The 55,868-nt window shown below is 72.2% G+C and carries 53 protein-coding genes and 1 pseudogene (1 of these 54 running past the window's edge); 36 read left to right on the top strand and 18 right to left on the bottom strand.

Annotated features, from left to right (window positions below; genetic code table 11):
- The 4 genes from ACZ6RT_RS04370 to acs all read right to left on the bottom strand — a co-directional run.
- Positions 1-103, bottom strand: the start of a protein-coding gene (locus tag ACZ6RT_RS04370) for a DUF309 domain-containing protein (RefSeq protein ID WP_399185284.1). 338 nt of this gene lie to the left of the window's left edge; the window shows 103 of its 441 coding nt (coding positions 1-103); the start codon lies at positions 101-103; its stop codon lies beyond the left edge, outside the window.
- Positions 100-1,023 carry an alpha/beta fold hydrolase gene (locus ACZ6RT_RS04365; protein WP_399185285.1) on the bottom strand — a complete coding sequence of 308 codons (924 nt, stop codon included), beginning with the start codon at positions 1,021-1,023 and terminating at the stop codon, positions 100-102. Before ACZ6RT_RS04365 ends, ACZ6RT_RS04370 begins: the two co-directional genes overlap by 4 nt.
- The gene (locus tag ACZ6RT_RS04360; RefSeq protein ID WP_399185286.1) at positions 1,020-1,493 is read right to left on the bottom strand and encodes a phage holin family protein; all 474 of its coding nucleotides are present in this window, start codon (positions 1,491-1,493) and stop codon (positions 1,020-1,022) included. Before ACZ6RT_RS04360 ends, ACZ6RT_RS04365 begins: the two co-directional genes overlap by 4 nt.
- 699 nt (positions 1,494-2,192) lie before the next feature.
- Positions 2,193-4,178, bottom strand: a complete 1,986-nt coding sequence (acs, locus tag ACZ6RT_RS04355) for an acetate--CoA ligase (protein WP_399185287.1) — start codon at positions 4,176-4,178, stop codon at positions 2,193-2,195.
- Positions 4,179-4,810: 632 nt separating this feature from the next.
- On the opposite strand from acs, the gene ACZ6RT_RS04350 reads away from it, so the two are divergent.
- The 8 genes from ACZ6RT_RS04350 (at position 4,811) to ACZ6RT_RS04315 (ending at position 12,617) form a co-directional block, all read left to right on the top strand.
- Complete coding sequence (locus ACZ6RT_RS04350; RefSeq protein ID WP_470152208.1) at positions 4,811-5,584, top strand: Fic family protein; 774 nt, start codon at positions 4,811-4,813, stop codon at positions 5,582-5,584.
- 1,011 nt (positions 5,585-6,595) lie between these two features.
- Positions 6,596-7,642: a septum site-determining protein Ssd gene (gene ssd, locus ACZ6RT_RS04345; protein WP_399185289.1), complete on the top strand. Its 1,047-nt coding sequence runs from the start codon at positions 6,596-6,598 to the stop codon at positions 7,640-7,642.
- Positions 7,642-9,018 carry a TadA family conjugal transfer-associated ATPase gene (locus tag ACZ6RT_RS04340; RefSeq protein ID WP_470152207.1) on the top strand — a complete coding sequence of 459 codons (1,377 nt, stop codon included), beginning with the start codon at positions 7,642-7,644 and terminating at the stop codon, positions 9,016-9,018. Before ssd ends, ACZ6RT_RS04340 begins: the two co-directional genes overlap by 1 nt.
- On the top strand, positions 9,015-9,719 hold the full coding sequence (locus ACZ6RT_RS04335) for a type II secretion system F family protein (protein WP_470152206.1): 705 nt from the start codon (positions 9,015-9,017) through the stop codon (positions 9,717-9,719). Before ACZ6RT_RS04340 ends, ACZ6RT_RS04335 begins: the two co-directional genes overlap by 4 nt.
- Before the next feature lie 391 nt (positions 9,720-10,110).
- Positions 10,111-10,665 carry a type II secretion system F family protein gene (locus ACZ6RT_RS04330; RefSeq protein WP_470152205.1) on the top strand — a complete coding sequence of 185 codons (555 nt, stop codon included), beginning with the start codon at positions 10,111-10,113 and terminating at the stop codon, positions 10,663-10,665.
- Between the two features lie 631 nt (positions 10,666-11,296).
- Positions 11,297-11,524, top strand: coding sequence for a DUF4244 domain-containing protein (locus ACZ6RT_RS04325; protein WP_399185295.1), 228 nt, complete (start codon positions 11,297-11,299; stop codon positions 11,522-11,524).
- 77 nt (positions 11,525-11,601) lie between these two features.
- Entirely contained in the window at positions 11,602-11,934 is a 333-nt protein-coding gene (locus ACZ6RT_RS04320) for a TadE family type IV pilus minor pilin (RefSeq protein WP_399185296.1), read from the top strand.
- 179 nt (positions 11,935-12,113) lie between these two features.
- Complete coding sequence (locus tag ACZ6RT_RS04315; protein ID WP_470152294.1) at positions 12,114-12,617, top strand: Rv3654c family TadE-like protein; 504 nt, start codon at positions 12,114-12,116, stop codon at positions 12,615-12,617.
- 598 nt (positions 12,618-13,215) lie between these two features.
- Here the strand turns inward: ACZ6RT_RS04315 and ACZ6RT_RS04310 are convergent.
- Positions 13,216-15,513, bottom strand: a complete 2,298-nt coding sequence (locus ACZ6RT_RS04310; RefSeq protein ID WP_470152293.1) for a DEAD/DEAH box helicase — start codon at positions 15,511-15,513, stop codon at positions 13,216-13,218.
- A gap of 255 nt (positions 15,514-15,768) precedes the next feature.
- Here ACZ6RT_RS04310 and ACZ6RT_RS04305 point away from each other — a divergent pair, with 255 nt between their 5' ends.
- The 4 genes from ACZ6RT_RS04305 (at position 15,769) to ACZ6RT_RS04290 (ending at position 20,043) form a co-directional block, all read left to right on the top strand.
- Entirely contained in the window at positions 15,769-16,119 is a 351-nt protein-coding gene (locus ACZ6RT_RS04305) for an STAS domain-containing protein (RefSeq protein ID WP_012887265.1), read from the top strand.
- A 2-nt stretch (positions 16,120-16,121) separates the two neighbouring features.
- Positions 16,122-16,568, top strand: coding sequence for an ATP-binding protein (locus ACZ6RT_RS04300; protein ID WP_344891301.1), 447 nt, complete (start codon positions 16,122-16,124; stop codon positions 16,566-16,568).
- A gap of 424 nt (positions 16,569-16,992) precedes the next feature.
- The gene (locus ACZ6RT_RS04295; RefSeq protein ID WP_470152204.1) at positions 16,993-19,326 is read left to right on the top strand and encodes a sodium-translocating pyrophosphatase; all 2,334 of its coding nucleotides are present in this window, start codon (positions 16,993-16,995) and stop codon (positions 19,324-19,326) included.
- Between the two features lie 243 nt (positions 19,327-19,569).
- Positions 19,570-20,043: a SixA phosphatase family protein gene (locus tag ACZ6RT_RS04290; RefSeq protein WP_399185299.1), complete on the top strand. Its 474-nt coding sequence runs from the start codon at positions 19,570-19,572 to the stop codon at positions 20,041-20,043.
- Between the two features lie 112 nt (positions 20,044-20,155).
- On the opposite strand, the gene serB is transcribed toward ACZ6RT_RS04290, so the two are convergent.
- The 3 genes from serB to ACZ6RT_RS04275 all read right to left on the bottom strand — a co-directional run bounded on the left by serB (position 20,156) and on the right by ACZ6RT_RS04275 (position 23,766).
- Positions 20,156-21,379 carry a phosphoserine phosphatase SerB gene (gene serB / locus ACZ6RT_RS04285; protein ID WP_399185300.1) on the bottom strand — a complete coding sequence of 408 codons (1,224 nt, stop codon included), beginning with the start codon at positions 21,377-21,379 and terminating at the stop codon, positions 20,156-20,158.
- 77 nt (positions 21,380-21,456) lie between these two features.
- The gene (locus ACZ6RT_RS04280) at positions 21,457-22,248 is read right to left on the bottom strand and encodes an IclR family transcriptional regulator (protein WP_399185301.1); all 792 of its coding nucleotides are present in this window, start codon (positions 22,246-22,248) and stop codon (positions 21,457-21,459) included.
- A gap of 168 nt (positions 22,249-22,416) precedes the next feature.
- Positions 22,417-23,766, bottom strand: a complete 1,350-nt coding sequence (locus tag ACZ6RT_RS04275; protein WP_470152203.1) for a hypothetical protein — start codon at positions 23,764-23,766, stop codon at positions 22,417-22,419.
- A 98-nt stretch (positions 23,767-23,864) separates the two neighbouring features.
- Between ACZ6RT_RS04275 and fdxA the strand changes: the two genes are divergently transcribed.
- The 7 genes from fdxA (at position 23,865) to ACZ6RT_RS04240 (ending at position 30,161) form a co-directional block, all read left to right on the top strand.
- Positions 23,865-24,182 carry a ferredoxin gene (fdxA, locus tag ACZ6RT_RS04270; protein ID WP_399185303.1) on the top strand — a complete coding sequence of 106 codons (318 nt, stop codon included), beginning with the start codon at positions 23,865-23,867 and terminating at the stop codon, positions 24,180-24,182.
- The gene (locus tag ACZ6RT_RS04265) at positions 24,179-25,174 is read left to right on the top strand and encodes an NAD(P)/FAD-dependent oxidoreductase (RefSeq protein ID WP_470152202.1); all 996 of its coding nucleotides are present in this window, start codon (positions 24,179-24,181) and stop codon (positions 25,172-25,174) included. Before fdxA ends, ACZ6RT_RS04265 begins: the two co-directional genes overlap by 4 nt.
- A 54-nt stretch (positions 25,175-25,228) precedes the next feature.
- Complete coding sequence (locus ACZ6RT_RS04260) at positions 25,229-26,176, top strand: IclR family transcriptional regulator (protein ID WP_470152201.1); 948 nt, start codon at positions 25,229-25,231, stop codon at positions 26,174-26,176.
- Between the two features lie 632 nt (positions 26,177-26,808).
- On the top strand, positions 26,809-27,621 hold the full coding sequence (locus tag ACZ6RT_RS04255; RefSeq protein WP_399185306.1) for a fumarylacetoacetate hydrolase family protein: 813 nt from the start codon (positions 26,809-26,811) through the stop codon (positions 27,619-27,621).
- A 148-nt stretch (positions 27,622-27,769) separates the two neighbouring features.
- A complete protein-coding gene (locus tag ACZ6RT_RS04250; RefSeq protein ID WP_470152200.1) occupies positions 27,770-28,936 on the top strand; it encodes an amidohydrolase family protein in 1,167 nt (388 codons plus the stop codon).
- Positions 28,933-29,787, top strand: coding sequence for an HpcH/HpaI aldolase family protein (locus tag ACZ6RT_RS04245; RefSeq protein ID WP_470152199.1), 855 nt, complete (start codon positions 28,933-28,935; stop codon positions 29,785-29,787). The genes ACZ6RT_RS04250 and ACZ6RT_RS04245 overlap by 4 nt, the downstream gene beginning before the upstream one ends.
- The gene (locus ACZ6RT_RS04240) at positions 29,784-30,161 is read left to right on the top strand and encodes a cupin domain-containing protein (RefSeq protein WP_399185309.1); all 378 of its coding nucleotides are present in this window, start codon (positions 29,784-29,786) and stop codon (positions 30,159-30,161) included. Before ACZ6RT_RS04245 ends, ACZ6RT_RS04240 begins: the two co-directional genes overlap by 4 nt.
- A 17-nt stretch (positions 30,162-30,178) precedes the next feature.
- Here ACZ6RT_RS04240 and ACZ6RT_RS04235 read toward each other — a convergent pair whose 3' ends face one another.
- Complete coding sequence (locus ACZ6RT_RS04235; protein ID WP_470152198.1) at positions 30,179-31,282, bottom strand: acetamidase/formamidase family protein; 1,104 nt, start codon at positions 31,280-31,282, stop codon at positions 30,179-30,181.
- A 197-nt stretch (positions 31,283-31,479) separates the two neighbouring features.
- Here ACZ6RT_RS04235 and ACZ6RT_RS04230 point away from each other — a divergent pair, with 197 nt between their 5' ends.
- From ACZ6RT_RS04230 to ACZ6RT_RS04215, 4 genes are all read left to right on the top strand, one after another.
- Positions 31,480-32,775 (top strand): aromatic ring-hydroxylating oxygenase subunit alpha, encoded by a 1,296-nt coding sequence (locus ACZ6RT_RS04230; protein WP_399185312.1) that lies wholly within the window; start codon positions 31,480-31,482, stop codon positions 32,773-32,775.
- Positions 32,776-32,779: 4 nt separating this feature from the next.
- Positions 32,780-33,295, top strand: a complete 516-nt coding sequence (locus tag ACZ6RT_RS04225) for an aromatic-ring-hydroxylating dioxygenase subunit beta (RefSeq protein WP_344891258.1) — start codon at positions 32,780-32,782, stop codon at positions 33,293-33,295.
- Positions 33,295-33,588, top strand: a complete 294-nt coding sequence (locus ACZ6RT_RS04220) for a Dabb family protein (RefSeq protein WP_344891255.1) — start codon at positions 33,295-33,297, stop codon at positions 33,586-33,588. The genes ACZ6RT_RS04225 and ACZ6RT_RS04220 overlap by 1 nt, the downstream gene beginning before the upstream one ends.
- Before the next feature lie 92 nt (positions 33,589-33,680).
- Positions 33,681-34,568 (top strand): VOC family protein, encoded by an 888-nt coding sequence (locus tag ACZ6RT_RS04215; protein ID WP_470152197.1) that lies wholly within the window; start codon positions 33,681-33,683, stop codon positions 34,566-34,568.
- 170 nt (positions 34,569-34,738) lie between these two features.
- Here ACZ6RT_RS04215 and ACZ6RT_RS04210 read toward each other — a convergent pair whose 3' ends face one another.
- Together ACZ6RT_RS04210 and ACZ6RT_RS04205 are read right to left on the bottom strand one after the other, a co-directional pair.
- Positions 34,739-35,779, bottom strand: a complete 1,041-nt coding sequence (locus ACZ6RT_RS04210) for an S-adenosylmethionine:tRNA ribosyltransferase-isomerase (RefSeq protein ID WP_470152196.1) — start codon at positions 35,777-35,779, stop codon at positions 34,739-34,741.
- Positions 35,776-36,441 (bottom strand): SDR family NAD(P)-dependent oxidoreductase, encoded by a 666-nt coding sequence (locus ACZ6RT_RS04205; protein WP_399185316.1) that lies wholly within the window; start codon positions 36,439-36,441, stop codon positions 35,776-35,778. The genes ACZ6RT_RS04210 and ACZ6RT_RS04205 overlap by 4 nt, the downstream gene beginning before the upstream one ends.
- A gap of 144 nt (positions 36,442-36,585) precedes the next feature.
- Between ACZ6RT_RS04205 and ACZ6RT_RS04200 the strand changes: the two genes are divergently transcribed.
- Positions 36,586-37,809, top strand: a complete 1,224-nt coding sequence (locus ACZ6RT_RS04200; RefSeq protein ID WP_470152195.1) for a GAF domain-containing sensor histidine kinase — start codon at positions 36,586-36,588, stop codon at positions 37,807-37,809.
- Positions 37,806-38,468, top strand: coding sequence for a response regulator (locus ACZ6RT_RS04195; RefSeq protein WP_399185318.1), 663 nt, complete (start codon positions 37,806-37,808; stop codon positions 38,466-38,468). Before ACZ6RT_RS04200 ends, ACZ6RT_RS04195 begins: the two co-directional genes overlap by 4 nt.
- 71 nt (positions 38,469-38,539) lie before the next feature.
- Here the strand turns inward: ACZ6RT_RS04195 and ACZ6RT_RS04190 are convergent, their stop codons facing one another.
- Entirely contained in the window at positions 38,540-39,259 is a 720-nt protein-coding gene (locus ACZ6RT_RS04190; protein ID WP_399185319.1) for a hypothetical protein, read from the bottom strand.
- A gap of 66 nt (positions 39,260-39,325) precedes the next feature.
- Between ACZ6RT_RS04190 and ACZ6RT_RS04185 the strand changes: the two genes are divergently transcribed.
- The 4 genes from ACZ6RT_RS04185 to ACZ6RT_RS04170 all read left to right on the top strand — a co-directional run bounded on the left by ACZ6RT_RS04185 (position 39,326) and on the right by ACZ6RT_RS04170 (position 42,350).
- Positions 39,326-40,120 (top strand): ABC transporter ATP-binding protein, encoded by a 795-nt coding sequence (locus tag ACZ6RT_RS04185; protein WP_344891233.1) that lies wholly within the window; start codon positions 39,326-39,328, stop codon positions 40,118-40,120.
- Positions 40,121-40,210: 90 nt separating this feature from the next.
- A complete protein-coding gene (locus ACZ6RT_RS04180; RefSeq protein ID WP_470152194.1) occupies positions 40,211-41,200 on the top strand; it encodes an SPFH domain-containing protein in 990 nt (329 codons plus the stop codon).
- Between the two features lie 137 nt (positions 41,201-41,337).
- Positions 41,338-42,093 carry a sulfite exporter TauE/SafE family protein gene (locus ACZ6RT_RS04175; RefSeq protein WP_399185321.1) on the top strand — a complete coding sequence of 252 codons (756 nt, stop codon included), beginning with the start codon at positions 41,338-41,340 and terminating at the stop codon, positions 42,091-42,093.
- A 29-nt stretch (positions 42,094-42,122) separates the two neighbouring features.
- A complete protein-coding gene (locus ACZ6RT_RS04170; protein ID WP_329088968.1) occupies positions 42,123-42,350 on the top strand; it encodes a hypothetical protein in 228 nt (75 codons plus the stop codon).
- A 288-nt stretch (positions 42,351-42,638) separates the two neighbouring features.
- Here the strand turns inward: ACZ6RT_RS04170 and ACZ6RT_RS04165 are convergent, their stop codons facing one another.
- The 4 genes from ACZ6RT_RS04165 to ACZ6RT_RS04150 form a co-directional block, all read right to left on the bottom strand.
- Positions 42,639-43,496, bottom strand: a complete 858-nt coding sequence (locus ACZ6RT_RS04165) for a Rieske (2Fe-2S) protein (RefSeq protein ID WP_470152193.1) — start codon at positions 43,494-43,496, stop codon at positions 42,639-42,641.
- 98 nt (positions 43,497-43,594) lie between these two features.
- Positions 43,595-44,149: an HD family hydrolase gene (locus ACZ6RT_RS04160; RefSeq protein WP_399186079.1), complete on the bottom strand. Its 555-nt coding sequence runs from the start codon at positions 44,147-44,149 to the stop codon at positions 43,595-43,597.
- Positions 44,150-44,250: 101 nt separating this feature from the next.
- The gene (locus tag ACZ6RT_RS04155) at positions 44,251-46,416 is read right to left on the bottom strand and encodes a molybdopterin-dependent oxidoreductase (RefSeq protein WP_470152192.1); all 2,166 of its coding nucleotides are present in this window, start codon (positions 46,414-46,416) and stop codon (positions 44,251-44,253) included.
- 120 nt (positions 46,417-46,536) lie between these two features.
- Positions 46,537-46,731, bottom strand: coding sequence for a hypothetical protein (locus ACZ6RT_RS04150; RefSeq protein ID WP_399185324.1), 195 nt, complete (start codon positions 46,729-46,731; stop codon positions 46,537-46,539).
- Between the two features lie 531 nt (positions 46,732-47,262).
- On the opposite strand from ACZ6RT_RS04150, the gene ACZ6RT_RS04145 reads away from it, so the two are divergent.
- The 6 genes from ACZ6RT_RS04145 to ACZ6RT_RS04120 all read left to right on the top strand — a co-directional run bounded on the left by ACZ6RT_RS04145 (position 47,263) and on the right by ACZ6RT_RS04120 (position 52,671).
- Complete coding sequence (locus tag ACZ6RT_RS04145) at positions 47,263-48,123, top strand: helix-turn-helix domain-containing protein (protein ID WP_399185325.1); 861 nt, start codon at positions 47,263-47,265, stop codon at positions 48,121-48,123.
- A gap of 57 nt (positions 48,124-48,180) precedes the next feature.
- On the top strand, positions 48,181-48,387 hold the full coding sequence (locus tag ACZ6RT_RS04140; RefSeq protein WP_399185326.1) for a DUF397 domain-containing protein: 207 nt from the start codon (positions 48,181-48,183) through the stop codon (positions 48,385-48,387).
- Between the two features lie 151 nt (positions 48,388-48,538).
- Positions 48,539-48,949, top strand: coding sequence for a DUF397 domain-containing protein (locus ACZ6RT_RS04135; RefSeq protein ID WP_470152191.1), 411 nt, complete (start codon positions 48,539-48,541; stop codon positions 48,947-48,949).
- A gap of 20 nt (positions 48,950-48,969) precedes the next feature.
- Positions 48,970-50,076: a CapA family protein gene (locus tag ACZ6RT_RS04130; protein WP_399185327.1), complete on the top strand. Its 1,107-nt coding sequence runs from the start codon at positions 48,970-48,972 to the stop codon at positions 50,074-50,076.
- A gap of 197 nt (positions 50,077-50,273) precedes the next feature.
- Entirely contained in the window at positions 50,274-51,992 is a 1,719-nt protein-coding gene (locus ACZ6RT_RS04125) for an SDR family oxidoreductase (RefSeq protein WP_470152190.1), read from the top strand.
- 31 nt (positions 51,993-52,023) lie between these two features.
- Positions 52,024-52,671, top strand: coding sequence for a TetR/AcrR family transcriptional regulator (locus ACZ6RT_RS04120; protein WP_344891198.1), 648 nt, complete (start codon positions 52,024-52,026; stop codon positions 52,669-52,671).
- On the opposite strand, the gene ACZ6RT_RS04115 is transcribed toward ACZ6RT_RS04120, so the two are convergent.
- Entirely contained in the window at positions 52,635-53,624 is a 990-nt protein-coding gene (locus tag ACZ6RT_RS04115; protein ID WP_470152189.1) for a hypothetical protein, read from the bottom strand. The genes ACZ6RT_RS04120 and ACZ6RT_RS04115 overlap by 37 nt on opposite strands.
- Positions 53,625-53,794: 170 nt before the next feature.
- Between ACZ6RT_RS04115 and ACZ6RT_RS04110 the strand changes: the two genes are divergently transcribed.
- The gene (locus ACZ6RT_RS04110; protein ID WP_399185330.1) at positions 53,795-54,334 is read left to right on the top strand and encodes a tol-pal system YbgF family protein; all 540 of its coding nucleotides are present in this window, start codon (positions 53,795-53,797) and stop codon (positions 54,332-54,334) included.
- Positions 54,335-54,643: 309 nt separating this feature from the next.
- On the opposite strand, the pseudogene ACZ6RT_RS04105 reads toward ACZ6RT_RS04110, so the two are convergent.
- Positions 54,644-55,868, bottom strand: a pseudogene (locus ACZ6RT_RS04105) (hypothetical protein); the annotation flags it as partial.

Raw genomic sequence — 55,868 nt, 5'->3', positions numbered from 1 at the left:
TGCGCTCCACCCCCTCCGCGCCGTGCGGCAGCGGCCGTCCGAACGCATCACGGGGACGCAGGTTGCGCGGCCTGCCGTCGGGATCGCGGTCCCGCGCGCTCACCGGTCCGGCTCCGGGTCGGACAACCAGGCGACGAGCTCGGCGTCGAACTCCTCGGGACGCTCCTCGTGCGGGAAGTGCCCGGCGCCCTCGATCAGCCTCCACCGGTAGGGGGCGGCCACGTACCGTCCCGAGCCCTGGGCGGTGTGGGGCAGGACGTGCGGGTCGAGCGCGCCGTGCAGCTGCAGGGTCGGCGCGTTGATCTGGGCGCGCATCGTCCTGGCGTAACGCCACCCGTCCGGGCGCAGCTGGGAGCGGCCGAACCAGCGGTGGTACTCCAGCGCGCAGTGCGACACGTTGCGGATGCGGAACGCCTCGCGGTAGGTCCTCGACACCTCCTCCTCCGGCCAGCCGGGTCCCGACCACTGCTCCAGCAGGCGTCCCACCCTGGCGCCGGAGTTCGCGGTCAGGCGCCGTTCCGGGACCAGCGGCACCTGGAAGCCCAGCGCGTAGCGGGCCGCCCTGAACTGGCCGAACGGCTCGGTGAACAGGGTGGTGCGCAGACGGCGGGGATGCGGCGCCGAGACCGGCACCAGCCGCAGGACCGCCTTCGGGTCCAGCACGGCCATGGTCCAGGCGAGCAGACCACCCCAGTCGTGGCCGACGACGATCGCACCGGTCTCGCCCAGCGCGCGGACCAGCCCGGCCGCGTCGGCGGCCAGCGTGCGAAGGTCGTACCCGCGCGGCGGCTTGTCACTGGCGCCGTAGCCCCGCAGGTCCACGGCGACGGCGCGGTAACCGGCCGCCGGGAGCGAGACCAGCTGGTTGCGCCAGGACCACCAGAACTGCGGGAAACCGTGCAGCAGCAGGACCAGGGGGCCTGTACCGGCCTCCACCACGTGGAAGCGGGTGCCACCGGCGTGGACGGATCGGTGGGTCCACGGACCGTCGATCCTGACCACGGACTCGTCGGGTCTGCTCACCGGCCCGGTCTCACCGGGTCGTGACGGCCGTCGGCTTGGGTGGCGGCGACCGGGGCCGGGCTCGAACCGAGGCCGGGCTCGCGCTCACCGCTCTTGATCGTCTTGAGCGATCGCAGGGTGCGCTTCATCCCGGTCAGGCCCTTGAGCCGCCGCAGGCCGATGAAGACCAGCCCCCCGGCCACGAGCAGGTACAGGACGGTGACGATCAGGAAGGCGAGCCAGGTCCACACGCCCGCCGCCACCAGGCCGTAGGCGAGCGCGAACGAGCCGAGGATCAGGCACAGGTGGGCCATGAACGCCGCCGCCCCGAAGAGACCGGCGGCCATGCCGACGCGCTTGGCGTCGAACCGGAACTCGGCCTTGGCCAGTTCGATCTCGGCGCGGACCAGGGTGGAGATCTGGTCGCTGGCGGCGGCGACCAGCGTGCCCAGGGTCTCCTCCTGTGGCTCCGCCGGCGGGATCTGTGTCATGGATGATCTCCTATCGAGGGCCTTTGTCGAACATCATGCTGCGCGCCGAGGGGGTCGCGCACGCACACCCGCGACGAGATCGTCGCCGGAACCGGCGACGCGGGCACGTCGGCGGTCGTCGCGTACCTGGTCATCAGGGCGAGAGCTACCCCGGTGAGGGTCGGGCGAACACCACCGATTCGGACCGGACGAGGTGAGCGCGCGGTGGGAGCACCGTATCGGAGGGGGGTGCCGGAGCGCCGTACCGGACGGGGTGATCCCGGGACGGGTGATCTCCGGGACGGCGTGATCTGGGGCCGTGTGATCCCGGGGCGGGGTGATCTGCGGGCCGGGTGATCCCGGGACGGGGACGCCGGGAAGCCAGGGCGGTGGGGTGACGGCGTGGTCCGAGGGCGGTGTCGGCCGGGGGTCGCCCGGGGGAGTCGCCCGGCGTGGCGTGACGGAGCCGGGCCGTGCGCGATGGCGGTCGCGGGGAGGGCCGTTCGTGAGGGAACGGTGGCAGGAGGCTGCCGGGGGGCGGGGCGGTCGCCGAGGCCCGGTTCCCGGGCCTCCTCTCCGCGGACGGGGCGCCGCCGACGGCTCGTTCGCCTGGCTCGCCCTCCCCGCCCGTTCGCCGGGCTCGCGTTCACCGGGCTCGCTCTCCCGGCAGGGGAGGCCGGCCCGTCACGGGCCCGCCTCCCCTGCCGGTCGCCGGTTCGCTCAGTCCTCGCTCTTGGCGCTGGGCAGCTTCTCCGAGATGAGGTTCATCACCGTGCTGTCGGCGAGCGTGGTGACGTCGCCGACGCTGCGGTTCTCCGCCACGTCCCGCAGGAGACGCCGCATGATCTTTCCGGAGCGGGTCTTCGGCAGCTCCGGCACCACGAGGATCTGACGCGGCTTGGCGATCGGTCCCAGGGCCTTGGAGACGTGGGCGCGGAGCTCGGCGGCGATGTCCGCGCCCTCCTCGGCGTTGCCGCGCAGGATCACGAACGACACGATGGCCTGGCCGGTCACCGGGTCGGTCGCGCCGACCACGGCAGCCTCGGCGACCTTGGGGTGGGAGACCAGCGCCGACTCCACCTCGGTGGTGGAGATGTTGTGCCCGGAGACGAGCATGACGTCGTCCACCCGGCCGAGCAGCCAGATGTCGCCGTCCTGGTCCCTCTTGGCACCGTCGCCCGCGAAGTACATGCCCTCGAAACGGGACCAGTAGGTGTCGATGAAGCGCTGGTCGTCACCCCAGATCGTACGGAGCATCGACGGCCACGGGTCGCGGATCGCCAGGTATCCACCGCCCCCGTTGCCGACGCTCCGGCCCTGGTCGTCGACCACGTCGGCGGTGATGCCGGGCAGCGGGCGCATGGCCGCGCCGGGCTTGCCCTCGGTGACGCCGGGCAGCGGGCTGATCATGACGGCGCCGGTCTCGGTCTGCCACCAGGTGTCCACGACCGGGGTACGGTTGCCGCCGATGTGCTCGCGGTACCAGATGTAGGCCTCGGGGTTGATCGGCTCGCCGACGCTGCCCAGGATCCGCAGGGACGACAGGTCGAACTTCGCGGGGATGTCGTCGCCCCACTTCATGAACGTGCGGATGGCCGTCGGGGCGGTGTAGAGCAGGGTGACCCCGTACTTCTGCACGATCTCCCAGAACCGGCCGCGGTGCGGGGTGTCCGGGGTGCCCTCGTAGATGACGCTGGTCGCGCCGTTGGCCAGCGGCCCGTACACGATGTAGGAGTGGCCGGTCACCCAGCCGATGTCGGCGGTGCACCAGTAGACGTCGGTCTCGGGCTTGAGGTCGAAGACCGCGTGGTGGGTGTAGGCGGTCTGGGTGAGGTAGCCGCCGGTGGTGTGCAGGATGCCCTTGGGCCTGCCGGTCGTCCCGCTGGTGTAGAGGATGTAGAGCGGGTCCTCGGCGTCGTTCGGCAGGGCCTCGTGGACGTCCGGCTGACGGTCCACGACGTCGTGCCACCACACGTCCTTGTCGGTCCGGGCGACGTCCTGACCGGTCCGCCGCACCACCAGGACGTGCTCGATGCCGGGGCACTCGGCGACGGCCTCGTCCACGGTGGGCTTGAGCGCGCTGGGCGCGCCCCTGCGGTAGCCGCCGTCGGCGGTCACCACGAGCTTGGCGTCCGCGTCCTTGATCCGGCCGCTGAGCGCGGTCGCGGAGAAGCCGCCGAACACCACCGAGTGGATCGCTCCGATACGGGCGCAGGCCAGCATCGTGATCGGGAGCTCGGGGATCATCGGCATGTAGATCGCGACCCGGTCGCCCTTGCCGACCCCCAGCTCCTGGAGCGCGTTGGCGGCCTTGGAGACCTCGCGCAGCAGATCGGCGTAGGTGATCGTACGGGTGTCGCCCTCGGGCTCGCCCTCCCAGTGGTAGGCGACCTTGTCGCCACGGCCCGCCTCGACGTGACGGTCCACGCAGTTGTAGGCGATGTTGAGCTCACCGCCGACGAACCACTTGGCGAAGGGCGGGTTCCAGTCCAGAACGGTGTCCCAGCGCTTCGACCAGGTCAGCCGGTCGGCCTGCTTCTCCCAGAAGGCGAGGCGGTCACGATCGGCCTCGGCGTAGGCGTCGTCGGTCACGTTCGCGGAGGCGGCCAGGTCGGCGGGAGGGGTGAACCGCCGGGTCTCCCGCAGCAGGTTGGACAGCGTCTCCTGGGTCTCACGCGACTCGGAACCAGGGGTCTCCGGGGCCACTACGCACTCCTCACACTGCTATCGACTGGTCATGTCCCACTTCACCAGTCCACCGGTGCCCGCCACAAGAGGTCTAGACAGGTCTGTACCAATCGGTGATGACAGAACATCTGCCTGCAAAACACTCCATCCGCGGGGGGCGATCCGGGGACCGTCGGGTTTTCGCCACGGTAGGAACGTGGGAGGTGTTATTCAACGCGCACCGTCGCGCCGGTGCGCCGGGCGGTGTCATGCGGTCGCCGAACGGTCCGGCCGGTCGGCGACCCCGCCTCGGGCTCCCGCCCCCGCCGCTGGCTCCGGTTCCGGTCCGGTCCGGTCCGCGATCCTCCGTCTCGGCGGGTGGCTCCCGCTCGGGTCGCGTTCCCCGGGGGCGTGCGCCGGCCATTTCCGGAGGTTCGTCCTCATTTCCGCAGGGTTCGTCCGACGGTCCCCTCCGTGCGGTTTCCCCGTGGGTTCTCTCCACCGTTCGTGCGGCTTTCTCGCGGGCTTTCTCCACGGTCCCGTTCGTGCGTCCTCCCCGTGGTTCTTCTCCGCGGTCTCGTCGGGACATTCTCTCCACGGTCTCGTCCGGACGGGCCGGGCCCGCGGCCTGGCCGGGGCCCGCCACGACGGCCCCGGTAGGGTCGGGCAGCGTGAGCGACCCATTGGCTGTCATCGCAGGAATGCCCGGCGTGTCCGAGGCGGTCGCCGAGGCGCGCGTGGCCGTCGACCGGCTGTACGGGCACCGCGTCCTGCGGCGCAAGAGCGCGGAGGTGTCGGCCCGGTCCGCCCTGCGCGGTGCCCGCGCGTCCGCCGCCCTGGAGGGGGTGGACGTCCCCCTGGAGGCCATCCCCGAGGCCACCGACCCCGTCGTCCAGGGAGCGCTGCGCGTCTCGGCCGAGCTGGGAAGGCTCGGCACGACCTGGCGCACCGTACCCCGGCAGGTGCTGGCCAGGCTGCACGCGCTCGCCGCCGTCGGCCTGGCCGAGGACCTGGGCCGTCCCCGGGCCGTCGCGCAGGCGCCCGACGTACTCGGCCTGGGAGCCGCGCCGGGTCCGCAGGAGACGGTGGCGCGGGTGGACGGACTGGTGCGGCTGATCACGGACTCCTCCAAGGCGCCCGCGCTGGTGCTCGCCGCCGTCGTCCACGCGGAACTCGCCGTGCTGCGCCCCTTCGGGTCGGCGGACGGGGTGGTCGCGCGGGCGGCGGAGCGGCTGACGCTGGTGGAGTTCGGCCTGGACCCGAAATCGCTGGTGGCGATCGAGGTGGGTCATCTCGAACTCGGCCCGTCCTACGCGGAGGGGCTGCGGTCGTACCTGAGCGGTACCCCGGAGGGGGTCGCCGCGTGGGTGCGTCACTGCGCGTCCGCGGTCACGCTGGGCGTCCGCGAGGCCACGGCGATCTGTGAGGCGATGCAGCGCGGCTGACCCACGACGGCCGGCCCTTCGGGGGACACCGTCGGGACGTCGGTTCCTCGGAGTGAGCGACCGATGACCTGTCGTCACGGATTACGGACGACCGTCAAGCGGGTTCTCGCACGAACCGACGGCGCCCCCGATGGGGGCGCCGTCGTCGACACGTTCGCACGGGTTACCAAGCGTGCACCTCATATTCGTTGAAACGGGACAAGCCCGTTTCAACGCGCCTCCCGCGGCTGGCGGCGCGTGGGTACCCGGAGACCGTGCCCGGACACATGGTCCGTGCAACCTTTGTACGTCCGATCCGCGCTGATGGGAACCCCTGAAAGCAAGACCTTTACGGATCGGGGAATGTCGGGGCGGGCCCTTCCCGCCGGGCCGTCCCGGGACGTCCGGCGCGGGTTCGCGAAGATCACCGGGGTCGCCCGGGGTCCGTGGCGGAGCGCTCTCCCCACCGTGACGATCACCGAACGTCACCGCCTCCCCGTCCGGCGACGGCGGGCGTGTCCATGGTGAGAGGAAAACCGAGCCTGGATCGTTACATTAAAAAAACTAGTAAGAATCGCCGATTTCTCCTCGACGAAATGCGCGTTGATCGGGCAGCATAAGGAGGTATCTCCCCAGACCGGAGTAACCGCGCATGAAGGCATGCAATCCCGCGCGCTCCGGACGGTCGATGAAAGCTTTCTTCTGAAACGGGACCGGCTCTACCCCCCCAGAGCCGGACCGGTCGGCGACCCCCGCTCTCCCCCCCCGGCGGGGGTCGCCTTTTTCCAGCGCGTCGTGCCGGTTCCCGTGCCCTGAGACGGCTCCCCACGGGCACGTCCCCGCCCGGTGGTCGTCGTGCCGGACGTACACCCTCCCCCCTTCACCGCTCGCCCGGCCCTGTGCCCGCCTTCACGCCGACGGTTTTCCACAGAGGGGCGCCTCCGGCCCGGTTTTCCACAGTGCGGCGTTCGGTGCCACGGGGACGAGGGGGCGTCACCGAAAGTGGGCCTCCCGAACCCCAGGGAGGCACCCGTGGATCGCCCGTTGGTCATCACCGAAGACCACGAACTGCTCGACGACCTGCTCCGGATCGCCGCCGCGGCCGGAGCCGAGCTCGACGTCGCCCACGCGCCCGCGCACGCCCGGCCCCACTGGAACCGCGCACCCCTGGTCGTCGTCGGCGGTGACCTGGCCGACGCCCTGGCCGCGACCGGCCCGCCGCCCCGGCATCGCGTCTTCCTGGTCACCCAGGAGCGCGACGACCCCGACACGTGGCGCAAATGCGTCGCGGTCGGCGCGCAGGCCGTGCTGGAACTGCCCGCCGCCGAGCGGCGGCTGGTCGACGAGTTCGCCGATGTCGCGGAGCCTCCCGCGGGCCCGGCGGCCGTGGTGTGCGTCGTGGGCGGGAGCGGTGGGGCGGGGGCCAGCGTGCTGGCGGGGTCGCTGGCGCTGGCCGCGTCCCGCCGGCGCCTCCGCACCCTTCTCGTCGACGCCGACCCGCTCGGCGGCGGCCTTGATCTCCTGCTCGGTCAGGAGGAGGCGGACGGTGCGCGCTGGTCCGACCTGGTCGCCCGCGAAGGCAGGGTCAGCTGCACCGCGCTCCAGGCGGCGCTGCCGACCTTCGCCGGACTGACGCTGCTCTCCTTCCACCGGGGCGAGGTCGAGCCGATCCCGGCCGAGGCGATGCGCTCCGTCCTGGAGGCGGGACGCAGGGGGTTCGACCTGGTGGTCGTCGACCTGCCGCGCCACCTCGACCAGGCCGCGGCGGAGGCGCTCGGCCGGGCCACCACCACCCTCCTGGTCGTCCCGGCCGACGTGCGGGGCGTGCTCGCCGCGGCCCAGGTGCTCACCGGGCTGCGCGCCCACACCGGTGACGTGCGGGCCGTGGTGCGCGGCGGGGTGCTGAAGGACGACGTGGTGACGGGTTCGCTCGGCCTTCCCCACAGCGGGAACGTCCCCGACCAGCCCGGTCTCGCCGCCGCGCTCGACCGCGGGGACGTTCCGCCGCTGGGCCGGCGCAGCCCCCTGGGGCGGTTCTGCTCGGCGTTCCTGCACGAGCTGCTCGAGGCGGGCGCGTGATGCGCGCCGCGTCTCCGGCGAAGGTCTCGCCGGAACTGGTGGAGGCCGTTCGCGTACGGCTGGCCCGGACGGGGGTCGAGCCCAGTGCCGCGCATGTCGCGGTCGCGCTACGGGCCGAACGGGCGGTGCTCGGTGACGCGGAGATCCTGGCGGTGGCACGGGTCCTGTGTGCCGACCTCATCGGGGCCGGCCCGCTGGAGCCGCTGCTGGCCGAGGCCGACGTGACCGACGTCCTGGTCAACGGTCCGCGAGAGGTGTGGGTCGACGACGGCCGCGGGCTGCGCCCGACCTCGGTCGTCTTCTCCGGTGAGGACGCCCTCCGCAGGCTGGCGCAGCGTCTCGCGTCGGCCGCGGGCAGGCGCCTCGACGACGCGTGTCCCTATGTCGACGCGCGGCTCGCCGGAGGCGTCCGGCTCCACGCGGTCCTTCCACCGGTGGCCGCCAACGGCACCTGCCTCTCGTTGCGCCTCCCGCCCCGGCGGACCTTCACCCTCGCGGACCTGGTCGAGGCGGGAGCCATCCGCGCCGACAGCGTCGCCGTTCTCACCGCGGTGATCGAGTCGAGGCTCGCCTTCCTGGTCACAGGGGGCACGGGTACGGGAAAGACGACCATGCTCTCGGCCCTGCTGTCCCTGGCGGATCCCGGCGAGAGGTTGCTCCTGGTCGAGGACTCCGCCGAGCTGAGGCCGCTCCATCCCCACGTGGTCCGGCTGGAGGCGCGTCCGCCCAACCTCGAGGGCGCCGGTGGGGTCGGGCTGCGCGACCTCGTTCGTCAGGCACTGAGGATGCGCCCCGACCGGCTCGTCGTGGGGGAGGTGAGGGGGGCCGAGGTGGTCGATCTCCTGGCCGCCCTCAACACCGGCCATGAAGGGGGATGCGGCACCCTGCACGCCAACACCGCGACCGACGTGCCACCCCGGCTGGAGGCGCTGGCGTGTGCGGCGGGGCTCAGCCGGGAGGCGGTCCACAGCCAGATCGCCGCCGCTCTGGACGTCGTCATCCATCTCGCCCGTGACCACGCCGACGGTCGTCGCCGGGTCGCCGAGGTCTGCATGATGGTCCGCCGCCCCTCAGGACTGGTCGAGGCGGAACCGGCCCTCACCTTCACCCCGGACGGGCAGGTGAACCCCGGGCCAGGCCTTCCCGCCCTCGTGGCCCGAGCGCCGGGCATTCCGGCTCTGGCCGTCCGGCCCTCCGCTTCTCTCGCCACTCCTGCGGCTTCCCCGGCTTCTGCGGTCTCCCCGAAAGCCGCGTTTCCCGCCTGGGCACCGGACATCCCCGCTCCCCGAATCTCCCGGCGCAGGCCGTACCCTTCCTCCCCGTCGTCACCCCACGGGCCGCGCGCGGCGGATCTCCCGTTATGGCCGGCATCATGACGGGCGCCGCCCTTGCCCTCGCAGCCCTGTCGGCATGGCTGTGGACGGGCCTCGACCCGTGTACCGCCCGGCTGCACCGGATGCGGCATGGCCGTGCGACCGGATCTGTCTCCCTGCGTGACAGGCTCAACGCCCGCTCGCGGCCCGCCGGACGCGAGGCCGCCTGGCGGATCGCGTCGATCGAACTGTGCCAGGCGTTGGCCGCCGAGTTGTCCGCGGGAAGAACGGCCGGTGAGGCGCTGGTACGGGCTGTGCAGGCCGTGGACTTTCCCGACCCTCTGGTCCTGCGCCCGGTGGTCGCGGCCGCGAGAGACGGTGGTGACGTTCCGGCCGCGCTGCTCGCCGTGCGGCCGGAGCAGGGCGGTGAGGCCTTTCGCGGGCTGGCCGCCTGCTGGCGGGTGAGCGTCACCACGGGGGCGGTTCTCGCCGCTCTCGTCGATCGTGTCGCCGGTTCCCTCCGGGAGGCCGAGGCTCACCGTCGTGACGTCGCCGCCCAGCTCGCGGGTCCTCGCGCCACGGCCCGCCTGCTGGCGGGGCTGCCTCTCCTCGGTCTGCTGATGGCGACCGGCCTCGGTATGCGGCCGTTGCACTTCCTGTTCGGTGGTCCGCTGGGTGTGGGATGCCTGGTCGTCGGTCTCGGTCTCGACCTGGGCGGCCTGTGGTGGACCCGCCGCCTGGTCGCCCGCGCCCAGCGGGCCTGACGCTCACGAGATCGGACGTACGAGGAGGAGAACAGTGATCGCTTTACTGGCCGTGGTGCTCGCCGGTCTGGCCGGGCGGCTGTGGACGGCCCGTCGGGAACCGGCCGACCGGCTTCGTCGCGTCCGGTCACGACCACTACCGGCGGGTTCGCCGACGACGGGTCCGCTGACGGGGGCGGGCCGCGGTCGGGTTCCCCCGGCCTCGCCACTCTCCCCGGCCTTCCCGCCGACCATGGGCGTGATCGCCGCTGCCCGGCTGACGTCCTCTGCCCGGGTGATGTCCTCGCCCGCCGAGAAGACGTTCTCGCCGATGGCGACGAGGGCCGACGGTGCCCCGGGACGGCGACCGGACCGAGGAGAAATCGTCGTCGCCCTTGGGGTGGGGGTGGCGATGTTCCTGGTCGTAGGAGGGCTCCCGGGTATCTGCGCGGGCCTGGCCGGTTCGGGTGTCGCGCTGACGGTCCTGCGGAGACGGGAGCCCTCGGAACTGCGCAGGGAACGCGAGCGGGTGACGGCGGATCTGCCACTGGCGGCCGATCTCCTGGTCGCCTCCCTGCGCGCGGGCCAGCCGATCACCGGAGCCCTCGACGTCACGGTGGAGGCGGTAGGCGGGCCGCTGGGTGACAGGCTGGCCTGGGTGAGCGGTCAACTGAGGCTGGGAGCGGCCCCGGAGAGCGCATGGGAGGCGCTGGCCTCCGAACGTTCACTCGCCCCCCTGGCACGGGTCATGAGCCGGGCCGCGCTGGGCGGTGCCCCGGTGGCGGAGGTCCTCACCAGGCTGTCCGACGACTCTCGCCAGGCCGCCCGTGCCGTATCGGCGGCTGCGGCCCAGCGGGTCGGGGTCCAGGTCGTGGCCCCGCTCGGGCTGTGCTTCCTGCCGGCGTTCGTCTTTCTGGGGATCATTCCCGTCGTGGCCGGACTGGCGGGTGAGGTTCTGCTCCCCTGAGTTATCCACAGGATTTTCCCCGTCGGCCCAGGGTTGTCCACAGAAAAACATTGATGCCTGTGGACAGACTTCCTGAGATTTCCACATCTCCTACCGGAGGCGGAGTCCTTCGGCGTCCGTGTCACATGCCCGTCGTGTGCACTTCTCTCCTGTCCTCCGCACTTCTACCGGTACGGATCGGCTCCTTCGCCGCTGACCCGTACCGGTAAGTGCGATGACCATGGTCTTTCGCCGGGCGGGACCGTCGGGCAACCGGAATGCCGAGCCGTCGGAATGCCGGGCCCTGGGGTTGCTGAAGCGCCGCAATGACGAGGTGCCGGTTCGCCGAGGATCCCGGGCGCAGGGGATCGGACCGTCGGGCCGTCATGTGAGGAGCCACCGCGCGGAAAAGGGCGTGAGCGCGGTGAGATTTCATGAGCGCGCCGAAGACCCGCGAACACGAATGCGTGAACGGAGGCCGGCGGTCCTCCGTCGTGAAGGTGAAGTCGTGGGCGACGCGAAACATATCCACAGCTTCACGCTTATCCACAGAACGTCGTTCGGGTCATCCGGGGGACGGGCGCATGGACGACCCTGGGCTGACGCCGGGCGCTGGGCCCGGGTGAGAGCTTCAGGAGGAGCAATGGTTGGAATGAGCGCCGGTCGCGTACGGGGTGGCCGGCCACGATGGTTGCGCGCGCGCTGGGAACTGCTGGTGTCCGGTCCTCATCGTGACCGAGGCATGTCCACCGCGGAGTACGCGGTCGGAACGATCGCCGCCTGTGCGTTCGCCGCGCTTCTCTTCAAGGTGGTGACAAGCTCCGACGTCCAGCAGATGGTCACGGCTCTGATCAACCGAGCGCTGAGCACCGCCGGATGAGGCTCCCCGCGGCGCCGGCCCCCTGTCGCTCCCGGCGTTCCCGAGGTTCTCGGCGGTTCACAGGGGCCAGAGGGTCGGTGACCGCGGAGACGGCCGCGGTGCTTCCCGCCTTCATGGTCGTGCTGGGAGCCGGTCTGTGGGCCGTGGCGGCGGTCGGGGCGCAGTTGGAGTGCGTGGACGCGGCTCGGGCCGGAGCTCGGGCCGTCTCACGCGGTGAATCGGTGGAGAAGGTCCGTGGCGATGTCCTGGCGGCCGTCCCGGCCGATGCGCGCGTGACGGTGGCCCGCGGTTCGGGCACGGCCCGCGTGGAGGTCGCCGTCGAGGTCAGACCCGACTGGGGAGCCTTTCTCCCAGGCGTCACCGTTCGCGCGGCCGCCGTCTCGGCCACCGAGCCGGGGCTGGAGCCGTAAGCCCGGCGGACCATCGCGAGGGAAAGAGCGAAGTGAGTCACCTGCCGATCGTGGGAGTGGAAGCGAGGCGGCCCTCGGTGAAGGGGCGAAGCGGCGGAGAACGGAGACGGGTGTGCACGAGGCACGACGAAGGCCGGGGGCGGGGACGGGGCAGGGCGAGGAGGGTGAACGTGGCCGGGATGGATGTGATGGGGAAGGGCCGCGACCGGGGGTCGGCGACGATCTGGACGGTCGCGCTCATGGCGTTGGTCTTCGCCGTCGCGATGGCGGTCGCGTTCGCCGGTACGGCTCGTGTCGCGCGCCATCGGGCTCAGAGTGCCGCCGATCTGAGCGCGCTCGCCGCTGCCCGGCTGGCGTTCGTGGGCTCCGAGCGGGGTTGTGCGGAAGCCGCGTCCATCGCCGCGAAGAACGGAAGCGCCGTGACCCGCTGTTCCGTCGGTGATGACGGCGTCGTCGAGATCGAGGTGGCGATGAAGGTCGCGCTGCCGTTGAAAGGAAGAGTGGTGATGGCCGCCAGGGCACGTGCCGGGCCCGTTCATGTGACCGATCCCGACGGGTGGCGGCGGACCGACGAAGGCGAATCGACGGGGGCGGACGGAAGAGCGCGAACCGATGCGGATGAGCCGGTAATGGCGGGCGATGAGGAACCGGCCGGTGAGAGGGAGCCGATGAGAGCAGACTGACGAGAGCGAACGGATGAGAGTGAACCGGTGAGACGGATGAGAGTGAACCGGTGAGAACGAGAGCGCATTGTCGAGGACGGACGGATGCGGGTGGGGCGGCTGTCTTCTTCCGGCGCCCCGCTTCATGGAGGAGAGCGAATTCTGGGAACGCCCGAAACCGGAAGCGATCGATTTCTGGGCCGACGGCCGACGTGTCCGCGACGAATGACAGATGTACCCGCGCCGAGTGACGTCGTGTCCGCGATGAACGACGGACGTGCCCGCGCCGAATGACAACGTGCCCGCGCCGAATGACGGACGTACCCCCGCTGAGGACGTACCCCCTGAGCAAGAGCGTGTCCGCGACGATTGACGAGTGTTCTCGTGACGAATGGCGAGATGAACGACGACCGGCATGTCCGTGACCGGCAGGCCGCCGAGGCGGGCGCGTGACGATGATGCCGAGAGGGACGGGTGACGATGATGCCGAGGCGGTCGCGTGACGATGATGGAGGCGTGAGGAGGCGGCCGTGCGACGAAGGTGGGCGCGTGACGAGGTGGCCGCGTGACGATGGATCGCATCACGATGTGTCGACGCCGTCAGGCTCCAGGACCGTCGTCATGACCCGGATGTCACGTTCGCGGACGGTTCCGTCCGTGGCACGTCCCGGTCCGGCGCGTCGTGGGAGAGCAGGACCGCCAGAAGCCGGAGGGCTCCGGCCTTGTCCAGCGGCTCGTTGCCGTTACCGCACTTGGGGGACTGGATGCAGGACGGGCAGCCGCGTTCGCACTCGCAGGAGGCGATGGCCTCGCGGGTGGCGGTGAGCCAGTCGCGGGCGCGGGCGTACCCGCGTTCGGCGAAGCCGGCCCCGCCCTCGTGGCCGTCGTAGACGAAGACGGTGAGCAGCCCGGTGTCGGCGTGGAGCTCGGTGGAGACGCCACCGATGTCCCAGCGGTCGCAGGTGGCGAAAAGCGGCAGCAGGCCGATGGCCGCGTGTTCGGCCGCGTGCGCCGCTCCGCCGAGGTCGAGCCCCTCCCCGGCCAGCGCGGCGACGGCCGAGGTGGGCAGCGTCCACCAGACGGCACGGGTCCGCAGCGTGCGCGGGGGCAGTTCTAGGGGCTCCTCGCCCATGAGCTCACCGCTCTGGGCCCGGCGCTTGATGTAGCCCACGACCTGGTTGGTGACCTCCACCGAACCGAAGTGCAGCTCACCGGGGCCCAGGGCGTGCGAGGCGAGGGACTCGATGATCGAGATGTCGGTGACGTCCCTGGCGAAGGTGGTGTAGTCCGGTGCTCCGGCCTCGACGAGGGCGACCCCGGCCTCCAGGTCGAGCTCGGCCACCAGGAACGTCTCCCCCCGGTGCACGTGGACGGCGCCGGTGTGCACGGCCGTGTGGGCCGAGGACTCGTCCACGGTGCCGAGCAGCCGCCCGGTGGACATCTCCACGACCTGGATCGGCGCGCCGCCCGCGCCCCGGATGTCGGCGAGGTCGGTGGCGCGTTCCCTGCTGGTCCAGAACCAGCCCGTGGCGCGCTCCCTGAGCAGTCCCCGGGCGACCAGGTCGGCGAGCACCTCCTTGGCGGCCGGGTCGAAGACGTCCAGGTCGTCGTGGCTCAGCGGGAGCTCGGCCGCGGCGGCGCACAGGTGGGGACCCAGCACGTACGGGTTGCCGGGGTCGAGCACGATCGTCTCCACCGGCCTGCCGAACAGGGCCTCGGGGTGGTGGACGAGGTAGGTGTCCAGGGGGTCGTCCCTGGCGATCAGCACCGCGAGCGCGTCCTGCCCGTCGCGTCCCGCCCGGCCGGCCTGCTGCCAGAGCGACGCGCGGGTGCCCGGCCATCCCGCGATGAGGACGGCGTCCAGGCCGGAGACGTCGACGCCGAGCTCCAGCGCGTTGGTCGTCGCCAGGCCGAGCAGCTCGCCCGAGCGCAGCGCCCTCTCCAGTGCCCTGCGGTCCTCGGCCAGGTACCCGGCCCGGTAGGCGTCCACCTTGCCGGGCAGGTCCTCGGGCGCGCCCGCGCCGACGACGAGGTCCTGGAGCCTGGCCCGGGTGGTGAGGGCCACGGACTCGGCGGCCCGGCGGGAGCGGACGAAGGCCAGGGTCCGCACCTCGGAGGCGACGAGGTCGGCCAGCAGGTCGGCGCTCTCGGCGGTCGCGGGACGCCGGATCGGGGCCCCGCCCTCGCCGCGCAGATCGGTCAGGGGCGGCTCCCACAGCGCGAAGGTCGTGGCACCCCGGGGTGAGGCGTCCGTGGTCACCGTGGCCATCTGGAGGCCCGTCAGGCGCATCGCGAAGACCTCGGGCTCACTGGCCGTCGCCGAGGAGAGCAGGAAGGTCGGGTGGGAGCCGTGGCGCGCGCAGATCCGGCGCAGGCGGCGCAGGATCTGGGCGACGTGGGAGCCGAACACGCCCCGGTAGCCGTGGCACTCGTCCACGACGACCATCCGCAGCCGCCGCCAGAAGGCCGACCACTGGGTGTGACGGGGCAGCAGGCCGCGGTGGAGCATGTCCGGGTTGGTCAGGACGTAGTTGGCGTGCCTGCGGATCCAGGCCCTCTCCTCGAAGGGGGTGTCGCCGTCGTACACGGCGGCGCGCAGCTCGGGCGGGTCCAGCTCGCGCAGCGAGCGCAGCTGATCGGCCGCCAGCGCCTTGGTGGGCGACAGGTAGAGCACCGTGCCGCCCTCCAGCGTCGCGGAGAGCGCCGGGACCAGGTAGGACAGCGATTTCCCGGACGCCGTGCCTGTGGCGATGATCACGTTTTGGCCACGGTGGAGCAGCTCGGCCGCTTCGGCCTGATGGGGCCACAGACCGGAAATACCGTGGTTCGCCCAGCGCGTAACAAGCCGTTCGTCGACCCAGTCCGGCCACCTGGTGTCACCGGCCTGACGTGCGGGAACGTGCTCCACATGGGTCACACGCTCGCGACGTGCGGGAACGTCGAGCAGGCGGCGGAGCGCGGCGCCCGCCCGGAGGGGCGAGGATGATGGCGGGGTCACTGGTTTCCAGTCTCACATCTGTGGGCAGAGTCGCCGGGAATCGTGATTTCGTATAGACACTGAGCGTACGCATGGTTGAATGCCGCGCGTCGGGGCTTGTCGCCCAGGGGTCACCTCGGTCCCGGGGGGGCACGCTCGAATCGGTACTTTCGCAGGCAAGGCGCTGGAGGATCTGTGGATCTGAAGTTGGACCACCATTCCGAGGACCGTCTCACCATCGTTGAGGTCGAGGGTGAGATCGATGTCTACACCGCGCCCAGATTGCGTGAGCTCCTGATCGACCTGGTCAACAAGGGGAACTTCCACCTGCTCGTCAACATGGAGAAGGTCGACTTCCTTGACTCCACGGGCCTTGGTGTCCTGGTCGGCGGGCTCAAGCGAGTTAGGGCGCACGATGGCTCACTGGAGCTTGTCTGCACCCAGGAGCGCATCCTGAAGATTTTCCGGATCACCGGGCTCACCAAGGTCTTCGGGATCTACGCCTCGGTGGAGGAGGCCAAGGAAGCTCACGGTCGAGACAAGTAGTCGTGGCTACCGTCGAGCTGACGTTCAGTGCCCTCCCCGCGCACGTGCGGACGGCGCGCCTGGTCGCCACGGCGATCGCCAGGCGCACCGGTGTGCAGGAGTCACTGCTGGACGAGGTACGGCTCGCTGTCGGTGAGGCATGCTCGCGGGCCGTGGAGGCGCACCGTCTCCACTGTCCGGGAGAGCCGATCCGTATCGAGCTACGCGATGACCTGGGGCGCTTCGAGGTGACCGTCACCGACTCCGCCCCCAGCGACGAGCTGGAGCACGATCGGGCCCTCCTGGGGTTCGACGATCCGTTCGGGCAGCTCCCCGACGATCTGATGGCCGGTTTCGGCATCGCGGTCATCGCGGGACTGGCCGACGACGTCCAGGTCTACCCGAGCCCGAAGGGCATGCGCATCCGCATGAGCTGGCCCGCGGCGACCAACGGACTGTCTCCGGTCTGAAACAGAAGACTTCGGCGGCCGGGCGTGTCCTAGGACACGCCCGGCCGTTCGTTTGCGGTCCCCGCGTTTCCGGTCGTGTCTTAACACCTGTAGGTGCGGGCCGAAATCCGGGGGACATGGAGACGGACGAGACGGATGTGACGGGGAAATGGCGTTATAAGCAGGCCGGTCGGCGATGGATGCCGTACCTGTCGTCAATCGGCCGAGCACAGAGGCTTCATATCCGCGTCGACGCTGCGTAGACTCCCGGAACCGGCCAAGGTTTATCCTTCGGAACGGCCCGTACGCGAGCCGTTTTCCGTAGGGGTCTGCAACTGGAAGCGGCACTGCCAACCACCCCGGATGTGCGCCGCTTTGCTCGTCGTGACGCCTATGGCAGCGCACTCCGGGCAGGACGTGTTCCCGTCTTGCCAAGGAGAGTCGGATGTCTGTGCTCCATCTCGCCGCTGTCGAAGAACCAGCGGTATCCCTCAGCGGCCACCACTTCACCATCGTGATCGTGGTGGCCGCGGTCGCCCTGCTCGCGCTCGCCGTCGCCGGCGCCCTGGTGCGGGAGGTGCTGGCCGCCGGCCAGGGCACCGAACGCATGCAGAACATCGCGCGAGCCGTACAGGAAGGGGCTTCCGCGTATTTGACGCGGCAGTTCCGAACGCTCGCTCTGTTCGTCATTTTGATCCCTTTCCTGCTGTATCTCCTTCCGGCCGAGACGACCGGCGTGAGAATCGGCAGATCGGCTTTCTTCGTCGTGGGCGCGCTTTTCTCCGCGCTGACCGGATTCATCGGCATGTGGCTGGCGGTCCGCGGTAACGTCCGCGTCGCCGCCGCCGCCCGCGAATCGGGTGAGAAGGTCGCCATGCGGATCGCGTTCCGCACCGGCGGCGTGGCCGGGATGATCACCGTCGGTCTCGGTCTTCTCGGCGCGGCCGTGGTGGTGATCGCCTACGGGGGGTACGCCCCGGCCGTGCTGGAGGGCTTCGGCTTCGGTGCCGCGCTGCTCGCCATGTTCATGCGGGTCGGCGGTGGCATCTTCACCAAGGCCGCCGACGTCGGCGCCGACCTGGTCGGCAAGGTCGAACAGGGCATCCCCGAGGACGACCCGCGCAACGCCGCCACCATCGCCGACAACGTGGGCGACAACGTGGGCGACTGCGCGGGCATGGCCGCCGACCTGTTCGAGTCCTACGCGGTCATGCTGGTCGCGAGCCTGATCCTGGGCAGGGTGGCCTTCGGCGTCGAGGGCCTGGTGTTCCCGCTGATCGTGCCGATGATCGGCGTGATCACCGCGATCATCGGCATCTTCGTCACCGCCCCGCGCGCCGGGGACCGCAACGCGATGGCCGCGATCAACCGTGGCTTCTTCATCTCGGCGGCCATCTCGGCGATCCTGGTCGCGGTCGCGGCCTACCTCTACCTGCCGGCCACCTTCGCCGGCCTGACCGGCGTGAGCCCGCAGATCGCCGCGATCACCTCCGACCCGCGCCTGATCGCGATCGGGGCGGTGCTCATCGGCCTGGTGCTGGCGAGCGCCATCCAGGTGCTCACCGGCTACTTCACCGAGACGAACCGCCGCCCGGTGCGGGACATCGGCGAGAGCTCCCGGACCGGCCCCGCCACGGTCATCCTGGCCGGCATCAGCGTCGGCCTGGAGTCCGCGGTCTACTCGGCGCTGATCATCGGAGCCGCCGTGTACGGCGCCTTCCTGCTCGGCTTCGGCAACGTCACCATCGCCCTGTTCGCGGTGGCGCTCGCGGGCACCGGGCTGCTGACCACGGTCGGTGTGATCGTGTCCATGGACACCTTCGGGCCGGTCTCCGACAACGCCCAGGGCATCGCCGAGATGTCCGGTGACGTCGAGGGCGAGGGCGCCGCCGTCCTCACCTCCCTGGACGCGGTCGGCAACACCACCAAGGCCATCACCAAGGGCATCGCGATCGCCACCGCGGTGCTCGCCGCGACCGCGCTGTTCGGCGCGTTCCGCACGGCGGTGGAGACCGAGCTGGCCCAGGCGAGCGCCACGGTCAAGGAGGCGCTGGGCTCGTTCAGCACGTTCAGCCTGAGCATCGACTACCCGAACGTGCTCGTCGGTCTGATCATCGGTGCCGCGGTGGTGTTCATGTTCTCGGGCCTGGCGATCACGGCGGTCGGCCGCGCGGCCGGCCGGGTGGTCTTCGAGGTGCGCGAGCAGTTCCGCACCAAGCCGGGCATCATGGCCGGTACCGAGCTGCCCGACTACGGCAGGGTCGTGGACATCTGCACCCGCGACTCGCTGCGGGAGCTGGCCACGCCCGGTCTGCTGGCCGTGCTGACCCCGATCGCCGTCGGCTTCGCGCTGGGGTACGCCCCGCTCGGCGCGTTCCTGGCCGGTGCCATCGCGTGCGGCACGCTCATGGCGGTGTTCCTGGCCAACTCCGGTGGTGCCTGGGACAACGCCAAGAAGCTGGTCGAGGACGGCCACCACGGTGGCAAGGGCTCTCCGGCGCACGAGGCCACCATCATCGGTGACACCGTCGGCGACCCGTTCAAGGACACCGCCGGTCCGGCGATCAACCCGCTGCTGAAGGTGATGAACCTGGTGGCACTGCTGATCGCTCCGGCCGTGGTGACCTACGCCGACAACGCGGTGCTGCGTGTCGTCGTCACGCTGCTGGCGGTCGCCATCGTCGTCGGCGCGGTCATCGTCTCCAAGCGCCGGTCGGCGAGCATCTCCCCGACCGAGGAGAACGACTCCGACCGCAAGGTGCAGCCGGTCTCCACCTGAGCCGCGTTCCCCGGGGGAACCGAGCCGGTCCGCGACCGGTGACCTTCCCTGGGGAACCGGGTGACGCTCCATCGCAAGGGGTACGCGAGCCACGCGTACCCCTTTCGCGTGTGCGGACCGTCGCGGTGGGAAACTTGCCGCTATGGAAGAGCAGCCCTCCGGGGGTAAGTCACTCCTTCTCGTTCTGCTGGCCATGGCCGCGGTGTTCGCGGTGATCGTGGGTCTCGCCGTCTGGGCGTCCCGATGACGGCGCGCACGCTCGTCGTCCTGCGTCACGCCAAGGCGGCCCAGCCCCCCGGTGTCGCCGACCGGGATCGCCCCCTGACCGAGAGCGGCGAGCGTGACGCCCGCCGGATCGGCGCGGCCCTGGCCGATCTCGGCCTGCGGCCCGACCTGGTGCTCTGCTCGCCGTCGGCGCGGACCCGGCGGACCGTGGCACTGGCCCTTCCGGACGCGGACGTGTCGTTCGAACCGTCCGTCTACGAGGCCTACGCCGACGAGCTGCTGGCGCTGGTCCGGCGGAGCGGGACCGAGGCGCGCACCCTGCTCCTGGTCGGCCACAACCCGGGCGTGCAGGAGCTGGTCCGGATGCTGGCCCCGGGGGACGGTGACGGCGGCTTCCCGCCCGGGGCGTTCGCCGTCGTCGAGACCGACGACGAGTGGGCCGGGCTCGACACCGGCCGCGTGGTCACCCGATGGAGTCCCAAGGACCGCTGAGGAGGACCCGGAAGCGGTCAGGGGTCGTCGACGGCCTTCCGGGGAGACCCGGCCGGGGACGCCGGGGAACGGCCGGCGTCCGGTGATGATCACGCGTCCCGCGAGGGGCCCGTCAGCGCTCGGTGTTGATCACGCCGTCCTCGGCGTCGGCGTCCTCGACCTCGGCCCGGGGGATGCCCAGCAGGTAGAGGATCGAGTCGAGGTAGGGCACGTTGACCGCGGTGTCGGCGGCGCGGCGCACCACCGGCTTGGCGTTGAAGGCGATGCCCAGCCCGGCGGCGGCGATCATGTCCAGGTCGTTGGCGCCGTCGCCGATGGCCACGGTCTGGCTGATCGGGATGCCGGCCTCCCGGGCGAACCGCTCCAGGGCCCGCGCCTTGCCCGGCCGGTCCACGATGTCGCCGACCACCCGGCCGGTGAGCACGCCGTCGACCACCTCCAGGGTGTTGGCCGCGGAGTAGTCGATCCCCAGATCGTCCACCAGGGCGTCGGTGAGCTGCGTGAACCCGCCGCTGACGATCGCGAACCGGTAGTCGAGCCGCTTGAGGGTCCGTACCAGCGTGCGGGCGCCGGGGGTCAGCACGAGCTCCCCGCGTACCTTCTCGAAGACCTCCTCCGACAGGCCCGCCAGCAGCGCGACCCGGCGGCGCAGCGACTCGGCGAAGTCGAGCTCGCCGCGCATCGCCTCCTCGGTGACCCTGGCGACCTCGTCCAGGCAGCCGGCGTGCGCCGCGAGCAGCTCGATCACCTCGGCCTTGATGAGCGTCGAGTCGACGTCCATCACGATCAGCCGCTTGGCCCTGCGGTACAGGCCGGTGCGCTGAACCGCCACGTCGACCTGCTGGGTGTGCGCCTCGACGGCCAGCTCGGCCCGCAGGGTGTCGGGGTCGGCACCGGAGACGGAGAGCTCGATGCAGGTCACCGGGTAGCTGGACAGCCGCTCGATGCGGTCGATGTTGGCGCCGGCCGCGGCGATCCGCCCCGCGATGCCCGCCATGGCGGCCGGCTGGAGGGGGGAGCCGAGCACGGTGACGGTGAGCCGTCCCCTGCGCCGCTTCTCCTTGGGGTCGGAGCCGGTGGACAGCTCGACGTGCAGTCCCAGGTCCTCGGCGGTCCGCTCGACGGCGGTCCAGAGGGCCCCCAGGGTGCCACCGGTTCCGGTCGACGGGCCCCCCGTGTAGGAGACGAGGACGCCGAGGGTGAGCCTGCCCCGGATGACGACCTGCTCGACATCGGCGACGGCGACGGGGAAACCGGCCAGGACCGAGAAGAGACGTGAGGTCACGCCGGGACGGTCGGGGCCGGTCAGCGTGATAAGAAGCGTGCGCTGGTTCATCGGTTCCTACGCTACTTGGCCCCGGATCGGGCCGTGAATGTGGTTCACCATGCGGACGCCCGCTCTGCACGGAACGGTCACCGGTCCGGAAGCGTGCGTTCCCTTCCCAGCTCGGCGGTCACCTCGGCCGCGGTCCGCTTCAGGGCCTCGGCGAGCGGGGAGTGGGTGCCCGCGGGCACCGAGGAGGTGGTGCCGACGATCGCCATGGCGGCCAGCAGGACCGGGCCCCGGAAGACCGGCGAGGCGATGCTGCGCACGCCGTTGACGGAGGGGGTGTTGGCCGAGATGTCGTCCTCGCGGATCTTCACCAGCTCCTGGCGGAGCTCGGGGGAGGCGTCCAGCTGCTCCTGCAGACCGGGAACCTCGTCGGGGGGCAGGAACGCGCAGAAGACCCGGCCCTGGGCCGACTCGGTCCGTGACAGGCGCGAGCCCATCCGCACGCTGACCCTTATGGTGCGGTCGGTGTTGTCGTCGACGCGGACCACCACGGCGGTGTCGCCGTCCCAGACGCTCAGCACCACGGTCTCGTCGATCTCCCTGACCAGCCGCTGCATGTACGGACCGGCGATGCCGATCACCGGCATGCCGACGCGGGCGGCGGCCGACAGGGTGAGGATCTGGGGACCCAGGGAGTACAGCGCCTCACGCTCGTCGTAGCGCAGCAGGTTGCTCTCCCGCAGGGCCTTGGTGTATCGATGTGCGGTGGCCTTGCTGGTGCCCAGGCTGGCGGTGAGCTGGTTGAGGGTCAGGTGCGGCCGGCTCACCGTGAACGCGCTGAGGATCATCGCGGCGCGCTGGACGGTCTGGATCGCCGGGATCCTGTTCTCGCCCGCGGCGCCCTGCCGGCCAGGCGCGCTGTCGTCACCCATGTCGTTCCTTCGATTCAGGTCTGCGGGCCCGGCGCCGGGCAAATATTTTGCATTGCGAGACAGCATCCTGTCATCCAGAACGCCCAATGTCGATGCCCCGGCCGGCCCGGGTGCTCCGGCCGCTCCAGCCGGTTCGGATGTTCCGGTCGGCTCCGGTGCTCCGTCGGCTCAGGTGCCCCTGCCGGATCGGGTGCCGGGGACGCCGAGGGCGTGCCGGAGGGCGATCCCGGCGTACAGGCGGGCGAAGCGCGCCAGCTCCTGCGGATCGAAGACGTCCCGCCGGGGATCGGCCGGGTCGGAGGCCGCGGCCGGGCCCACCCTGGCGGTCGGGATCCCGTGACCGCGCAGCACCACGCCGTCCGTGGAGCCCTTCCAGCCTGAGATCGGCGGCGGAGGGGCGCCGTGCTCGTCGTCCCATGCGGCGATCGCCTGGCGGATCACCGGGGCGCCCGGCGGGGTGCTCCCGGCCGGGTGGACCATGTGCGCGTCCACGCTCACCCGGTGGCGCTCCAGCGGCCCGCCGCGGATCCCGGCCCGCAGCCGCTCCAGTACGGTCCGGGCGATCTCACCGGGATCGTCGCCCGGGACGGTGGTCAGGTAGAGGTGGAGCTCCACCAGGCCGGGCAACAGGTCGGGCTTCTCGGCCAGGCCGCCCCGTACCGCGCCGATGCCCGCCTCGGCGGCGAGCTGGCGTCCCGGGGCGGTCCTGGCCGCCAGGTGCTCGGCGCGCCAGGACTCCAGGATCGCGACGACGGCCCCCAGGCCGGCCAGGAGCCCGCCGTCCGCGTCCCTGGCCAGCACCGGCCGGTAGGCGCCGTCCAGCCGGACCCTGAGGAAGATCGCCCCGGGTTCCTCGTACAGGACGCCGGGCGGGCCGCACTTGGCGACGACGGCGGCCGCGGGCAACGGGTGCGACCGCAGGTACTCGTCGATGCCCGACGGCTCCCCGGAGACGCCGGAGACGCCGGAGGCCGCGGAGGGGGACGGGCTGGCCGGACGTGCGGTCGCGAAGGGGGAGGAGTGCGTACCGGCCGAGGCCAGGAGCAGGCAGAGGCGGTGCGGCAGGCCCTCGCGGCGCAGGGCCGTCGCCGCGGCCGCGTACCCCACCAGCGCCGCGGCGGCCGGAGCGCGGGCGACACCGAGGCCGAAGCCGGACAGCAGGCCGGAGACCGGGTCGAGGGTGAGCGGGGCGACCGGCCCGTCCAGGCCGGTCGCCCACCGGTCGTGCGCCGCGTCGCCGGAGAGCGAGGTGTCCAGGTGGGAGTAGACGAGCAGTTCGGGCCCGGAGCCGCCGGCGGTGGAGGTGAGGTTCGTCCCCTCGGGGCCCACCGCCTCCAGGTTCCAGGGGAGCCGGGGCCAGCGGTCCCGCGCCCACGCCGCCAGCCGGGTCGCGGTCGCGCGTTCGCGGCCCCGCGGACTGGGAGCGGCGGACATCACCCGGATCGCCTCGACGATCGTCCGATCGGAGATCGCCGCGTCGGTGGCCTGCCGCAGGTGTCGCAGGGCGTCGCTCGTCATGGGTCCATGTTAACTCTATGCAAGACGCCATCTCGTATATTGACAATGCGCGTGACAGCCTCCTACTGTTCCCCCACGCTGCCGACGAGGGAGGACTGATGGTCTACGTCGTGACCGACGCGTGTGTGGACGTGCAGGACAGGTCGTGTGTCGAGGAGTGCCCGGTCGACTGCATCTACGAGGGCGACCGGATGATGTACATCCAGCCCGACGAGTGCGTCGACTGCGGCCGGTGCGAGCCGGTCTGCCCGGTGACCTCCATCTTCCACGAGGACGATCTCCCCGCGGAGGCGGCCAGGTTCGCCGGGATCAACGCCGAGTTCTTCGCCGACCTGGGCTCGCCCGGGGGCGCCAGGAAGGTGGGCCGCACCGGGAGCGACCATCCCGCCGCGGTGCCGCCCGGCGGCGGGTCATGACCGCGTACGACGTCGACCTGGTGATCGTCGGCGCGGGCCCGTCCGGCCTGTACGGCGCCTACTACGCGGGGTTCCGCGGCATGTCGGTGGCCGTGATCGACTCGCTGCCCGAGCCCGGCGGCCAGATCTCGGCGCTCTACCCGGAGAAGGAGATCTTCGACGTCGCCGGGTTCCCGGCGGTGAAGGGCCAGCGGCTGGTGGACGAGCTGGTGGCCCAGGCCGCCCAGGCGAACCCGGTCCTGCTGCTCGGGGAGGGCGCCCTCGACCTGCGGCACCACGAGGACTCCGTGGAGGTCGTCACCGACGCGGGCACCGTGGTGCGGGCCAAGGCCATGCTGCTCACCGGCGGCATCGGCACCTTCACCCCGCGCGAGCTGCCCGTGGGCGAGGACTACCTGGGCCGGGGACTGCGCTACTTCGTCCGCAGGCTCGACGACGTGGCCGGTCACGACGTGGTGGTGGTCGGCGGCGGCGACTCGGCGGTGGACTGGGCCCTGGCCCTGGAGCCGCTGGCGCGCTCGGTGACGCTCGTGCACCGCAGGCCCGTCTTCCGGGCGCACGAGCGCAGCGTGGCCACGCTGCGCTCGTCGTCGGTACGGGTGCTGACGCCGTACGAGGTCTCGAAGATCGGTGGTGAGCACCTGGTCGGCGAGGTCGTCGTGGACAGGGTCGGGGCGAGCGGCCAGGACGACCGGGACGGTCGTGTCACCCTGCCCGCCCAGACGGTCGTGGCGGCGCTCGGCTTCATCGCCGATCTCGGGCCGGTCCAGCAGTGGGGGCTGGAGCTGCGCAAAAGGCACGTGCTGGTCGACCGATCGATGCGGACGAACCTGCCCCGGGTGTTCGCCGCCGGGGACATCAGCGACTACGACGGCAAGGTCAGGCTGATCTCCGTCGGGTTCGGCGAGGCCGCGGCCGCGGTCAACAACCTCGCGCCACTGGTGAATCCCGCCCTCGGTACCGCGCCCGGCCATTCCTCCGATGCGGCCTGAGTTCTCCAGTCTGTAGAGTCCGATCCAACGGACGGTCGGTGCGGAGGAGTCGGCATGGCGGAGCAGGCACGCTTCGGCGACACGGGTGTGGCCGACAGGATGCCCGCCGGCGTGCCCGCCGACCCCTCGGCGGGTGCGCCCGGAGGCGTTCCCGCCCAGGCGTCCGCCGGTGCGTCCGGGACCGTCCCCGCGGGCGGGCCGGACGACGCCGCCGAGGGCGTCCCCGGGGGCGTCGTCCCCGAGAGCGTCCCCGACAGCGTCCCCGACGATGTGCCCGCCATCCAGACGGTGCGGCGTGCCGCGCTGATCCTGAGCGGCTTCACCGTCGAGCGCCCCCGGCTGAGCCTCAACGAGATCACCGCGCGGCTGGGGGTCAGCAAGCCCACCGCCCACCGGTACGCGCGGGCGTTGCGGGCGGCCGGCCTGCTGCGCTACGACGCGTCCAGCGCCACCTACTCGCTCGGCCCCCAGCTCCTCGGGCTGGAGGCCGCGGCCAGGGCCGGGCTGCCGATCGCCGCCGCCGCCGAGCCCTACCTCGAACTGCTGATGCGCGAGATCAACCAGACGGTCGTGCTGAGCGTCTGGAACGGCGAGTGCCCGGTGGTGGTCGGCTGCGTGGACAACACCGTGGGGGACGTCCGGCTGAGCGTCCGCACCGGCTCGCAGCTCGACGTCGTGCGCTCGGCCCAGGGCAGGGTCTTCAGCGCCTACCTGCCCGTCGGCGAGGTCCCCGGGCTCGCCCGGCGGCTGCGGGCCTCGGCCGAGCTGCGCGACCTCCTCAAGGAGGTCCGCAGGACCGGGGTGGCGGTCAACTCGCCGGTGGACCACGGGGTGCACGTGCTCGCGTCGCCGATCTTCGAGGGAGACCAGGTGGTCGCCGCGATGGCGGTCGTCGGCACGGTGGCCTCCCTCGCGGGCGACCGGGAGCCGCAGGCCGCCGCCGCGCTGCTGAGGGTGGCGCGCGACCTCTCCCGCGACCTGGGCGGCACGAGACCGGCCTGAGCACTACGGGACCGGCCTGAGCCCTACGGGACACCGGTCTGAGCTTTTCGCGGCTCCCGGTCTGAGCGGCCCCGGTCCCGTCCGGGCGCCGTGAGCCCACCCTGAACGGCCCCGGCCCCGTCCGGGCGCCGTGAGCCCGCCCTGAACGGCAGGAGACCGTTCCCCGCTCCGTCCCGCCCCTTCCACGCGCCCGGACCGTTTCCCGGGTGTGGTTCCGGTCACCCCGGCGCGGCCGTCCGGCGGTGCCGTGCCGGTGTCGGCGACCCGGCATGAGCCGTTCTCCCTGGTCCGCGCCCTGCCATCCCTACAGGGTCGGGCGTGCATCGGACCGAAACACGGCCGTAGCATGACGCAATGCGAGATGTGATTCCGCATCTTGACACGCGGTGAGCCTTCCTCGTACGTTCGTGACGCCTGGCCGACCTGGTACGGCGGCGGGAGACCCCGCCATCGGCCGGACGCCGGTGTCCCGACAGAACGCCCCCCTGGAATCCCGTCGTCCCTTCGGGCCGGGTGACCGCAGGAGTAGGAGCAGACATGGGTATGCGACGTAGGGGAGACGCTCCGGCCCTCCCGGTGGCCCTCCCGGTCACGGCCTCCGGCCGGCGGGCCGCTGTGCCGGGGGACGGCGCGTGAACCTGCTGGCGACCCCCGGCGGCCTGGCCCGTCTCACCGAGGACGGCGACGACGCGGTCCTGCTCGACCTGCCGTTCGGCGACGTCGCGGCCATGCTCGCCGTGGGCGAGGGCTTCGCGCCGGCACGGGCCGCGCGGGAGCTGGGCCGGGTCTCCCTCGACGGGCTGCTGCCCCCGCTGCGCGGTGCCCGCGCGATCTGGGGGGTCGGCCTCAACTACCGCTGCAAGGCCCGGCTCACCGGCCGGTCGATCCCGATCGATCCCATCCTGTTCCTGCGATCGCCGTCGGCGGTGTCGGCCCCCGGGGCGGAGGTGGAGCTGCCGAGCGACCGTTCCAGCCAGGTGGACTACGAGGGCGAGGTGGCCTTCGTGGTGGGGCGGCGGATGTGCCGGACCGCGCCCGAGCGGGTGTGGGAGCACCTGGCCGGGGTCACCGCGGCCAACGACATGACCGCGCGCGACGTCATGGTCGCCACCGCCACGCCCACCCTGGCCAAGAGCTTCCCCGGCTTCGGCGCGCTCGGCGCCTCCGTGCTGGACCTGTCCACGGTCGCCGACCCCGCGAACATCACCGTGCGGACCAGCGTGAACGGGACCGTCCGGCAGGACGCGAGCACCGAGGCGCTGATCTTCGCGGTGCCCGAGCTGCTGGCCACCATCTCCCGCTTCGCCGCGCTGGAGCCCGGGGACGTGGTGCTGACCGGCACCCCCGCCGGGACCGGGCAGGACCGCGAGGTCTTCCTCCGCCCCGGTGACGAGGTCGAGGTGTCCGTCGCGGGGGTGCTGCCGCTGCGCACCCGGTTCCGCTGAAGCCCGCCACCGCCCGGCCCGCGCAGCCGCATCCGGGTCCCCGCACCGCCGGCACCGCCGGCACCGCCCGCACCGGCCCCGGCCGTCCCCCAGAACCCCTCACAGCCCTCCCGGGCCTCACGGCCCTCAAGAACCGAAAGAACGAGATATGACCGAGACTGCATTCGACCTGGTCCTGTCCGGCGGTACCGTCTTCGATCCGGTGGCGGGCACCCACTCGGTCACCGACGTGGCCGTGACCGGGGACCGGGTGGCGCGCATCGCACCCTCGCTGGCCGGCCAGGTCGCCCAGGCCGGGCAGGTCGTCGACTGCACCGGCAAGTGGGTGATGCCGGGCCTGGTCGAGGGGCACACCCACGTCTTCGAGAACGTCTCGAAGGTCGGCGCCCCGCCGGACGAGGCCCACCTGCGCCGGGGGGTGGTGGCCGCGGCCGACGCCGGCACGGTCGGGGCCTCGACCTTCGCCGCCTTCGACCGGTACGTGGTCCAGGCCGCCGAGATGCGGCTGGTCAACTTCCTCAACGTCTCGGTGCTCGGGCTCATCGACTTCCGCTTCGGCGAGCTGCTCAACCCGGCCACGCTCGTCCCCGAGGACGCGCTGGCCGTCGCGGCGGAGAACCCCGGCGTGGTCCGCGGCTTCAAGATCCGTCTCTCCGAGGACGTGGTCGGCCCGGCCTGGCGCTCGCTGCTCAAGACCTCCCTCGCGCTCGCGGCCGACGCGGGGCTGCCGCTGATGGTCCACATCGGGGAGACCGAGGAGCCGCTGCCCGAGGTGCTCGGCCTGCTCCGCCCGGGGGACGTCGTCGCCCACTGCTACACCGGCAAGCCGCACGGCATCCTCGACGGGGACAAGGTCATCGCCGAGGTGCGGGAGGCGCGGGCCCGCGGGGTGCTCTTCGACAGCGCCCACGGCAGGAGCAACCTCAGCTTCGAGGTCGCCAGGAGGGCGATCGCCGACGGGTTCCTGCCGGACCTGCTCACCTCCGACACCAGCGCGCGCAACTGGCGCGGGCCCGTCTTCGACCTGGTCACCAGCGCGGCCAAGCTGCGCGCGCTCGGCATGACCATGGACGAGATCGTGCCGCGGATGACCATCGCCCCCGCCCGGGTGCTCGGCCTGGACGCCGAGGGCTACGGCACCCTGGTCGAGGGCGGTCCCGCGCACGTCACCGTGCTGGAGGACGCCCCCGAGACGACCCTGCCCGACGCGTCCGGCAACTCGATCACGGCCTCCCGGCTGGAGCCCGCGCTCGTCCTGCACCACGGGCGGCGCGTGGAGACCACGCCCTGGCGCGGCCTGGACCGGGACCGGTGACCGTACCCTGCGGACCTGCCGCGCCGTCCTTCGAGCCGGCGACCCGGGAACCGCCGTCCCGGGCCGTCCCGGCGGCGGGGGTCGCCGCGCTGCGGCGGAGGCTGCGGGACGCGCTGGCCGGTGGGGACCGGGTGGTCGGCACGTTCCTCAAGCTGCCGAGCGCCGACTGCGTGGACCTCGCGCGGCAGGCCGGGTTCGACTTCGTCGTCGTGGACCTGGAGCACTCCTCGCTGCCGGAGGCGACCGCGCTCGCGCTCGTCCGGCACGCCGCCGCGACGGGCCTTCCGGCCCTGGTACGGGTGCCCGCCGTGGACCCGGCGCTGATCAACAGGGTGCTGGAGGCCGGTGCGGCCGGGGTGCAGCTCTCCACGCTGACCGCGGTCGCCGAGGTCGCCGCACTGACCGGCGCGACCCGCTACGCCCCCCACGGGCGGCGGAGCGTGAGCCTGTCGCACCCGGCCGCGGGTTTCGGCGCGGTGGACCTGGCGGCCTACCTGGCGGCCGAGGCGCAGGACCCGCCGCTGCTCGTCGGGCAGATCGAGACCGCCGTCACCCTGGACCCGGTACCGGAGCTGGTGGGCGGCCTGGACGTGGCCTTCGTCGGCACCACCGACCTGGCCGTCGGCATGGGGCTTCCCGGTCCGGAGGCGCTGCGCGCGAAGGTCGAGGAGATCGTCGGCGCGGCCCTGTCCGCCGGGGTGGCGCCGGGCGGCTGGATCGCCCGCGCGGACGAGGAACTGCTCACCGGCGGCGGCCTGGGCGCCGCCCGCTACCTCGTCGTCGGCTCCGACGTGCAACTCCTCGGCTCGGCCCTGCGCGAGGTGATCCATCGATGGAAGGAAGCGCAATGACCACCTTCAGCCCGCTGCTGTACGGCCTCGCGGTCAACTGGGACGACATCCCCGCGACCGTGATCCGGCCGGGGGTCTCCCGCAAGGTGTACTCCACCGACGAGGTCATGCTGGCCTGGCACGAGCTGGCCGTCGGCATGACGCTCAACCCGCACCGGCACGACGACTTCGACCAGCTCGTCCTGATCCTTCGGGGCCGGTGCGACTACTACGTCGACGGCGTGCCGCACGCCATGTCGGCGGGGTCGATGCTGCTGGTCCCCCGGGGCGCCGAGCACCACGTCGAGCCCATCGAGGGGCCGTGCGTCAACGTCGACGTGTTCAGCCCGCCGCGCCCGGACTTCCGGGACGCGGTCTGGCTGCCCGAGGGGTAGGCCGCGCGCCGGAGCGGTCACAGCCCGAAGTCGGCCTTCCTGATCATGCAGTGCACTCCCTTGACCTGGTCGACGACCTGGCTGACCTCGAAGTCGGCCGCCGCGCTGAGGTAGGCCAGGGCCTTGGGCCGCTCCATCCCCTGGGTGCGTTCGAGGAAGCCCACGGCGGCCCGTACGGCACGGCGCATGGCCTCGTTGAGGTCGGTGTGCAGGCCGACCGGGAGCCAGTGGGTGGCGGTCTCGGCGAAGGGCTCGTCCAGCGCGCCCAGGAGCGCGCGGGCCTGGGCCGCGGGGATCACCGACAGGCGCAGCGTGGCGCGCAGCGGCGCCTCCAGCGCGGTCAGCGCGACCTCGCCGTCCCCCTGCGCGTAGTGCGGGTCACCGGCGTAGAACCCGGCCCCGGGCACCTGGACCGGCAGGTAGAGGCTCGACCCGACCTGGAGCTCGTTGATGTCGAGGTTCCCGCCGAACGGGCCGGGCGGCACCGAGTGGACCGGGGCGTCGGTGTCGGAGGCCACGCCCATCAGGCCCAGGAACGGCGCGAGCGGGAAACGCGCCGACCGCCCCTTGCCGAACGGGATGACGCCGTGCAGGCGCCCGGCCTCCTCGACGACCTCGGTGAAGACGCAGACGCTGTTGTACTCCCGGGTCCCGTCCGGCCTCGGGCCGGTGTCGGCCGGGGTCTCGGGGAACTCCCCGGGCAACGCGCCGTAGCCGTGCCTGCTGCTGACGAACCCGTACGGCGCCCGGATCAGCAGGCTGAGCACGTCCACCCGGAGCACGTCGCCGGGTTCGGCCCCGGCGACCGAGATCGGCCCGGTCACCACGTGAGGGCCGTCGTTGTCGTAGTCGTGGGGGATCCCGGAGGCGGCGAGCTCGCGCGCGTCGGTGAGCACCCGGTCGGCGCCGACGCCGAACCCGGCGAGGTAGGCGACCGGGTCACGGCCCTGGTCCTCCAGGATCCCCTCGTGACTCAGCGTGTCGATGGTGACGGTCTCGCCCGAGGCGACGTGGAGCACCGGCAGGTGGCCCCGGTTGGGCAGCAGACCCCAGAGGCTAGTGTCTGAGCTGGTGGGAAGGTAGTGCGAACCATCGATGCGGCCGATCTTCGGCTGGAGCATTGTCCCTCCACGGGGGATATGTCGCTGTCACCGGCCGAGAGAACCCCATGGGTGTTGCGTCGCCGTTAACACCGAGTAACCGAACATTTCGACCTCCGGCCCCGTACTTGACACCGGGAAGACGGGGTAGCAGCATCACATAGCGAGATGGCATCTCGAATTCTCGTTCAAGATCCGCAGGAAGGCCAGGCGCCGCGATGACGCAGCTGACACAGGGACATCCGATCGCCTCCCTCGTGGAGGAGGACGGGGAGGCGCTCTCGTTCCGGGTGCACCGGTCCGCCTACCGGTCCCAGGAGGTCTTCCGCGAGGAGACGGCCCGCATCTGGGGGCACACCTGGCTCTACCTCGGCCACGAGACGGAGATCCCCAAGCCCGGCGACTTCAAGACCAGGACCCTCGGCGGGCGCCCGCTGATCTTCTGCCGTGACTCCTCCGGCGAGATCCAGGTCTTCCTCAACGCCTGCACCCACCGCGGCACGGTGCTGTGCCGCTTCGGCGAGGGCAACACCAGGTTCTTCCAGTGCTTCTACCACGCCTGGGCGTTCAGCAACTCGGGCGAGCTGGCGGCGCTGCCCGGCGACGACGCCTACGCCGACGTGGACGGGTTCCGCGAGCGGATGCGGCTCCGCTCGGTGCCCAGGATCGCGACCCACGAGGGCTTCGTGTTCATCGCCTTCGACCCCGACGTGCCCGACCTGCTGACCCACCTCGGCAAGGCCGCCCACTACATGTCGCTGACCGCCCGGATCGGCCCGGCGGGCATGGAGACCGTGCCCGGCGTGCAGCTGTACGCGGTCAAGGGCAACTGGAAGCTCGCCGTCGAGAACGCGATGGACGGCTACCACTTCGCCCCCACCCACAACACCTTCGTGGGCTACCTGCGCGAGACCGGCTTCGCCGTCACCGACGACGACCAGTACGCCTACGACCTGGGCGGCGGCCACGGCCTGCTGATCCTGACCGGCCACAACGGGCGGATCGGGATGGTCTGGGAGCCGAGGTTCGGCGAGGCCGAGCGGGAGCGGACGGTCGCCAAGCGCGAGGAGATGGTGGACCGGCTGGGCTCCGAGCTCGCCGCCGAGATCGCCGACGCCAGCCGGATCCTCTTCGTCTTCCCCAACCTGCTCCTGTTCGACCTGGAGGCGCTGACCATCCGCCAGCTCGAACCGGTCGCCCCGGACCGGACCGACGTGCGGGCCTGGCAGTTCGTCGAGGTGGGCGAGCCGGCCGAGGTGCGGGAGCTGCGGATCAAGACGATGGTCAGCTTCGTCGGCCCCGGCGGGCTGGCCACCCCGGACGACATCGAGGCGTACGAGGCGGTGCAGCGCGGGATCGAGGCGACCGCGGACTCGGCCGACCCCGCCTTCGACTGGAGCGACATGTCGCGCGGCATGGCCAACGAGCGGCAGGGCAACCAGGGCCGCTCCATCGACGAGGGCGCGATGCGCAGCTTCTGGCGGCACTGGGCCGCCGTCGTGGGCAGGGACTGAGCCGGTGAGCACGGGACACAGGGAGGACGTCGTGGGCGGCAGGACCATCACCCGGCCGGAGGTGGAGGACTTCCTCTACCGGGAGGCCCAGCTGCTCGACGAGTGGCGCCTGGACGAGTGGTTCACCCTCTTCGAGGAGGGCGGGCGGCTGGAGGTGGCCACCACCGACTGGAAGGGCTGGGACAGCTCCTCGGCCGGCTCGTTCATGTGCGACGACTACGACCTCATCCGGGCCAGGGTCAAGCGTCTCAAGAGCCGCAAGGCGCACGCCGAGAACCCGCACTCCAGGACGCACCGGATGGTCTCCAACGTGCTCATCCTGGAGCAGGGCGAGAGCACGGTCTGGGTGGCGGCGAACTTCATCGTGCACCGCTACCGGGACGGCGGCACGTACACCTACGTGGGCCGCTACGAGCACGTCCTGCTCGTGGAGGACGACGGGCTGCGCTTCCGGCTCCGCAGGGCGATCCCCGCGATGGAGACCATGGACGCGGGCGCACGGCTGAGCTTCATCCTCTGATGATCAAACACGTGCTGCTCTTCCGCTTCCGGCCGGACCTGCCGCCGGGTACGGCCGAGGCCGTCCTGGCGGAGCTGGAGACGTTCCCCGCCAGGTACCCGGCCATGCGCGGCTGGGCCTGCGGCCCCAACGTCAGCACCCGCGACACGAGCATGACGCACGGCTTCGTCGTCGAGTTCGACTCCGAGCGGGAGCTCCTGGACTACCTGAACAGCCCCTCGCACGAGGAGTTCGTGCGGCTGCGCTGGCGCCCGGTGATCGAGCGGCAGGCCATCGTGAGCTTCCCCTTCTGACCCGGCCGCGCCCCGCCTCCCCCGGGGCTCGGCGCTCCGGAGGACCCCGCGGACGAGAGACATGGAAACGACAAGGAAGAAGAGGTAGCACCATGACAACCGCCACCCGCCGCCGGGCGCCGTACGGGATGGAGTACGCCCGGATCGCGGTGCCCGACATGGCCGCGACCATCGAGTTCCTGCGGTACCACGTGGGGCTTCAGCTCGAACAGCACGACGACGAGCACGCCTACCTGCGCGCCGACATCGAGCACCACTGCGTGGAGCTGCTCAGCGAGCCCGGCAGGGAGGTGTCGCAGACGGTCGCGGTCGGCTTCAGCGTGGAGTCCGGCGAGGTCCTCGACGACCTGCGCGAGCGGGTCGTCGAGGCGGGGGTGGAGGTGCTCCCGCTACAGGACCGGATGAAGGGGCTCTGCGAGCGCGGCTTCGGCGTGCGCGACCCGAACGGGCTGATCGTGGAGCTGTTCACCGAGTTCCACGAGTACGCCGAGCCGCCGCTCGTCGAGCTGCGCCCACTCGACCTGGTGCACCCCTTCATCGCCACCGACAAGTACGACGAGTGCCTGGCCTTCTACACCGGGGTGCTCGGCTTCCAGTCCTCCGACCACGTCGGCGACGTCACCGTCTTCCTGAGGGCCGAGGACCGCTACCACCACAGCCTCGCCCTCCAGCGCAACGAGGAGTACTACGTCGCGCACCTGTGCTTCATGATGAAGAGCTTCGACCACGTGATGCGCGGCAGGGCGCGTGCCCTGTACAAGAACGTCCCCATCGCCTCGGACATGGTCAACCATTCCGCCTCCACCTCGATCGCGTTCTACCTGTTCGACCCCAGGCACGGTCCCAGGTACGAGCTGTGCGACGGCCACCGCGTCCTCACCCCCGAGGAGCACGAGACGCACCGGCCGCGCAGGATGACCGTGGACCCGCGCAACATCGACGTCTGGCGCGCCGCCGCCGACGACTGGGGCCGCTTCTAGGACCGCCCCGGGCCCTCCCACCAAGGTGTCTCCGGCCGGGGCGACGGCGGCGTGACGGGTGAGGTTCCGGCGCGTCTCGTCACTCCCGTCGGGATCCGGTGATCCCCGCAGGGTGCCGGGACCAACCTGCCGGACCCGACTTGGAAGTCCCTTGTGACCGAGTTGCCGACTCAGCGGGCGGCCGCGATCAGGTGGACGTCGCCGAACTCGTGCCAGAGGTAGCCCTCCGCGAGCGCCGCCGCGTACGAGCGGGAGAGCAGGTCGCGGCCGGTGAACGCCGAGAGCATCAGCAGGTGGGTGGAGCGCGGCTCGTGCAGCCCGGTGAGCAGGCCGTCCACCGCCCGTACCCCGGTGTCGGGGGTCACCAGGTGCGAGGTCCAGCCGCTCGCCGGGCCGAGCCGGCCGTCCGGCGTCACGGCCGTCTCCAAGGCCCTGACCACGGTCGTGCCGACCGCGATCACCCGGCCGCCACCGGCGCGGGTGAGCTCCACCTGCCGGGCGGTGGAGGCGGGCACCTCGAACCGCTCCGGGTAGGGCGCCTCGTCCCGCTCGGGCGAGGCCACCCCGGTGTGCAGGGTGATCGGCGCGATCCCGACGCCGCGTGACACCAGCGAGGTCACCAGGCCGGTGGTGAACGGCCGTCCCGCGCTGGGCATCTCCGCGCTGCCCGGCCGCACCCCGAACACGGTCTGGTACGCCTCCAGCGGCCAGTCCCGGTCCACGTAGGAGTAGCGGATCGGCACGCCGTGGCGGCGCAGGTAGCCGGTGACCTCGCGGTCCAGGCTCGCCCGCCACAGCCGGGGCGTCTCCGCCTCCAGCAGCCGCAGCGTCGCCCCGCCCGGCAGCGGCAGCCACTCCCCGGCCGTCCCGCCCCGGTAGGGCCCGTGCTCGGGGAACCTGCGCAGCTCGACCAGCCAGGTGCCGTCCTCGCGTTCGGTGGAGAAGTGCACCGCGAGCCGGTCGAGCCGGACCGCCGCCGGGAGCGTGCCGGAGTTGTTGACCACCAGCAGGTCACCGGGGCCGAGCAGGTCCGGCAGGTCGGTGAACGCGTGGTGCCCGACCCGGCCGGTGCCGCGGTCGGAGACCAGCAGCCGCACCCCGTCGCGGGCCAGTCCCCGGACCTCCGGCGGTTGGCGCGCCTCCAGCTCGCCGGGGAGCACGAAGTCGGCGGCCATGGCGTCCGTCACGGGCGCGCTCGTTCCCGCGCTCATGCGTGCGTCACCCGCCCGCTCCCCGGGCGCTCGGTGACCAGCCGCAGCAGGGTGGGCACGACGGTCTCGGGGGCGGGCGCCGCCGCGGCCTCGGCCGGGCCGAGCGCGTCGGCGAGCATGGCCGTGGACATCTCGCCCGGATCGACCCACCAGACCGTGACGTCCGGCTCCTCCACGGCCAGCACGTGGGAGAGCCGCTCCAGGGCGGCCTTGGTCGCTCCGTAGCCGCCCCATCCCTCGTACGCCTCCACCGCCGCGTCGGAGGAGATGTTCACGATCGCGCCGCGCCGGTCCCGCAGACCGCGCAGCGTCGCCTGGATCAGGGCCAGCGGGGCCAGCACGTTGACCTCGAACAGGTCGCCGAGTGCGCCGACGGGGTAGGCCGCCAGCGGCGGCAGCGGTACCGGGCCCAGCCCGGAGGCGTTGTTGACCAGCAGGTCCAGCCCGCCGGCGTCCGCCGCGGCCCGTGCCAGCCGGTCCCGGTGGACGGGGTCGGCGACGTCCCCGGCCAGGACGAGGGCGCCCAGCCCTTCCGTGGCGGAGCGCAGCGCGTCCTCGCCGCGCGCGGTGAGGATGAGCCGCCAGCCGTCGGCGGCCAGGGAACGGGCCAGGGCCAGGCCGAGGCCGCGGGAGGCACCGGTGATGAGTGCGGTCTTCGTCATGTTCCCGACGGTAGGAACCGGGCACCCCCCGCACATCGGCCGTCGGACCCGGTCCGGCCTGGGCCGATGGTCCTAGGCGGTTCGCGGCGGACCTAGGACCGACGGCGCGCGCGCCGGACGCCCGGTGCGGCCTAGAGTCGTTCCGTGAGCTCCGAGAGCGAGGACCCGGGCGCCGTGCTGCACGCGGTCAGCTCGGCCGTCCTGGCGGTGACCAGGCACCTGTCGGTGCGCGAGGTGCTCCAGGTCATCGTGCGGTCGGCGCAGCGGCTGCTGGACGCCCGCTACGCCGCGCTGGGCGTGCCCGACGAGGCCGGGGCGTTCGCCGAGTTCGTCGCCGAGGGCATCTCCGACGAGGAGTGGGAGGCGATCGGGCCCATGCCCCGCCAGCACGGCATGCTCGGCGCCATGCTGCGCGAGGGCGCGCCGGTCCGGCTGCCCGACATCCGCAGGGACCCCCGGTTCGAGTACTGGCCGCGCGCCCACCCGGTGCTCAAGGACTTCCTCGGGGTGCCCATCCTCGACGGCGACCAGGTGCTCGGCATCATCTTCCTGTCCAACAAGCGCGACCCCGGCGGGTTCACCGAGGCCGACCAGCGCCTGCTCACGATGTTCGCCGCGCACGCCGCGATCGCCCTCACCAACGCCCGCCTGTACGAGCGCAGCCGCGAGCTGGCCCTGGTGGAGGAGCGCACCCGGATGGCCAGGGAACTGCACGACGCGGTGACCCAGAAGCTGTTCTCGCTGCGCCTGACCGCGCAGGCCGCGGCCTCGCTGGTGCCCGGCGACCCGGTACGGGCGCTGCGGGAGCTCGACCGGGTGGAGAGGCTGGCCGGGGAGGCGCTGGCCGAGCTGCGCGCGGTGATCGTGGAGCTCCGGCCGGCCGAGCTGGGCAGGCACGGCCTGGCCGAGACGCTCCGCAAGCACGTCCGGCTGCTCGACCGGCTCCACCCGGCCTCGTTCTCGTTCTCGTCCTCGCCCCCGGACGGGGAGACGGACGAGGAGGCCGGCCCGCAGGCTCCCGGGGCTCCCGGTGCTCCCGGTGCTCCCGGGGCTCCCGGGGCGGACGGGGGGACGGGGGCGCTCGACCCGGCGATCGAGGTGGCCGTCCTGCGGGTGGCCCAGGAGGCTCTGCACAACGCCTCCAGGCACTCGGCGGCGCGTACCGTCGCCGTACGGCTGGGTCGCGAGGACGGGCGGGTGGTGCTGGAGGTGAGCGACGACGGGGCGGGCTTCGACGTGGCCACCGCCGCGGGACGGGGGCTGGGCATCGCCTCGATGGCCGACCGGGCCGAGGCGGTCGGCGGGAACGTGCTGGTGCGGTCGGAGCCGGGCGCGGGCACGGTGATCCGGATGGAGGTGCCCGCGTGATCCGCGTCCTGATCGCCGACGACCACCCGGTCGTCCGCCAGGGGCTCCGTACCTTCCTGGACCTCCAGGACGACCTGGAGGTGGTCGGCGAGGCCGCCGACGGCGCCGAGGCGGTCGCGCTGGTGGAGTCGCTCGCCCCCGACGTGCTGCTGCTCGACCTGAAGATGCCGGTCCTGGACGGGCTCGGCGCGCTGCTCTCGCTGGCGGAGCGCGGCCTGTCGCCCAGGGTGCTGGTGCTGACCTCGGTCGGCGACCCCGCGGGGGTGGCCCCGGCGATGCGGGCGGGCGCGGCGGGCTTCCTCTACAAGGACGTCGAACCTGCCGCGCTGGTGCAGGCCATCCGCGCGGTGCACGGCGGCCAGGTGCTGCTGGCCGCCGAGGCCGCGGAGGCGATGCTGTCCGGCGCCGGACCGCTCCCGGCGGGGCGGCAGGACGGGGCCCGGAGCGGCGGGCAGGACGGGCCGGTGGCACCGCTGACCGACCGGGAGCGCGAGGTGCTGGCGCTGATCGCCTCGGGCCACTCCAACCGGGAGATCGCGAGAAGGCTCGCGGTGGCGGAGAAGACGGTGAAGACCCACGTCTCCAACGTGCTGATGAAACTGGGCGTGCAGGACCGGACACAGGCCGCCCTGTACGCGGTGCGCAACGGCCTGGCCTGACGGCCCCCGGGGGTCCCGACGGCCCCCTGAGGGTCCTCGGGGACCCCGGCGCGGTCCCCGAGGGGTGCCGGTCAGACCAGCTCGGTCATGGCGTGGTGGGCCACCACCCGGGCGCGCCGTACCGCCCGGTCCAGCTCGCGCAGCGCCTGGCCGCGTACGGCGATCTGGCCGGAGGTGAGCCCCCGGTCGTCGGCGACCCGGAGCACCGCGGCCAGCCGGGCGGCCAGCGCGGCGACCCGGTGGGCGCGGGCGGGGTAGCCGGGGGCCAGGCCCTCGTCCACGATCTCCACCCGCCGCCTGCCCTGGGCCGGCCCCTCGACGCCGAGCAGGGCGTCGGTGGCCGTCCGCATGGCACGGGTCAGCTCGTGCTCGGCCTCGGACAGCGAGGGCAGGTCGGGGGCCACCGTACGGGCCTGGAGCACGCTCCAGCGAACCCCGGCGTACGATGACCCGCGGCGGTCCTTTACCGGGACCAGGCCGAGGCATCTGTCGGGAAGCACGGCTATCGCCGCCTGCCCGGCCTCGATGGCCGCGGAGTTGAAGGGGGGCGGTCCGGTGAGACCGAGCGGGTCACCCGCGACGGGCAGGGCCAGCCGCAGCGACTTCATGCCCTCGATCCGCAGGTCGGCGAGGAATCCGCGCAGAGGGACGTCGCCGGCGTCGCCGGCGACGAGTTGGGGGCCTGCCTGCCGCTCCACGCGGTCGGCGGCCTCGTCGAGGCCCACCTGTCCGGCGAGCCAGGCGTTGCCCCAGCAGACGAGGGTGGCCGAGATCGGTGAATCAGGGTGCACCGATCCACGATATGCGCTTGTCCTGCAATAGGTTTTGTTCCAGCGATTCACGAGGAGGCTTCAGGGATGGGCGGTCAGGTGCTTCGGCTACAGGACGTCACCGTCCGCAGAGACGGGGCGGCCCTGCTGCGGGAGATCGACTGGACCGTTCACGAGGACGAACGGTGGGTCGTCATCGGTCCCAACGGCGCGGGCAAGACGACGCTGCTGCAGGTGGTCGGGGCTCTGCTGTTCCCCACCGAGGGCATCGTGGAGATCCTGGGCGAGCGGCTCGGCCAGAGTGACGTCTTCGAGCTGCGGCCCCGCATCGGGCTGGCGAGCGCCGCGCTGGCGGAGAAGGTCCCGCCGGAGGAGAAGGTCATCGACCTGGTGCTCACGGCCTCGTACGCCATCCTCGGCCGGTGGACGGAGGAGTACGACTCCCACGACGTCACGCGGGCCGTGGAGCTGATCGACCAGCTCGGCTGCGCCCACCTGATCCGGCGGCGGTTCAACACGCTGTCGGAGGGGGAGCGCAAGCGGGTCCAGATCGCCCGCGCGCTCATGCCCGACCCGGAGCTGCTGCTGCTGGACGAGCCCGCCGCCGGCCTGGACCTGGGCGGGCGCGAGGACCTGGTCCGCAGGCTGGCGACGTTCGCGCACGACCCCAAGGCGCCGACCATGGTGCTGGTCACCCACCACGTGGAGGAGATCCCCGGAGGGTTCACCCACGCGCTGCTGCTGCGGCACGGCTCGGTGGTGGCCCAGGGGCCGATCGAGCAGGTGATGACCGCGGAGAACCTGTCGCGCACCTTCAGCGTCCCGCTCAGCCTGGATCGGGGGCGCGACGGCCGCTGGTACGCGAGGGCGCACCAGCTCTGAGACCGTTATCGGCCGTTCAAAGGCCGGTGAAGGGAAAAGCAAATATCCTTCGGTCAGGGTTCCACGGGAATCGACCGCCGGGGATGCGTCATGGAATCGCTCGTCGCCACGCTCGTCGTCCTCGCCGTGGCGGCGTTCGCCGCGTACCGGACGGTCCACGTGGTGCCGCAGGGCACCGCGGGGGTGGTGGAGCGGTTCGGGCGCTACCACCGCACCCTCGGCCCGGGGCCGAGCCTGGTGGTGCCGTTCATCGACCGGATCAGGGACGTCGTCGACCTGCGCGAGCAGGCCGTCTCCTTCCCGCCGCGGCCGGTCGTCACCCGTGACCACCTGGTGGTCTCGGTCGACGTGGCCGTGTACTTCCGGATCGCCGACGCCCGCGCCGCCACCTACGAGATCGCCAACTTCCTGCTCGCCGTCGAGCAGCTCACCGTCACCGCGCTCCGCGACGCGATCGGCTCCAGGGACCTGGAGGAAGCGCTGGCCTCCAGCGGGGAGATCGGCGTCGAGCTGTGCGCGACGCTCGGACGGGCCGCCGAGGCGTGGGGGGTGCGGATCGGCCGGGCCGAGATCAAGGCGATCGACCCGCCGGTCTCCGTCCGGGAGTCGATGGAGCGGCACGCGTGCGCCGAGCGGGACAGGAGGGCGGCGGTGCTGGCCGCCGAGGGGCGCAGGGAGGCCGCGGTCCTGGACGCCGAGGGCACGCGGCAGGCCGCCGTGCTCAGGGCCCAGGGCGAGGCCGAGGCCGCGGTGCTCGCGGCACGGGCCGAGGCCGACGCCAGGAGGGAACGGGCGGTGGGGGAGGCCGAGGCGGCCGAGATGCTCCTGAAAGCCGTCCGCGAGGGCGGGCCCGGCCCCGAGGTCCTCACCTACGCCTACCTCCGGGCGCTTCTGGAGATCGCCGAGGGGGACCCCGAGCCCGGGACCCTTTCGTCGCGGTCGTCCTCCCCGGCATCCGGAGGCGACGCGGCCCCCCGCTCTCCCCGTCCCTCCCCCGCCGGATCCGGTGCGTCGGCGGGTCCGCGAGAGGCCGGGGCCCCGCCCGCCGGGCGAGAGGCCGGGGCCCCGCCCGCCGGGTGAGGGTCCCCGCGCGGTACGGGTCCCCGCACCCCGGTCAGGGCCACCCCGCCGCCGGGCGGTCGTCGATCTCCTCCTAGCATCCGTTGAGTGCCGTGCACCTTTCGACGGGCGCGAGCCGTACACGTGAGGGGAAGCGCATGACACCGTGGGAGGCGGTCGCGATCTTCGTGGCCGGGATCGGGGCCGGGAGCATCAACGCGGTCGTCGGCTCGGGATCGCTGATCACGTTCCCGACGATGGTCGCGCTGGGGATGCCGCCGATCGTCGCCAACGTCTGCAACAGCATCGGCCTGGTCCCCGGGTCGCTGACCGGCGCGCTCGGCTACCGGGCGGAGCTGAAGGGGCAGCGCCAGCGGCTGGTCCGGCTGGGTCTTCCCACGATCGTCAGCGCGGTGATCGGCGGGGTCCTGCTGCTCTACCTTCCCGCGGAGACGTTCGACATCGTCGTGCCGGTGCTGATCGGCCTGGCGTGCGTGCTGGTGGTGGTCCAGCCCAGGCTGAACAAGTGGCTGAGCGCCCGGCGGGAGCACGCCCGCCCGCACGGCGGGCCCTGGCTCTGGGCGGGCGTGTTCGCGTGCGGCATCTACGGCGGCTACTTCGGCGCCGCCCAGGGCGTGCTGCTGATCGGGCTGCTGGGCAGCTTCCTCGACGACGACCTGCAGCGGATCAACGGGACCAAGAACGTGCTCTCGCTGCTGATCAACACCTCGGCCGCCGTCCTGTTCATCCTCATCGCGGAGGTCGACTGGACCGCGGTGCTGATGGTGGCGCTGGGCGCGGCGATCGGCGGTTTCCTGGGGGCGAAGATCGGCAGGAGGCTGCCCGCCCCGGTGCTGCGCTGGTTCATCGTCTGCGTCGGCGTCGTGGCGATAGTCAAACTGGTGTACGGGTGAACCTGTCCGTCATTGGGTACTTATCAGGTATGAAAGGTGACAAGGTCGAGGTTGTCATCGACGCAGGAGACAGTTCACGAACCTACGAGGTCAGCGCCACGCGAGCGGGACGCCGCGTGGAGGTCGCCAACGCGCGCGGCGGCGTGGTGGAGGTGAGCGAGGTCACCCGGAGTGGTACGGCCGTGCGCACCGCCCGTTTCATGTCCAGCCGTATTCTCGCCCTGGTCGAACACCCCGCCGACGGCAAGCCCGCCTAGGCTCCGCGGCGGCCCGGTCCGGACCGGGAGGGGCATCGCCCGTCCCGGCCCGGCCGTCGCCCGCCCTGCGCGCCCGGCTGCGGGCGCACCGGCCCGCGCCCCGTCACCGGCGTCACGTCGCGCCCCGTCAGCCGAGCCCCGTCACGCCGTCACGCCGAGCCCCGTCACGCCGTCACGCCGAGCCCCGTCAGGCCGTCACGTCGAGCCCTGTCGCACCGAGCCCCGTCAGGCCGGACCCCGGCATGCCCGCGTCTCCCGGAGCGCCCGCGTCACGCCCGGCTCACACCTTCACACCTGGGCCGGGCGGACCTGGAGCACGCCGTCGCGGCGGATGCGGGTCTCGAAGGACGGCTGCGGAGCGGTGGCCGGACCGTGCACGACGGCCCCGTCGGAGAGCCGGAAGGTGCTCCCGTGCCACGGGCAGACCACGCACGCGGTGCCCTCCTCCGAGACCAGCCGTCCCTGGTGGAGCGGACCGGCCAGGTGGGCGCAGTGGTCGGCGAGGACGGTGACGCCGCTGCCCACGCGGAGCACGAACAGGTCGATGTACCCGAGCCTCCGGGTCACCGGGCGCCCGTCCGGCAGGTCGGTGACCTCGCACAGGTCGTGCCAGCCCAGCGGCACCAGGTGGGCCACCGACTCGGCGTGGTTGGCCCCGGCGGCCTGGCGGTAGGCCAGGTGACCGCCGAGATAGCCGCCCACGCTCGCGGCGCCCAGCCCGGCGAACGAGAGCATCCGCCCGGTCCGGTCCCGGCCGGCCAGCCGGAAGGCCAGGGACCCGGTGTAGAACCCCAGGGCCGTCAGGTTGGCGATCGCGTGCACGAACCCCACCCGTTGCTGCTCACGGTGCAGCGCCGACCAGTCGGTCACGCCCGCCGCCACCGCGGGTATCGCGGTGGCGAGCCCGCCGGCGACCAGCAGCCGCGACGCCCGCGGGTCGGCACGGGTCGCGTCCAGCACCGCCGTGGCGGCCCAGAGCCCCAGGGCGAGGTTGGCGAGCGGCGGATGGAGCGGTTTGCCGATCGGCACCCCGTGCAGCAGGTCCCGGAGCGGTCCCGGGCCGATCCGCCGGCGCACGGCCTTGGCGAGCACGCGGATGGGCCTGTCGGCCCTGGGCGACCGCTCGATCCGGTCGGTCAGCTCCACCCCGGGCACCAGACGCTTGAAAGGTCTGCGTCCTGTTTTGACGGTTTCCTTCACCATCGCCCCTTTCTTAGCCCTTAGGGACCTACCCGGGAAAGGCGTTATGCACGCGCCAAATGCCCCCGGCTGACAGAGAGGGCGATGATCTCGGTGGCGTAGGCGCCCAGCGTCGGCGACCCCTCCTCGATGATCTTCACTTTCTCCAGGACCTGCTCGGCCGTCACCTTGTAGAGCGACCAGGTGCCGCCCTCGTTGTGGTGGTTGGCCATGATGGGCGCGATGCGGTCGAGGGCCTTGGCGAACCGGGCCTCCGGCGTCCTGCGCTCCTCGAACTCGTCCCAGAGCGCGCGCAGCCGCTCGGCCTGGTCGTCGGGGAGGAGCCCGAAGATCCGGTCGGCGGCCTTGCGCTCTATGCCGAGCTGGGCCTCGACGGCCTGGCTGTCGTAGATGAACGTGTCACCGGCGTCGATCTCGACGATGTCGTGGACGAGCAGCATCGCGACGACCCTGTCGAGATCGGTGCCCGGTGGTGCGTGCTCGGCCAGGACCATCGCCAGCATGCCCACGTACCACGAATGCTCGGCGTCGTTCTCCCGCCGCGACCCGTCCATGAGGGTGTTGCGGCGGACGACGCGCCTGAGCTTGTCGATCTCCATGGCGAAGCTGAGCTGAGCGTGCAGGCGGTCCTGTGCTGGAGGGGTGGTCACGCGCGCAAGCCTAATGCGCGCCGATCCCCCTTTTCCGAGCGATCATGGGATCACACGCGGCCGAGTGTCACCGGAACCCCGTTGAACACCGCGTTTCCGGAGGGAACGTCCACCACGGAATCGTCGGTGAGCGTGTTCGCGTTCACCCCCGCGTGTTCGGCGGCCACCGGCTGAGCGCTTCCGGCGTGCCCCCAGCCGTGCGGCAGGCTCACCACCCCCGGCATGATCGTGTCGGTCGGCTCCAGCGGCACGACCAGCTCTCCGGCGGCCGACCGGACCACGGCCCGCCCGTCCAGCCCGAGCCTTCTCACGTCGTCGGGGTTGATCTGCAGCGTGCACCGGTTGCTCCCGCCGACCAGCGGTCCCACGTTGTGCAGCCAGCTGTTGTTCGACCGCAGGTGGCGCCTGCCGATCAGCACCATCTCCGCGGGCGGCACGTCCAGCCGGTCGCGCAGCCGCCCGACGTCCTCCACCAGCGGCGCCGGGGCCAGCTCCACCCTCCCGGAGGCGGTGCGCAGGATCTCCGCCAGCCGGGGTTCCAGCGGTCCCAGGTCGATGCCGTGCGGGGCGTCCAGGAGCGCGGCGAGCGAGAGCCCGTACGGGCCGAGCCTGAGCATGGCGTCCAGCCGCCTCTCCGCCCCGCTGCCGCCGTCGAGCGAGGCGCGCAGCTCGGCCGGGTCCATCCCCTCCACCGGCGAGCCGGGCGTCTCGACCGCCCTGGCGAGCATCCGGTCGAGGATCAGCTCGTCCAGCGCGGCCGGGTCCGCGTCCGCGCCCTGTCCCGAGGCGATCATCGCCAGCCGCGCCAGGATCTCCGCCTCCGACGGCCGTCCGGGCTCCAGCGGCAGGACCGGCGGGGAGAACCGCGCGTAGTTGCGGACCGCGAAGGACAGCAGCGTCAGGTCGTAGTGCGGGGACTGCGTCGTCCGCGGCGGCGGCAGGATGACGTTCGCGTGCCGCGTGGTCTCGTTCAGGTACGGGTCCACGCAGACCATGAAGTCCAGGTCGCGGAAGGCCCGGTCCAGCCGGGGCCCGCCGGGCGCCGACAGGACCGGGTTGCCGGCCACCATGACCAGCCCCCTGATCTGCCCCTCCCCGGGGGTCTCGATCTCGTCGGCGAGGGTGGCCACCGGCAGCTCGCCGTTCGCCTCCGGCAGGTTCCGGACGCGGCTGTGCCAGCGCCCCGTGGTGTACGGCCTGGTCCGGCGGCCGTTCTCGGTGGCGGGCCTGGCGAACATGACCCCGCCGGGACGGTCGAGGTTGCCGGTCAGGATGTTGACGACGTCGACCAGCCACTGCGCGACCGTGCCGAACTCGGCGGTACAGGTGCCGATGCGGGCGTAGACGGCGGCCGTCCGGGCGGCGGCCAGCTCGCGCGCCAGCCCGGCGATCCGGTCGGCGGGCACGCCACAGACCGGGGCCACCGCCTCGGGGGCGAAGTCCTTCGCCAGCCGCCGGACCTCCTCCAGCCCGTCGGCCTCGACCTCCACCGAGGTGAGATCCTCGGCCAGCAGCGTGTGCACGATGCCGAACAGCAGGTACGCGTCGGTGCCCGGCCGGATGAACAGGTGCTCGTCGGCCAGGGCGGCGGTGCGGGTGCGGCGGGGGTCGACGACCACGAGCCGGCCGCCCCGCGCGCGCAGCGCCTTGAGGCGGCCGGGGAAGTCGGGGGCGGTGCAGAGCGAGCCGTTGGACTCCAGCGGGTTGGCGCCGAGCATCAGCAGGTGGTCGGTGCGGTCCAGGTCGGGCACGGCGATGGCCATCGGGTCACCGAACATCAGGCCGCAGGAGACGTGCTTGGGCATCTGGTCGACGGTGCTGGCGGAGAAGACGTTACGGGTGCCCAGGGCCCGGATCAGCGGCCCGCCGTACAGGGCGCCGGCCATGGAGTGGGCGTTGGGGTTGCCGACGTAGACGGCCAGCGCGGAGCGGCCGTGGGCGCCGATCACCGCGGACAGGCCCTCCTCGACCGCGCGGAACGCCTCCTGCCAGGAGACCTCCCGCCACGTCTCGCCCGTCCGGACCATCGGGACGCGCAGCCGGTCGGGATCCTCGTCCAGGCGGCCCAGGCTCGCGCCCTTGGGGCAGATGAACCCCCGCGAGAACGGGTCGTCGGGGTCGCCCTTGACCGAGGTGACGTGCCCGGTGTCGTCGAGGGTGAGCCGGAGACCGCAGACGGCCTCGCAGAGGGGGCAGGTCCGGTGCGCTGTTCTCATCGGCACTCCTGGGTTCGACGAATGAACTCATCATGGCCGCGGGCCGGGACGAGGGGAAGCCCCGGAGCGCGAACTCCGGGGCTTCCGGGACCCGAGGGGACGGCGCACGCGCCGCGGAGCTCACGCCGCGACGTCGCCCGCCCCCGGGTCGAGGACGGGCGCCAGGGCCAGGGCGGGGGCGGCGCTCCGCTCGGCCCGCAGGAGGTCGAACCGGGGCTCGCGGTAGTACCTGGCGCAGAAACCGGTGCGGGTCACGGTCCAGCCGAGCCGGTAGGCCCATTCATCCTGGTCCATGTAGAGCTCACGGTCGGTCACGTAGATCACATTGCGAATGAAGGTCTTGATTCCACGGGTTCTGTTGGTACGGTGGAAGGACATAGGAGACTCCCTTCGTGGCTTTGACGCGGAGTTCTTGTGCCAACCGGGTCGGTGGCCGCCGGCCCGGTGTTTTTTACGCCGATGAAGGCGTTTGTTTTTGACGCGTGCGACTCTGGGCCGTCGCCGGCCGATTCCCCTGTCCCCCTGACGGCCTCCCCGCGTCGACCCCGTGTTCCTCTCGCGGACGGCGTGGCCGATCGGCCGTGCGCCCGTCCCGCCCCGCGCACGGCTCGGACAGATCCCGAAGGCGCTTCCCCCGGACGATCGCCGGTGGTTTCCCCGATCTTTCGAGACCCTTCCTGTTCTGATAGTCGCTCAGCATAGATTTGGCTGCAAGACTTGCCGTAAGGAAAAAAGCAATAAACTTCCACACATACACTGCAAGTGTCGGTGCAATTTGCACTATCATTCGTCGGGTTCCTGTCGAGGCCGCGACACACGCCCGCCCGTCATGGTGAGGAGGTCGTGATGCCGCAGCGTGGCAGTCCAGCGCTCCGCCGGCGACGGCTGGGCCTGGAGTTGCGCAGGCTTCGCGAGGGGCTCGACCTGACCGGTGACGAGGTGTCCGGCCGCCTGAGGTGGTCGACCGCCAAGGTCAGCCGGATCGAGACCGCCAGAACGCTGGCCAAGGAGGCCGACGTCGAGGCGCTCATCGAGTTGTACGAGGTCGAGGAGCCCCTACGGGGGATCCTGGTCGCGCTACGGCACGACGCCGCCCAGAAGGGGTGGTGGGAGAGATATCGCAGTTCCGTCCCCGAGGAGTACATCACGCTGATCGGGACGGAGGCGGAGGCCACCAGGGCGCGGAACTGGGAACCCCAGATCGTGCCCGGCCTTCTCCAGACGGAGGATTACGTTCTGGGCGTCCACCACGCCAGCCAGGACGCCAGCCGGCTCCCGCCGAGCTGGATCCAGGACCGGGTCGAGATACGGATGACGCGCCAGCGCACGCTGCTGCACGTGCCCGACCCGCTGGTCCATGTGAGCGTGCTCCACGAGTCCGTGCTGAAGAACCAGTACGGTGACGCCCGCGTCATGCGGGACCAGCTCGTGCACCTGATCGAGGTCTCGGAGCTGGAGCACGTGGAGATGAGAATCCTTCCCCAGGACGTTCCGCCACCGGTGTCCACCGGCGCTTTCCTGCACCTGGAGTTTGCCGACTTTCCCGACGTCGTCTACGAGGAGTCTCTCCGTGGCGGGCAGTTCGTCGAGGATGCGGAAATCGTCTACACGTATGAACGTGCCTTCGGACACCTGATGGAATGCGCCCTCGACGAGGCGGCGTCGCAGGAGCTCATCAAGAAGACAATCGAGTACTGGAACAGGTAGCGGCACATCATCGTCCGCCGCTGCTCCGTCGCTTTCGAAGAATTTCCGGGAAAAACAATGAACGCGAACAATCACAATGACGTGATCTGGAAGAAGAGCGCCCTGAGCGCCGCCAGTGGCAACTGTGTCGAGGTGGCCAGGCTGGACGGGGGACGCGTCGGGGTCCGGGACAGCAAGGACCGGTCCGGTGCGGTTCTCCTCTTCACTCCCGGCGAGTGGGACTCCTTCGTCGGGGGGGTGAAGGACGGGGAGTTCGACATGTAGCGGGAAGCGGCCCCGGAACTCTCGTAAGAGAACAAGAGCCGCCCCGTCGTGATTTATCGCGTTTTCATCGCTTCTGCCCGCCGGATGGATTGACGGCCCGCCGGTGGGACAGGGGAGAATCATCGCACATCGGGAGACCGTGCAGGATACGGTGTCCTATCTCGACGTGCCCAATACCTTGCACGTTCTTCATCACGCCTTCATCCTTAAGGTGCCTTATGGTCCCTGGTGGGAGAAGGGGTGGGCTGTGTCTGATGTTGACCTATCCAGAGTGATCTGGCGGAAAAGTCAGCAGAGCGCGACCAACGGCAACTGTGTCGAGGTGGCTCACCTGCACGGGCGGGGGTTCGCGGTCAGGGACAGCAAGGACAGGGGCGGGCCGTCACTGGTCTTCGACGCCCGCGGGTGGGCCGCGTTCGTCGCGGCGGTGAAGGACGGGCGCTTCGACGTCCTCCCCGGGGCGGGCGCCACCGGCCGAACCCGGGCGATTCGACCGGGCGACCCGTTCGCGTCGCGAGGAATCGAATCCGCTCCGGCGAGTTGTGTCGCCGGGCGGGGGTGAGGTGGCATCCTCGGATACCGATGGACACGTACAGAGCCCGCCGCCCCGCCCTGGCCGCCGCGATCACCCTCTCGGCCGTGCTTCTCGCGGCCTGTTCCGCGGCCGAGTCGGCCGCTCCCGCGAGATCCCCGGACGTCGTGGAGAAGCCGACCGACCGGGCCGAGCCCACCCCGACGCCGGAACGCAGGCCGTACACCATCTCCTTCGGCGGTGACGTGCACTTCGAGGGCGTGCTGCGGACCCGGCTGAACGCCGACCCCAAGACCGCGCTCGGCCCCATCGCCAGGGTGCTCAGGCGCTCCGACCTGGCGATGGTGAACCTGGAGACCGCGATCACCACCGGGGGCACCCCGGCCCCCGGCAAGCAGTACACCTTCCGTGCCCCGGCCACCGCGCTGACCGCGCTGAAGGCCGCCGGGGTGGACGTCGCGTCGCTGGCGAACAACCACGGCATGGACTACATGCAGGCCGGGCTGACCGACTCCCTCGCCGCCATCAAGCGCACCAGGTTCCCCGTGGTGGGCGTGGGCAGGAACGAGGCCGAGGCGTACCGGCCCTGGCGGACGACGGTGAACGGCAACCGCGTCGCCATCATCGGCGCCACCCAGGTCCTGGACGCGGAGTTCATCCAGGCGTGGACGGCGGCCGGCGACAAGGGCGGCCTGGCCTCGGCCAAGAACGAGGCGCGGCTGATCCAGGAGGTGCGCAAGGCCCGCAGGAACTCCGACACCGTCATCGTCCACCTGCACTGGGGCACCGAGCTGCAGAAGTGCCCCAACGAGGCGCAGCGCGCCCTGGCGCCCAAGCTGGTCGCGGCCGGCGCGGACGTCGTGGTGGGCGGCCACGCGCACATCCTGCTGGGCGGCGGCTACCTGAAGAACAGCTACGTCAACTACGGGCTGGGCAACTTCGTCTTCTACAACTGGGGTCCCGACACCGGCAGGACCGGCGTGCTCACCCTGACGATCAACGGCCGCAAGGTGCTCAAGGACCGGTGGACCCCGGCCGGGATCCAGGGCGGGGTGCCGATCCCGATCACCGGGCTCGGGCGGCAGCAGGCCATCGCGGGCTGGAAGGCGCTGCGCGCCTGCACCGGCCTGTCCGCCAAGCCGGCCGGATCCGGCTGACGCGTCCGCCCGCGCGGACGCGAGCCGCGGACGGGATCTCACCCGGCACGCCCGCACAGGTGCGCCCGTGCCGGGCGGCCCGGCGCGGACGGCCCGCCGGGCATCGCCCATACGGGACCGCCGACGGGGTATGGGGTGGGCAGAAGCTGATTCTGTTCCGTTACTTTACTGGACTAACCGTCCAACAGGAGGCTGTCATGCGGTGGGTCGAGTCCGGTGACGTACGGCTGGCGATGTTCGAACAGGGCGACCCCTCCGCGCCCACCGTCCTGATGGTGCACGGCTACCCCGACACCCACCGGGTCTGGGACGAGGTGGCCGACCTGCTGCAGGACCGTTTCCACGTGGTCCGCTACGACGTCCGCGGCGCCGGCCTCTCCGGTGCCCCGTCCGAGACCTCGGGCTACGACTACGACCACCTGGCCGCCGACCTGACCGCCGTCCTGGACGCGGTGGGCAAGCCGGGCGTGCACCTCGTCGGGCACGACTGGGGATCCATCCAGGGCTGGCAGCTGATCGGCAGGCCGGGCATCGAGGAACGGATCCTCTCCTTCACCTCCCTGGGCGGCGTGCACCCCGGCCAGGCGGCCGACTTCATGCGGCACGGCAAGAGGAGCAAGGTCGTCGGCCAGCTCCTGCGCTCCTGGTACATCGGGGCCTTCCAGATCCCCGCGCTCCCCGAGACCGTCCTGCGGGCGACGCTGCCGCGCCTGGCGAACCGCTTCGGCGCGCCCACGCGCCCGGGGCACCCCGCGGACACGCTCGTCGAGGACGGCGTGAACGGTCTCGGCCTCTACCGGGCCAACCTGCCCTTCTCCGGCGGCGCGTCCGACGACGCCCCCCTCCCGCAGGTCCCCGTCCAGCTCGTCGAGTGCACGAAGGACCCCTTCGTCTCGCCGGCGCTGCTCGCCTCCACGTACCTATGGGCGCCCCGGCTCTGGCACCGCCGCCTGCACGCGGGGCACTGGCCGCAGCGCAGCCACCCCCGCGTGCTCGCCCACATGATCACCGAGTTCGTCGAGCACGTCGAGGGGGCGGAGCCGTCCAGGGAGCTGCGCAGGGCCGGGCCGGGCGAGCGCGGTCCCTTCGACGACCGGCTGGTGGTGATCACGGGCGCGGGCAGCGGGATCGGCCGGGCCACGGCCCGCGCCTTCGCCGCGCACGGAGCCGAGGTGATCTGCGCGGACATCGACCTCGACGCGGCCCGGCGCACCGTCGAGGGCATCGCCGACCGCGGGGGAGCGGCGCACGCCCTCCGGGTGGACGTCGCGGACGCCACGGCGATGGAGGAGTTCGCCCGGCTGGTGAAGGACCGTCACGGCGTCGCCGACATCGTGGTCAACAACGCGGGCATCGTGGTCGCGGGCGCCTTCCTGGACCACTCGGTCGAGGACTGGCGGCGCACCCTGGACGTCAACCTGTGGGGCGTCATCCACGGCTGCCGCCTGTTCGCCGCGCAGATGGTCGAGCGCGGCCAGGGCGGTCACATCGTGAACCTCGCCTCGGTCGCCTCCTTCCTCCCCACCCGGCTGCTGCCGGCGTACTCGGTCTCCAAGGCGGCGGTGAAGTCGCTCAGCGACTGCCTGCGCGCCGAACTGGCCGGGCGGGGCATCGGGGTCACCGCGATCTGCCCCGGGTTCGTCTCCACCCCGATCGCGCACAACACCGTGTACGTCGGCGAGCTCTCCAAGGGCGCCGAAGGGCCGGCCGCGAAGGCGGTGGCCGCGCGCGGGTACCCGCCCGAGCGGGTGGCCGCGCACATCCTGCGGGCCGTCCACCGCAACCTGCCGGTCGTCCCGGTGAACGCCGAGGGCACGTTCGGCTACGCGCTCTCGCGCATCTCCCCGGCGGCCGTCCGCGGCGTGGCACGGCTCACCGGGAGCGGAGAAATCTCGAGATTGACGAATAAGCGCTGACCCCGCGGTGCCGTAGGGGCAAGATGGTGGGGTGTCCATCGTGCCTGCCGAGGAGTCATGCCAGGCGCCCCTGAGGCGCCGTCCCACCCAGCGCCGGAGCGCGCGGCGCGTCGAGCGGATGCTCGACGCGTGCGCCGACCTGCTCGACGAGATCGGCTACGACGCGCTCTCCACCACCCGGATCGCCGAGCGCGCCGGAGTCGCCATCGGTTCGGTCTACCAGTTCTTCCCCGACAAGCGGGCCATCGCCCAGGCGGTGACCCGCCGCCACGTCGAGGGGTTCGTCTCCCGGGTCGGCAACCGCTTCCTGTCCGAGGACTACGCCGGCTGGTGGGAGGCGATCGACGCGATCATCGACGAGTACGTGGAGATGCACAGGACCGTGCCGGGCTTCCGGTCCCTGCACTTCGGCGACGTCGTCGACCTCAACCTGCTCGACCCCGAGTCCGACAACAACACGGTGATCGCCGGACGGCTCCGCGGCCTGCTGCTGCAGGAGTACGGGCTGGCCGACAGCGAGGAGTTCGACCTGGCCATCCTGGTCGCGGTCGAGGCCGGGGACGCGGTGCTCAAGCTGGCCTTCCGGCGGGACCCGAACGGTGCCCCGGAGATCGTGGACGAGGCCAAGCGCTTGATCCGCGGTTACCTGAACCGCCAGTTCGGGCGCGGTTCGGACTGAGCGGCGCCGGGCGGGAGATCCTCCTCCGGGGGTTCCCCGCCCCGCCCCGCGAGGCCCTCGCCACCGGCGGGGAGGGACCCCTGCCGCCACAGTGTCCTGCGGCCCCCCTCCCGCCCGATCTCCCGACCGCCCTCCGGGGCCGCCTCCGGATCGCTCCCCGAGCCGCTCCCCGAGCCGGTCCTCGGGTCGCCCTCGCGACCGGTCTCCGGGTCGCCTTCCCGGCCGGTCTTCGGGCCGTCGGTGATCTGCTCCCCGCGCGCCTCGATCCTGCCCCGGCGTTCGAACCGCGCCGGGTACCGGTCCCGCGCGACGGCCTGGCCGCCCGCTCCGAGGACCCCGTTCGCCTCGTACGACTCCCCGAGCTCCGCGGGCTCCGCGGGCTCCCCGGGCTCCGCGGGCTCCCCGGGCTCCGCGGATTCCGCGGCCTCCGGGGACCCGGCCGTCCCGCCCGCCGGGTACCGTCCCGCCGCCACGTCCCGCTCGTCGAGGTCGCGGCTCTGCCACCGGGCCCACCGCTCCTCGTCCTGTCGCCGCTGCGCGTCCTGTCGCTGCAGGTCCTGCCACCGGGTGTGGAACCACCGGTGGCGCATCCACCTCTCGCGCGGTCCTTCCGCGTCCTGCCCGGCCGGGACGGGGACGACCGAGCCGGGGGCGGGCGGGCGGCGTCCTGCCGTTCCCGTCCCGTCGCGCTCGCCTGCGGAGTCGCGGGCGGACGAACAGGACCGGCGATCGGCAGAGGCGGCCGCCTGCAGCCTGCGGTGCCGGTAGGCCTGTTCCACCCTCCTGATCCGGGCGGCCAGCCGCTCCCGCTGAATCCTGCTCTCCAGGCTGAGCAGTTCCCGGTGGGCCTGTCCGATGGCCTCCATCTTGACCGACAGGTACCCCGCCGACCCCGGAACGATCACCGAGAAGGCCAGGAGGAGCATCAGGACGAAGGCCGTCTGCTTGGACATGCCCATCACGGCTCCCCCCGGCGGATGCCCTCCCCTAGCAGGAGTCGCCGCTCATATGCCCGTTGCGCTGGGAGGACACGCGCATCGTGATGATTCGTTTACCCAAGGTCACGGTGACAATACCTGCCGTTGGGCGTACGCGATCGAGCGTCGCTCGGTACTCTCGCGATGTGGCGCATGTGACACGTGAGCAGCTTGATCGACTGCTTGAGCAGGCACTTCTGGCCGACGATCATGAAGACCTGGCCCGGCGGCTCGAAACCCTGGTCGAGACGTACGCGTCCGGCGACATATCACGGGCGGCGATCCTCGTGCTCGCCGCCGAGGAGTGGCGGCAGGCCGGGCAGCCCGCCCGGGCTCTCGACTGCTTCCAGCGGGCGGTGGACGACGGCGGCGAGGTCAGCGTCGACCCCCGTGCCGGGATCGCCGACACCCTCTTCGAGCTCGAACAGCCCGGTGAGGCGAGGGAGGTGATCGAGGCGATCCGCGCCGGCGGTGACGTCACCGCGGCGACCGCTCTCACGATCGCCGAGACCCTCGTCGCCTACGGTGACCTGACGGAGGCCCATCGGTGGGCCACCGAGGGGGCGCACCGGGCCGTGCAGGGCGGTGGCGAGCATCTCGCCCTGCTGCGGACCCGCTACCGGATCCGTGTCGACCTCGGTCTTCCCGAGGACGAGCTCGACGCGCTCCTGGACGCCTCGCACTGATCACGCCGCCGTCGCTCGCGGTCCTGTCACGCGAGTACGGGGTCCGTTCCCGCGTGCTCGCGGGCCGGCCGGGGGCGGGGACGTCGCGGGCCGGACGATGTTCGCCGGCCTGCCCTCTCCGCGTTCTTGCGTGTTCGCCCGCGCCCTCCCCGTGTCCTGGTACGGCACCGGGTCGGCCGTGGACGCCCGCGTGAGGAGTCCGCGTACGGCACCGAAACGGCGAGGAGGGCCGCGCCTTGAAGGCGCGGCCCTCCTTGAGGGTGGATCAGAACCCGGCCGTCACTCGCCGTCGGGTTCCTGGAGCGTTCCCTACGCGGTGGCGGCCGAAGGGGCGGGAGCCTCTACGGCCTGCGCCGGGGCGACGGTGCCGGCCGCGGGGGCCTCCGGTGCCGCAGGGGCCGCGGGGGCCTCGGCGGTGGCGGGGGCCTCCGGAGCCGCCGGGGTTCCCTGAGCCTCGGGGGCGCTGGGAGCCTCCGGTGCTTCGGGAGCCGCCGGTGCCTCGGGGGCAGTGGCGGCCTCGGGGGCCTCCGGTGCCTCGGGAGCCTCAGGGGCGGTGGGCGCCTCCGGTGCCACGGGGGCCTCGGGAGCGCTGGGCGCCTCGGGGGCCACGGGAGCCGCAGGGCTTTCCGGCGTCATGGCGGTCTCCGGGGCGGCGGGGGCCGCAGGGGCCTCCGGTGCCTCGGGGGCCGTGGGAGCCGCTGCCTCGGGAGCCGTGGCAGCCGGTGCCTCAGGGGCCTCGGGGGTCTCCGGGTTCTCCGGGGTCTCCGAGGTTCCCGGGAGGACGATGACCAGCGGCATCTCCGCGGGCCTGTCCGTCACGGTCATCTCCATGGTGCCGGCCGCCGGAGCCGGGTCGGTCTCCGTACCGGCCGGGGCCGGGTCGGTCGCCGGGGTCGCCGGGGTGGCCGGGGTCGGGTCGACGGTCGTCGCGTCATTCTCGGGCGTGACGGTCGTCTCGGCGAGCTGGTCGGTCACCGGAGCCGGGGGCACCGGTGCACGAAGCCAGCTGATGCCGTTGCCGGGCATTCCGGAGAGGTCCGGCGCTCCGGTCAGGCTCACCCACGAGGTCGTCCGCTCGTTCTCGGGGAGAACGGAGAGACCGACGGTGCGAAGACGGTCCGCGGTCGCGGGCATCTCGGCCTCCGTGGCCGCCGCACTCTGGGCCGCCTCGGCGTCGGCCGGGGCCTGGGGTCCGACCTGGGCGGTCGGAGCCTCGGCGCCGGCGGGAGCCGGAGCCTCGGCCGGAGTCTGAGCCTGAGCGTCGGCCGGAGCCGGGGCGGGCGCCTGAGCGGGCGCCGGTGCCTCGGCGGGAGCCTGGGCGTCGGCGGGAGCCGGGGCGGGGGCCTGGGCGGGGGCCTGGGCCGGTGCCTCGGTGGGGGTCTCGGCGTTGGCCGGGGCCTGAGCGTCGGCGGGAGCCGGAGCCTCGGTGGCCGGGGCCTGAGCCGGGGCCTCGACGGCCGGGGCAGGGGTGTCGGTGGTCGGGGCGGGAGCCTCGGCCGGGGTGTCGGTGGTGGCGGCGGCCTGGGCGGCCTCC

The sequence above is a fragment of the Streptosporangium sp. NPDC050148 genome, assembly GCF_055586505.1.
The sequence above is the reverse complement of the archived record's forward strand: the minus strand, read 5'-3'. Positions and strand labels throughout refer to the sequence as shown.

What these genes read in the sequence shown, in the direction of transcription:
- ACZ6RT_RS04265 (WP_470152202.1), top strand. Translation starts at nt 24,179, where the DNA reads ATGACCGCGTACGACGTCGACCTGGTGATCGTCGGCGCGGGCCCGTCC.
- ACZ6RT_RS04140 (WP_399185326.1), top strand. Translation starts at nt 48,181, where the DNA reads ATGAACGCGAACAATCACAATGACGTGATCTGGAAGAAGAGCGCCCTG.
- ACZ6RT_RS04125 (WP_470152190.1), top strand. Translation starts at nt 50,274, where the DNA reads ATGCGGTGGGTCGAGTCCGGTGACGTACGGCTGGCGATGTTCGAACAG.
- ACZ6RT_RS04155 (WP_470152192.1), bottom strand. Translation starts at nt 46,416, where the DNA reads ATGAGAACAGCGCACCGGACCTGCCCCCTCTGCGAGGCCGTCTGCGGT.
- ACZ6RT_RS04260 (WP_470152201.1), top strand. Translation starts at nt 25,229, where the DNA reads ATGGCGGAGCAGGCACGCTTCGGCGACACGGGTGTGGCCGACAGGATG.
- ACZ6RT_RS04185 (WP_344891233.1), top strand. Translation starts at nt 39,326, where the DNA reads ATGGGCGGTCAGGTGCTTCGGCTACAGGACGTCACCGTCCGCAGAGAC.
- ACZ6RT_RS04230 (WP_399185312.1), top strand. Translation starts at nt 31,480, where the DNA reads ATGACGCAGCTGACACAGGGACATCCGATCGCCTCCCTCGTGGAGGAG.
- serB (WP_399185300.1), bottom strand. Translation starts at nt 21,379, where the DNA reads ATGAACCAGCGCACGCTTCTTATCACGCTGACCGGCCCCGACCGTCCC.
- ACZ6RT_RS04130 (WP_399185327.1), top strand. Translation starts at nt 48,970, where the DNA reads ATGGACACGTACAGAGCCCGCCGCCCCGCCCTGGCCGCCGCGATCACC.
- ACZ6RT_RS04290 (WP_399185299.1), top strand. Translation starts at nt 19,570, where the DNA reads ATGACGGCGCGCACGCTCGTCGTCCTGCGTCACGCCAAGGCGGCCCAG.
- ACZ6RT_RS04160 (WP_399186079.1), bottom strand. Translation starts at nt 44,149, where the DNA reads ATGGAGATCGACAAGCTCAGGCGCGTCGTCCGCCGCAACACCCTCATG.
- ACZ6RT_RS04280 (WP_399185301.1), bottom strand. Translation starts at nt 22,248, where the DNA reads ATGGGTGACGACAGCGCGCCTGGCCGGCAGGGCGCCGCGGGCGAGAAC.
- ACZ6RT_RS04325 (WP_399185295.1), top strand. Translation starts at nt 11,297, where the DNA reads ATGAGCGCCGGTCGCGTACGGGGTGGCCGGCCACGATGGTTGCGCGCG.
- ACZ6RT_RS04295 (WP_470152204.1), top strand. Translation starts at nt 16,993, where the DNA reads ATGTCTGTGCTCCATCTCGCCGCTGTCGAAGAACCAGCGGTATCCCTC.
- ACZ6RT_RS04360 (WP_399185286.1), bottom strand. Translation starts at nt 1,493, where the DNA reads ATGACACAGATCCCGCCGGCGGAGCCACAGGAGGAGACCCTGGGCACG.
- ACZ6RT_RS04145 (WP_399185325.1), top strand. Translation starts at nt 47,263, where the DNA reads ATGCCGCAGCGTGGCAGTCCAGCGCTCCGCCGGCGACGGCTGGGCCTG.
- ACZ6RT_RS04335 (WP_470152206.1), top strand. Translation starts at nt 9,015, where the DNA reads ATGACGGGCGCCGCCCTTGCCCTCGCAGCCCTGTCGGCATGGCTGTGG.
- ACZ6RT_RS04115 (WP_470152189.1), bottom strand. Translation starts at nt 53,624, where the DNA reads ATGTCCAAGCAGACGGCCTTCGTCCTGATGCTCCTCCTGGCCTTCTCG.
- ACZ6RT_RS04235 (WP_470152198.1), bottom strand. Translation starts at nt 31,282, where the DNA reads ATGCTCCAGCCGAAGATCGGCCGCATCGATGGTTCGCACTACCTTCCC.
- ACZ6RT_RS04170 (WP_329088968.1), top strand. Translation starts at nt 42,123, where the DNA reads ATGAAAGGTGACAAGGTCGAGGTTGTCATCGACGCAGGAGACAGTTCA.
- ACZ6RT_RS04215 (WP_470152197.1), top strand. Translation starts at nt 33,681, where the DNA reads ATGACAACCGCCACCCGCCGCCGGGCGCCGTACGGGATGGAGTACGCC.
- ACZ6RT_RS04180 (WP_470152194.1), top strand. Translation starts at nt 40,211, where the DNA reads ATGGAATCGCTCGTCGCCACGCTCGTCGTCCTCGCCGTGGCGGCGTTC.
- ACZ6RT_RS04205 (WP_399185316.1), bottom strand. Translation starts at nt 36,441, where the DNA reads ATGACGAAGACCGCACTCATCACCGGTGCCTCCCGCGGCCTCGGCCTG.
- ACZ6RT_RS04275 (WP_470152203.1), bottom strand. Translation starts at nt 23,766, where the DNA reads ATGACGAGCGACGCCCTGCGACACCTGCGGCAGGCCACCGACGCGGCG.
- ACZ6RT_RS04340 (WP_470152207.1), top strand. Translation starts at nt 7,642, where the DNA reads ATGCGCGCCGCGTCTCCGGCGAAGGTCTCGCCGGAACTGGTGGAGGCC.
- ACZ6RT_RS04330 (WP_470152205.1), top strand. Translation starts at nt 10,111, where the DNA reads ATGTTCCTGGTCGTAGGAGGGCTCCCGGGTATCTGCGCGGGCCTGGCC.
- ACZ6RT_RS04250 (WP_470152200.1), top strand. Translation starts at nt 27,770, where the DNA reads ATGACCGAGACTGCATTCGACCTGGTCCTGTCCGGCGGTACCGTCTTC.
- fdxA (WP_399185303.1), top strand. Translation starts at nt 23,865, where the DNA reads ATGGTCTACGTCGTGACCGACGCGTGTGTGGACGTGCAGGACAGGTCG.
- ACZ6RT_RS04210 (WP_470152196.1), bottom strand. Translation starts at nt 35,779, where the DNA reads ATGAGCGCGGGAACGAGCGCGCCCGTGACGGACGCCATGGCCGCCGAC.
- ACZ6RT_RS04175 (WP_399185321.1), top strand. Translation starts at nt 41,338, where the DNA reads ATGACACCGTGGGAGGCGGTCGCGATCTTCGTGGCCGGGATCGGGGCC.
- ACZ6RT_RS04220 (WP_344891255.1), top strand. Translation starts at nt 33,295, where the DNA reads ATGATCAAACACGTGCTGCTCTTCCGCTTCCGGCCGGACCTGCCGCCG.
- ACZ6RT_RS04240 (WP_399185309.1), top strand. Translation starts at nt 29,784, where the DNA reads ATGACCACCTTCAGCCCGCTGCTGTACGGCCTCGCGGTCAACTGGGAC.
- ACZ6RT_RS04315 (WP_470152294.1), top strand. Translation starts at nt 12,114, where the DNA reads ATGGATGTGATGGGGAAGGGCCGCGACCGGGGGTCGGCGACGATCTGG.